This window comes from Nocardia sp. bgisy118, assembly GCF_057708605.1.
The window spans coordinates 114495-170677 of sequence record NZ_JBYISM010000012.1; the positions used below are offsets into that span (position 1 = coordinate 114495).

Below are 56183 nucleotides of genomic sequence, written 5' to 3' on the forward strand. Positions count from 1 at the left end.
TGGAGTAGAAGGTGGCCACCGCGGTCACCTCCGCGCCGGTGAGACCGAGCTGGTCGGCGCAGAAATCGATGCCGGTGCCCGAGACGTGGCCCTCCTCGGACTGCACCAGATGCAGCAGCGGCAGCAGCGCCGAGCGCGGGTGCGGGTAGCGGGCGATGATCGCCGCCGCGTCGGTCTCCAGTCGCTCGCGCACGTAGGGCGGGAAGGGCTCGGGCCGGGTGGAGAGCTTCAACAGGATTTCGGTCATCGGTCGACACCACCCATCACCGGGTCGATGCTGGCGACGGAGGCGATGACGTCGGCGACCATGCCGCCCTCGCACATCGCAGCCACCGCTTGCAGATTCGTGAACGAGGGATCGCGATAGTGCACGCGGTAGGGCCGGGTGCCACCGTCGCTGACCATGTGCACGCCCAGCTCACCGCGCGGCGATTCGACCGCGATGTACACCTGGCCCGCAGGCACGCGAATGCCTTCGGTGACGAGCTTGAAGTGATGGATGAGGCCCTCCATCGACGTGCCCATGATGCGGCCGATGTGCTTGGGGGAGTTGCCGAGTCCGTCGGGCCCGAGCTGCAGATCGGCGGGCCAGGCCAGCTTCTTGTCCTCGATCATCACCGGTCCCGGCCGCAGCCTGTCCAGGCACTGTTCGGCGATTTTGAGCGATTCCTTCATCTCCTCCACCCGGATCAGGTAGCGGCCGTAGGCGTCGCAGCCGGTGGTGGTGGGGACGTCGAATTCGTAGTTCTCGTAACCGCAGTAGGGCTGTGCCTTGCGCAGATCCAGCGGCAGGCCGGTGGCGCGCAGCACCGGGCCGGTGATGCCGAGGGCCATGCATCCGGTCAGATCGAGGTAGCCGATGTCCTGGGTGCGGGCCTTCCAGATGGGGTTCTGGGTGAGCAGATGTTCCATGTCGCGCAGCCGTTTCGGCAGCAGGGCCAGCAGCTCGCGGACCTTGGTGACGCCGTCCTCGGGTAGGTCCTGGACCAGTCCGCCGGGGCGGATGTAGGCGTGGTTCATCCGCAGACCGGTGATGGTCTCGAAGACGTCGAGGATGAGTTCGCGCTCTCGGAACCCGAACAGCATCGGGGTGAGCGCGCCCAGTTCCATGCCGCCGGTGGCCAGCGCGACGAGGTGCGAGGAGATCCGGTTGAGCTCCATCAGCAGCACCCGGATGACGGTGGCGCGCTCGGGAATCTGCTCGGTGACGTCGAGCAGCTTCTCCACTCCGAGGCAGTACGCCGTCTCGTTGAAGAACGGGGACAGGTAGTCCATCCGGGTCACGAAGGTGACGCCCTGCATCCAGTTGCGGAACTCGAGATTCTTCTCGATGCCGGTGTGCAGATAGCCGATGCCGCAGCGGGCCTCGGTGACGGTCTCGCCCTCGATCTCCAGGATGAGGCGCAGTACGCCGTGCGTGGACGGATGCTGCGGACCCATGTTGACGACGATGCGTTCTTCGCCTGCGCCGTCGAGGGTTTCGGTGACGGTGTCCCAGTCCTGACCGGCGACGGTGACGACGGTCGGCTCCGAAGGGTTCACGGCGTGCTCCCGCTGTCGGTCCGCAGCGGGTTCGCGCCCGGAGTCCGTGGTGTCGACGCCGGGCTGAGTATCGATGTCGTTCACTAGCTGTACGCCCTCCGCTCATCGGGCGGCGGGATGCGCGCGCCCTTGTATTCGACCGGGATCCCGCCGAGCGGGTAGTCCTTGCGCTGGGGGTGGCCACGCCAGTCGTCGGGCATGGCGATGCGGGTCAACGACGGATGACCGTCGAAGAGGATGCCGAAGAAGTCGTAGGTCTCCCGCTCGTGCCAGTCGGTGGTGGGGTACACCGAGTACAGCGAGGGGATGTGCGGATCGGCGTCGGGCGCCGAGGCCTCGACGCGCAGCCTGCGGCTGTGGGTGACCGACATCAGGTGATAGACCGCGTGCAGTTCGCGGCCGGTGTCGTGCGGGTAGTGCACACCGTTGACGCCGAGGCACAGCTCGAAACGCAATGCGGCGTCGTCGCGCAACGCCTGCGCGACGCGCGGCAGGTGCTCCCTGCGCACGTGCAGGGTGAGCTCGCCGCGGAAGACGACGATCTTCTCGATCGCGCTCTCGAAGGGCGTTCCGGTGGCCGCCATCGCGGTCCGCAGCGCGTCGACGACCTCGTCGAAGTAGCCGCCGTAGGGCGCGGGTGTGCTGCCGGGGAGGGTGACCGGACGGACCAGGCGACCGTAACCGGAGGTGTCGCCGGTGCCGGAGATGCCGAACATGCCGCGGCGCACGCCGATGACCTCCTCGCCCGTCGGCTCGGGTTCGGTCGACGGTGGCAGCGTGCCCTCGGGTCCCGCGGTCGCCGCCGCGTCGATTTCCGACTGGGGCGTGCTGGTGTCGGTGTTCTCGGGGGAGTCGAAGGTCATCGCAGCAGACCCTCCATCCGGATGGTCGGGGTCGACGCGAGCGCCGCCTGCTCGGCGGCGCGGATCGCCTCTTCGCGGTTGACGCCGAGCGGCATCTCCTGAATCTTGGCGTGCAGTGTCAGAATCGCGTTCAGCAGCATCTCCGGGCGCGGCGGGCAGCCGGGCAGATAGATGTCGACCGGCACCACGTGGTCGACGCCCTGCACGATGGCGTAGTTGTTGAACATGCCGCCGGAGGAGGCGCAGACCCCCATGGCGAGCACCCATTTCGGCTCGGTCATCTGGTCGTAGACCTGCCGCAGCACCGGCGCCATCTTCTGGCTGACCCGGCCCGCGACGATCATCAGGTCGGCCTGTCTCGGCGAGGCGCGGAAGGCCTCCATACCGAAGCGGGCGATGTCGAATCGTCCTGCGCCGGTGGCCATCATCTCGATGGCGCAGCAGGCGAGACCGAAGGTGGCAGGCCACAGCGAGCCCTTGCGCAGATATCCGGCGAAATCCTCCACCGTGCTCAGCAGAAAGCCGCTGGGCAGTTTTTCCTCGAGACCCATTTCCGACTAACTCTCACTTCCACTGTGCGGGTGAAACCTTGTGGCGATCAGTCCCAACTGAGTCCGCCCCGGCGCCACTCGTAGGCGTAGGCAACCGAGACGTTGAAGATGAACAGCGCCATCGCGGCGAGACCGAAGAGACCGAGCGCATCGAAGTGGACAGCCCACGGGTAGAGGAACACGATCTCGATGTCGAAGATGATGAACAGCATGGCGGTCAGGTAGTACTTCACCGGAAAACGCTGTCCGGTAATGCTTCCCGGCCCGCCCGCGACGGCGTGCGGAGTGGGCTCGATGCCGCACTCGTAGGCCTCCAGCTTGGCCCGGTTGTAGCGCTTCGGCCCGATGAGGGCCGCCAAGATGATGGAAAAGACCGCGAATGCCGCGGCGACCGCGCCGAGCACCAGGGTCGGCAACTCCATGTTCACGACTGCACTTCCCCTCCTGCGAGCCCGGGGCTCCCTCGACGGCGGCTGGTGGCAGCTTCCGAGGCGGGCTGACGTCGTTGTCCGCCTCGGCCAGACTCGCCCCATGGCCTCGCTCGGCGGGGCGTGCGTCAGGGAGATCGGACACAGCCGGTCTCATACCTGCGCTCTCGCCCATGTGAGCTACGGCACAGCCTACAACTGATACGAGTGGCCGCGACGCCTTTGACCCCGGATCTTTGATCGAATTCGGAACTACGATTTATGACTGATGTGGGGTAATCGGTCGGCGTCGTCACGTGACGAACCGGGACGTCGTCCCAGCTGCGGGACCACGCCAAAGCTACCGACGAGTATCGCCAGTGCCGATGAGTTGCTCGCGCTGGTGACGGCGCCACACGCGACGATCCCGCACCCGCGGTGATTGCCGGACGCTATTGGTGACGATTGCTAATCGGTCGCCGGGAAGGACGGCCTCGCGGTCCGGCTACCCGATGATGACATTCGCCTCTGAATCACGCGGCGGTGCGGTTGCGCAGCAGAGTGACGACGGCCTCGGTGAGCCGGATCGGATCGATCGGATGCGCGACCGCCGCCTCGGCCCGCGACCAGGTCGCCAGCCAGGCGTCGTCCGGACGGCCGGTCAATACGAGCACCGGAGGGCACTGCTCGATCTCGTCCTTGAGCTGCTTGGCGATGCCGAGCCCGCCCGCCGGCGTCGATTCGCCGTCGAGGATGGCGAGGTCGATGCCGCCCTCGTCCATCCGCTCGATGACCACCGGCGCGGTGGCCACCTCGAGGTAGTCCAGCTCGGGTAGTTCGGGGTGCGGGTTCCTGCCCAGCGCCAGCATCACCTGGCGCCGGGTATCGGCGTCGTTGCTGTACACCAGCACCCGCAGCGGGGTGGAACGAGTCGAGTCGGCCACGCAGGGATGGTACGTCCGCCGCGGTCCGCCCCGTGGCAGGTTGGCGCAGATCGATGCGCGCGTCGCCGCGAACGAGGTATGCGAGGACAAGGTGATCGCAAGCGCCCCATAGGAATATTGGCGGTACCATCCGGCGAATGCGGGGAGATCTCACCCCGGTCCTCGTCGACACCGACATCTGGACCGACGACATGCTCAACCAGGCCGGGATACCGGTCATCGACGTACCGTTCGTGACGATCGGCAGTGGAATCGGGTCGTTCGTCGCCTTCGACACTCTCCGGATCTACGGCGTGCCCGCGCGGTCGATCGCGGTGCTCGGTCCGCAGGACGTGCCGTGGTCCGGCTACGAATACCTGACCAGGGTGTCGCAGATTCCGCGCGGCGAGCGATTGCGCAGCGATTCCGGCAGCACCCCCGAGAACATCTGGGGCTTCCCGTCGTACGCGGTGCGCGAGGCGATTGCCGACAAGTCGCTGGCTCCGCTGTGGAACGTGCTCACCGAGCCGATCCTCACCAACTACTACACACCGCGCGCCGGGCAGGTGTTCGCCGCGATGGAGCGCGAGTACCACCGCGTCGACTACGCGCGCTCGCTCTACAAGGGGCAGGTCCGGATGGTGCGCAAGCGCCACGGCGGCGGCTATTACACGATCCTGACGCCGCCCGACGGCACGACACCGACCAAGCGGGTGGCCTTCCGCAGCACGTATGTGCATGTGGCCGTGGGCTATCCGGGTCTGCGGTTGCTGCCCGACCTGCAGGCCTATCGCGAGCGCTTCCGCGATCCCACCCGGGTGGTGAACGCGTACGAACCGCATGAGCACGTGTATCAGGCGTTGCAGCGAAGACCGGGGACGGTCATGATCCGCGGCGCCGGGATCGTGGCCAGCCGCGTGTTGCAGCGTTTGATCGACGATCGCGACAGCCACCGGCTCAACACCCAGATCCTGCATCTGTTCCGCAGTTACGTCGCCAGTCCGCACGGGCCGAGCGTGTTCATGCGCCGCAAAGGCTCCGACGGATGGGCCTATCAGGGATTCAACTGGCCGAAGGGCGCCTGGGGCGGGCAGCTGAAAGCGAAGCTGCGCGGACTGGAGGGGGAGGAGCGCGCCGCGCTGTACAAGATGCTCGGCGGCACCAACACTCCGGTGCGCAAGAGCTGGCAGGAGCAACTGAAGCGTGGCCGCGCCCAGGGCTGGTACCAGGTGATGGCGGGCAGCGCTCGCGACCTGCGCCCCGCCGAGGGCAGGCCGGGCGTGGTGACCACCATCGAGCCGGACGCGCAGGCGCCGTTGCCTTTTCGGCCGCCGACACAACCGTTCGACACCCACGCCGACTACATCATCGACTGCACCGGCCTGGAGGCCGACATCCGCGAACACCGGCTGCTCGCCGACCTGCTCGACCACGCGGGAGCCGGGCGCAACCCGGTCGGCAGGCTCGACGTGGACCGCACGTTCGAGCTGGTCGGCACCCGCAGCGGCGCGGGGCGCGTGTACGCCGCGGGCAGCGCGACGCTCGGCGGCTACTACGCGGGCGTCGACTCGTTCCTCGGCCTGCAGTACGCCGCACTGGAAATGGCGGACGACCTCGCCGCGCTCGGTTTCTGCCCGCGCCTCGGCCCGCTGCGCTCGGCGCGGCAGTGGTGGCTGTGGGTCAACGACAAGAAGATCTGACCGATGACTCCCACACTGAACGGGCGAGTCCAGACCCGTGTGTTCGTGCTCGGCGCGATCGGGCTGCTAGTGGCGCTGTTCGTCACGCCGCTGCTGCCGACCGGATCGCTCTCCCTCGGCCAGTCCTATCGGGTGACCCTGTCGGTGCTGCTCGCGGTGATCCTGGTCGGCGTGCTCTGGGAGCTGCTGTACCACTTCCTGCAGCAATTCCGATGGGAGAAGGACTGGCCGACGTTGTTCGGGCTGCTGACGATCGTGAACGAGGGGCTGCTGATCTGGCTGCTGCTGCGCACCACGACGATCGTGCTGCCCGAGCACCTGCGGCCTTCGGCGGCGGCGTTCCTGATCCACTTCGTGGTCACCTGGATCGTGTTCTGGCTCTTCGTGAATGGGCCGATCCGGTTGTTCTTCCACCGCTGGCGGTACAACGGAGGCAGGTTCCTGTGAGCGGGGCGGCGCACCGGCCCGACCGGGACGGGCGCCGCGAAGGAGGGTGGCGGTGACGGATCCGCAGGTCGAGGTGCTGCCCGGCACGCATCTCGTGGCGTGCTGCGACGGGGTGGTCGTGGTGGTGGCCCATCGGCACGATGTGACACCGACCGAGGACACGGCGGCGGGCGCGGCGTTGACCGCGCTGTGCGGTCTGGTCGACGAGGCGGCCGCCAAGGAGAGCACGCGCACCGGGCGCATGTTCGCACGCCTTGCCACCACCTGGCTGATGGGTCTCGACGACGAGGACGCCGTCGAGTTCGGCGTGCTCACCCCCTGCGTGACCGGGCTCGCGGTGTTCCTGCACGGCGGGGTCAGCGCGGTGCTGACGGTCGGGGACCGTTCGGAGGTGCTGTGCGGCAGCGACGCCGGTTTCACTGTCGACCGGGTGGTGATTCCCGCGCCCGCGATCGGGGCCGGATTGTTCGTCGACGAGGTGGATTCGGCGATCGAACTGCCGGGGATCCGCGGACTGTGCACGTTGGCATCGGGTGTCGTTCCCGGCGCGGGGGCGGTGCTCTGGTACGGGCAGCCGGTGCGGAAAGTGCCCGTGGTGAAACGAGATCGGGCCTCGGTGTATCCCGGGACCGACCGTGCGCGGTCGGAGCCGCCGCGTTCCGTGCCGCCGAATCGTGCGGCGCCACCGACCACGGACATCGATCTCGAGGAGACGATGGCGCCGAGTGCACCGGTCGAGGACGAGACCGCCGTGCCGCGAGCGTCCACCGCGGCGTCCGGCCGCCGCGGTTCCGGACCGATCGACGGCTCACGCAGGCGGGCGGTCACGGAACCGCGCCGCGAAACCGTACCGCCATCGGGTCGAGGGTCGGCGCACTCGCCCGGGCAGGCGATCGTCAAGGGCTACAAGTGCGCTCGCCAGCACCACAACGATCCCCGGGTCTCGTTCTGCGCGGTCTGCGGTATCCGGATGGATCAGCTCACCTGCGTCCTCACCGACGGCGTGCGCCCGCCGCTCGGCCTGCTGCTGCTCGACGACGGCACCTCCTATATCCTCGACTCCGACTGCGTACTGGGTCGCGAACCCGACCACTCCGAGGCGGTCCGCCGCGGCGCCCGCCCCATCCGCGTGGACGACGCCTCCGGCGGCATGTCCCGCACCCACGCCGAGATCCGTTTGAAGGACTGGGATGTCACCGTGGTGGACAGCGGCTCTGCCAACGGCACCCACATCCGTCAACCGGGCCAGGACTGGACCCGCGCCCTCCCCGGACACCCGGTGATCCTCCACCCCGGCGCGCAAATCCTCCTCGGCGGCCGCACCGCCACCTTCGACTCCCAGCACGGGCAGGTGTGAGTCGGCGGGCGATTCCGCGCGTCCTTCGGCGGCCGGGCCGTCGGGCGCGACAGCCACGGTGACGCCCTGTGGTCAGCCGGGGTGGAAGGCGTCTTCGCCGACCTCGGCGCGGTCCATGATGTGTGCGAGGAACAGGCGCGTGGTGGGGGTGGGGGTTCGGGTGGTGATGGCGTGCCAGGGGCGGTCGAGGGGGGTGCCGTCCACCGGTAGCACGCGCAGTGCGCCGGATTCGACGTGGTGCTCGACGGCGTCGTTGTGGATCAGGGTGACGCCGAGGCCTTCTCGGGCCGCGGCGAGGACCGCGCCGTGCGAGCCGAGGGTGAGGGTGGGCGGGGTGATCTGGAGTTGGTCGAGCAGGGCGAGCGTGGCGTCGCGGGTGCCCGAGCCGCGTCCGCGCAGCAGCCAGGTGGAGCGCAGCGGGTCGCGGCAGCGGTCGGGCGCGCCGACGACGACGAGCTGGCTGGCGCGGCGGGCGCGGGTGACCAGCCCCGCCTCCCTCGGCGGGCGGCCCGCGATGACGAGATCCGTTTCGTGGTGCTGCAATTCGACGAACAGGACGTCGCGCGGATGGATGCTCAGGCTCAGCTCGATGTCGGGATAGCGATTGCGGAACTTGGCCAGCGGCCGCAGCAGCACCGATTCGCCCGCGGTGGCCACCACGCCGATGCGCAGGCGTCCGATCTCGGCCTGCCGCACGGCGGCGTGGGCCTCTTTCATGAGTCCGAGGATGCTGCGGCAGTATTCGGCGTAGACGCGGCCCGCCTCGGTGAGCGCGATGCCCCGGCCCGCCTTCCTGACCAGCTTGGCGCCGAGCTGTTTCTCGATGTGGGCGACCGCCGCCGACACCGCCGCCTCGGTGACGTGCAGCTGGGTCGCCGCGCGCCGGATGCTGCTCTGGCGGGCGACGACCAGGAATGTTTCCATCCGCGCCGCGCTCACCATACCCATCTACCGACGGTAGCAAACTCAATGAAAACGTTGAGGATTACCAGAAACATTCAAATTGTTTGTGGTCGGTCGCCCGGTCATCCTGGAATTCGCAAGGCGCACAACGCTCCAGGAGGAACGATGGCCGAAGAGATCGAACGGGATCGGTGGGATCCGGGCGTCCAGTCGTACGCGTCGATGGGATATTACGCACCGGACTACCAGCCGTCGGACACCGATGTGCTCGCCGTGTTCCGGGTGACGCCGCAGCGCGGCGTGGATCCGATCGAGGCCTCGGCCGCGGTGGCGGGCGAATCGTCAACGGCCACTTGGACGGTGGTGTGGACCGACCGGCTCACGGCACACTCGAAATATCAGGCCAAATGCTACCGGATCGACGAGGTGCCGGGCAGGCCGGGGGAGTACTTCGCCTACATCGCCTACGACATCGATTTGTTCGAGGAGGGCTCGATCACGAATCTGACGTCCTCGGTCATCGGCAATGTCTTCGGCTTCAAACCGCTGCTCGCATTGCGCTTGGAGGACATGCGCATTCCGGTGGCGTATGTCAAGACCTTCCAGGGCCCGCCGCACGGCACGGTGATGGAGCGCGAATATCTCAACAAATACGGCAGGCCGCTGCTCGGCGCCACGGTGAAGCCGAAATTGGGACTCTCCGCACGCAATTACGGCCGGGTGGTCTACGAGGCGTGCAAGGGCGGACTCGATTTCACCAAGGACGACGAGAACATCAACTCGCAGCCGTTCATGCGGTGGCGCGACCGGTACCTGTTCGCCATGGAGGGCGTGAACCGCGCCATGTGCGAGACCGGCGAGATCAAGGGCCACTACCTCAACGTCACCGCGGCCACCATGGAGCAGATGTACGAGCGCGCGGAGTTCGCCAAGGAACTCGGCAGCGTGGTCATCATGATGGACCTGACGGTCGGCTACACCGCAATGCAGTCCATGTCGCATTGGGCGCGACGCAATGGCGTGCTGCTGCACCTGCACCGCGCGGGCCACGCCACCTTCACGCGCCAGAAGACGCACGGCGTGAGCTTCCGCGTTCTAGCCAAGTGGTGCAGGCTGATCGGCGTCGATCACCTGCACGCGGGCACCGTGGTCGGGAAGCTGGAGGGCGATCCTGCGACCACCAAGGGGTTCTACGACACGTTGCGGGAGAACCACATTCGCACCGAACCGCGCAACGGCATCTTCTTCGACCAGGAGTGGGCGAGCCTGCCCGGGGTGATGCCGGTGGCCTCCGGCGGCATTCACGCGGGTCAGATGCACCAGCTGCTCGACCTGTTCGGCAACGACGTGATCTTGCAGTTCGGCGGCGGCACCATCGGCCATCCGCTGGGCATCGCGGCGGGCGCCGAGGCCAACCGGGTGGCGCTGGAAGCGGTGGTCAAGGCGCGCAACGAGGGCCGCGACCTGCTCAAGGAAGGTCCGGACGTGCTGCGCAAGGCGGCCGAGATCTGCCGTCCGCTCGACGTCGCGCTGGCGACGTGGGGCGACGTCACCTTCGACTACACCTCCACCGACGCACCCGACGCGGTGCCGACGTCCAGCCGCTGAAAGGCGTTCGCATGTATCTGCGTCACGGAACCTTCTCGTATCTGCCGGATCTCACCGACGCCGAGATCGCCGCGCAAGTGCGCTACGCGCTGCTCAACGGGTGGCCGGTGTCGATCGAGTACACCGACGACCCGCACCCGCGCAACGCGTACTGGGAGATGTGGGGTCTGCCGCTGTTCGATCTGGACGAGCCCGACGGCGTGCTCGCCGAGATCGATGCGTGCCGGGCGACCTTCCCGCGGCACTACATTCGAGTGCTGGCCTACGACGCGAGCTACACCAGGCAGACCACGGCGCTGAGCTTTCTGGTGCAGCGTCCGCCGGACGAGCCGGGCTTCACCCTGACCCGCACCGAGGGCCCGGACCGCGTGCAGACCTACGGCCTGCATGCCTACGCCACCGATCACCGCCAGGGACAGCGGTATGGCGGCTGATCGGAACGGCTCCGGTTTCCGCCTGCACCGGCCGGGTGTCGACGACTCCCGGCCGGTGCGCGTCGCGTCCGAGGCCGAAGCCGAGGCGCCCGTCCTCGGCCCGGACGCGACGCTCGATCTGTCGACCGATATCGCGGGCAACGATGTCGAGGAGACGCTGGGCCGGCTGGACGCGGAGCTGGTCGGCCTGGCCAATGTGAAGCTGCGGGTGCGCGAGATCGCCGCGCTGCTCTTGATCGACCGGGCCAGGCAGCGGTTCGGGCTCGACGCCTCGCGGCCCACCATGCACATGAGCTTCACGGGCGGTCCCGGGACCGGGAAGACGACGGTGGCGCTGCGCATGGCCGAGATGCTGCACGCGCTGGGCTATATCCGAAAGCCCAAGGTGCACACCGTGACCCGCGACGATCTGGTGGGTCAGTTCATCGGGCACACCGCGCCGAAGACCAAGGAGGCGCTGGCCAAGGCCGCGGGCGGGGTGCTGTTCATCGACGAGGCCTACTACCTGTTCCGGCCGGAGAACGAGCGGGATTACGGGCAGGAGGTCATCGAGATCCTGCTGCAGGAGATGGAGAGCGAACGCGGCAGCCTGGTGGTGATCTTCGCGGGCTATCCGGATCGGATGGAGCGGTTCTTCTCGGCCAATCCCGGCTTGTCGTCCCGGGTGGCGCATCACCTCGAGTTCGTCGACTACACCCATGCCGAGCTCATGGCCATCGCGGAGCTGATGGTCGCGCGGGAGAACTTCCGTTTCGATCCGGCCGCGGCCGCGGCGTTCTCGGAGTATCTGGAGCTGCGGATGACCCGCCCGCGCTTCTCGAATGCTCGCAGCGTCCGCAACGCGCTCGACCGGTGCAGGTTGCGCCAGGCCAAACGCCTGGTGGAGCTGCGGCGACCGCTGACGAGGACCGATCTGATCACGCTGACCGACCGGGACGTCTACGGCAGCAGCGTGTTCACCGACAGCGGTGCGCGCGACGGTGCAGCGGAGCACCGCGCGTCGAACACCACCGAGCAGCCGGACGGGCCGACCGCGAGGGCCCCCGCATGACCGAATGAGCCGCCATGCCAGAAGGACTGAAGACCCTCACCCGCTACACGATCGAGGAGGAGCACCGGCATCCCGGTTCGTCCGGTGAGTTCTCCGCCCTGGTGAACGTCGTCGCGACGGCGACGAAGATCATCGCCAATCAGGTCACCCGCGGCGCGATCGTCGGGTCGCTCGGCGCCTCCGAGCCGGACAACCTCCCGCCCACGGTGCATCGCAAGCTCGACGCCATCACCAACGACATCATGGTGGCGGAAACCCAATGGACGGGCCATCTCTCGGCGCTGCTCTCCGAGCAGATGTCCGCGATCCATCCCGTGCCCGACACGCACCGGCGCGGGAAGTATCTGTTGGCGTTCGACCCGCTGGACGGTTCGAGCAATATCGACGTGAACCTGCCCGTCGGCACGATCTTCAGCGTGCTGCGGGCGCCGGAGCGGGTGTGGGGGCGACCCGGCCGCGAACCCACGGCGGCGGACTTCCTCCAGGCGGGCGCCGAGCAGGTGTGCGCTGGCTTCACGCTCTACGGTCCGGCCACCATGCTGGTGCTGACCACCGGCCGCGGCGTGGACGGGTTCACGCTGGACCGCGAGATCGGCGCGTTCGTGCTGACCCACCCGCGCATGCGAATCCCCGAGGACACCTCGGGTTTCGCCATCAACGCCGCCAACGAGCGGTTCTGGGAACGCCCGGTGCGGCGCTACGTGCACGAATGCCTGGACGGCGTCGACGGGCCGCGCGGCCGGGATTTCAACATGCGCTGGGTGGCGTCGCTGGTGGCCGACACGTTCCACATCCTCACCCGCGGCGGGGTGTACCTCTACCCGCACGACACCCGTCCGCCCGCGCGGCCGGGGCGGGTGGCGCTGCTGTACGGAGCCAGTCCGATCGCGTTCATCGTCGAGCAGGCGGGTGGAGCGGCGACGACGGGTAACGAGCGGGTGCTCCAGGTGACGCCCGACGCGGTCCATCAGCGGGTGCCGTTGATCTTCGGCTCCCGCAACGAGGTCGAGCGCATCGAGCGCTACCACCAGGAGCCCGACGAAGGCCCCAGTTTCGACAGTTCCCTGTTCGGCAACCGGTCGCTGTTCCGGCCGGCCGGTCGCTGATCGGCGCATCGACATCGTTGTCCGGCAATTCAGGAGGTGCCATGTCGGTCAAACATCCCGTGGTCGCGATCACCGGTTCGTCCGGTGCGGGGACGACCAGCGTCACTCGGACCTTTCAGGAGATCTTCCGTCGCGAGGGGATCAACGCGGCGATCGTGGAGGGCGATTCCTTCCACCGCTTCGACCGCAACGAGATGAAGCTCGCCATGGCCGAGGCCGAACAGAACCGCAACGTGCGGTTCTCGCATTTCGGCGAGGAAGCGAATCTGCTGAAGGAGCTCGAGACGCTGTTCCGCGATTACGGCGAGACCGGCGTCGGCACGGTGCGCCGATACCTGCACGACGAGGCCGAGGCCAAGCCGTACGGGCAGCCGCCGGGCACGTTCACTCCGTGGGAGGAGCTCACGCCCGGCAGCGATCTGCTGTTCTACGAGGGTCTGCACGGTGCGGCCGTCACCTCGACGGTGGATGTCGCGCAGTACACCGATCTGCTGGTCGGAGTGGTGCCGATCATCAATCTCGAATGGATTCAGAAGGTCTACCGCGACAAGAACCAGCGCGGCTACTCCAGCGAGGCCGTGATCGACACCATCCTGCGTCGTATGCCGGACTACGTCACCTACATCTGCCCGCAGTTCTCCCGCACCTACGTCAACTTCCAGCGGGTGCCCACCGTGGACACCTCGAATCCGTTCACCGCCCGCACCATTCCGACCGCCGACGAGAGCTTCGTGGTGATCCGTTTCGCCGATCCGAAGGTCATCGACTTTCCCTACCTGCTGTCGATGCTGCACGACTCGTTCATGTCGCGGCCGAACTGCATCGTGGTGCCGGGCGGGAAGATGGAACTGGCGATGCAGCTGATCTTCACGCCGCTGATCCTGCGGCTGATGGACAAGCGGCCCAAGCGAAGCCGGTGAATCAGTCGGGCAGCAGCGGAACCGACAGGCCCTCGCCGCGGTTGATCAGCGCCGCGCGGGTGACGGCCGCCGAGCCGAAGCGGCGGCGCAGGTCGTCGAGGGTGGCGTCGAGCGTGTTGTCGGCGCGCGGTTCCAGCGGGAGGGTGAGCTGGACCGCGTCCGCGTCGTCGAGGTTGGTGAGGGCGAGGCCGATGAGGGTGAGGCCGCGCTCCTGAATCATCGGCATGGCGTCGGCGAGCAGCAGGCGCGCGGCGCGCAGCAGGGTGTCGGTGTGGTCGGTGGCCTCGGCCAGCGTGCGGGATCGGGTGGCGCGGCTGAAGTCGTCGAAACGCATGCGCAGCACGACCGTTCGGCACACCCGGTCGGCGGTGCGCAGCCTGCGGCCGAGGCGGTCGATGAGCCCGTGCAGGTAGGCCTCGATCTCGTCGGCGGGGCGGGCACGGCGGCCGAGGGCGCGTTGCGCGCCGATGGAGCGGCGGCGGCGCCCGGTCTCGACGCGGCGCGGGTCTCTGGCCATCGAGAGCGCGAACAGGTGCCTGGCGGCGGCCGGGCCGAGGAATCCGCGCAGTGCGCCCTCGCCGAGATCGGCCAGCTGCCCGATCCGGGTGACGCCGTGCTCGTGCAGCGTGCGTGCGGTGACATCGCCTACGCCCCAGAGTCTTTCGACCGGGAGTGGATGCAGGAAGTCCAGTTCGGCCGACGGCGGCACCAGGCGCAGACCGTCGGGTTTGGCGACCGCGCTGGCGACCTTGGCGAGGAACTTGGTTCGCGCGATGCCGACCGAAATGGGCAGACCCACTTCGTCGCGCACCCGCGCCCGCAGCCGCTGGGCGATGTCCAGTGGCGGGCCCGCGATGCGGCGCAAACCGCCGACATCGAGGAACGCCTCGTCGATCGAGATGCCCTCGACCACGGGCGTGGTGTCACGGAAAACCTCGAACACCGCCTTGCTCGCCTCGGAGTAGGCGCTCATGCGCGGCGGCACCACGATCGCCTGCGGGCACAGCCGCCGCGCCTGCGCGCCGTTCATCGGCGTGCGCACCCCGAACGCCTTGGCCTCGTAGGACGCCGCGAGGACGACCCCGCCGCCCACGATCACCGGCTTGCCGCGCAGCCGTGGCTCGTCGCGCTGTTCGACGGAGGCGTAGAAGGAGTCCAGGTCCGCGTGCAGGATCGACGCCTCGGCCCGCGCCTCGATCCGCGGCCTTCCGCGGCCGCGCGACGGCGCGGCGGCGGGGGAGGCGCGGAGATCGGACACGAACATATGTTCGCATACATGCCGGTCCGGCGCGTCGGACCTACTGACATCAGACCTATTGACAGGGCCGCTCGGTCCGCAGCTGACCAAGCTTGTGCATGTGCCGGCCACCGCTCATCGAGGAGGGCCGGGACCTGTCCTCGATGAGCGGCATCCTGGCCGACAGCTCCTATCGTGTGCTGCCGGCCTGACGGCCCGGCCTCACTTCAGGTGCCGGGCGAAGAACCGGTTCGCCTCCTCACCCGCGTGCTGCGGGACGCCGGTGTGCCCGCCCATATTGGCGTTCAGCGTCTTCTCCTTGGAGCCGAAGGCGTCGAACAGGTCCAGCGCCATTTGCCGGTCGTTTCCTTCGTCGTCCCACTGCAGCAGGACATGCAGCGGAATGGTGACCTGCCGGGCCTCGGCGATGATGGTGCGCGGCACGTAACTTCCCGCGAACAGGACGGCGGCCGTGATGCGCGGTTCGACCACCGCCAGCCGTGTGCCGATGGAGATCACCCCTCCCGAATACCCGACCGGGCCGCCGATCTCGGGCAGCGCGAGCAGGGCGTCCAGAGCGGTCTGCCATTCCGAGACCGCCGGGTCGAGCAAAGGGAGGATGAGCCGGTCGACGATGTCGTCGGTGACCGGCTCGCCAGCGGCAAGCGCCCGGTGCAGGTCGGCGCGGGCTTGATCGACGGCAGCGGAACGGGGCCGCTCACCGCTGCCGGGGAGTTCGATGGAGGCTGCGGCGTAACCTTCCGCCACGGCGTACCGGGCCCTGTCCAGCAATCGCGGGTACATCTTCTGCAGTCCGATGGGGGAGTGGCCGAGCAGGATCAGCGGCACCGGTGTGGATGCGGATGCGGGTGTCCACAGGATGCCGGGGATCTCGCCGAGGGTGAATCTGCGCTCGAGGACGCTCTCGTCGTCGAGGCGCTGTTCGGAAATGAATTGCACAGTCGTGCCTTTCGGGAGTGCTTGCGAACGGCGCTCCCGGACGACCTACCGCCCGGCCGTGACCCCAGAGAGGAGCACCCATGTCGATACTGCGTTCACGGGTACCACCTCCTCGGTCTCTCGCACGGCCTCCAGAAAAGTAGCAGTGGCCGCCGTGGTCCGCCAACGGGTTTTTCGCAGAGGCTCCGTGGCCGGATGGCGGCCGCAGCACCCCGCCTCGTCCTTGTCCGATGAGTTCTCCGGGTCCGGGAGGTCTATCAGTCATGAGGAAACTGATCTATTCGTTCGGCGTGTCCGTGGACGGCTACGTCAACGACCGCGACGGCAGCATCGACTGGACGAATCCGGACGAGGAACTGCACCAGTTCCACAACGACAGGTACCGCGAGATCGAACTCTCGCTGCACGGTCGTCGCCTGTACGAGCTGATGGCCGAGTACTGGCCACACGTGCCCGAGGACGCGCCGCGCATCGAGCGCGAGTTCGGCAGGCTCTGGACGGAGAAGCCCAAGGTGGTCTTCTCCAGGACGCTCACCGAGGTCCACTGGAACAGCACCCTGATCAGCGAGAACGCGGTCGAGGAGGTCCGCAGGCTGAAGGCCGGGGGTGATGGCGTGATGGAGGTCGGCGGCGCGGAAATCGCGGCCTCGCTGATGCCGCACGGGCTCATCGACGAGTACTGGCTGTTCCTCTATCCGGTGGTCGTCGGCGGCGGCACGCCGCTCTTCCCGTTGCTGGACAAGCGAATCCAGCTCCGGCTGGCCGAGACGAAGCACTTCGACAAGGTGGTGATGCTGCGCTACGTCGCCGACTGACAGACCTGACGACCTATGGTCAGGCGGCCCTCCGGCGGACGGTGCGCTCGAGGATCCCGAGTGTGGCCTTGAGGGCAGACTCGGGAACCACAGGAAAGGCGAAGCGCCTCTTCGACTCCTCATCGACCTCCGACCAGTCGTAGTACGACGTGACGAGGGTGCCGCCCTCGGTCGGCTCCAGCCGGTAGCCGTAGATATGGCGGACATGAGGCCGGATCCGCGCTTCGACGGTCCAGGCGATCTCCGCGTCCGGGGCGAGCTTGGTGATGACGACCTCGACGTCGTACTTGCCGAGCGGGACGTCCCCGAGGGCTTCCCTGTCCATGTGAACCAGGAACCGGTCGCCGGGCTGTGTGACCGGTTCCCCTTCGGCGTCGAGGAGCATTCCCGACGCGTCGATGTCCACGTGGCCCTTCGGGTCGGTCAGGACCGCGAAGATGGCGTCGGCGGAGGCGGGGACGAGTCGGGAAACCTCGATCCTTTCGGCGTTTTCGCGCACGGGCGGAGTTTCCGCCGTAGCGGTCAGGACCGCGCGACCGAGGGTGTGCGAAGCCATGGTGAAGCCGAGAACGGCCGGGGTGGCGTCGGCCGGGACGCCGATGGACTCGACGTCGAGGGCGTGCACCACGACGAAGTAGCGGTGCGGGCCGTGCCCGGCCGGCGGGGCTGCGCCGACGAACCGGGCTGCGCGGACGTCGTTGGGCAACTGGAAGGCGCCCTCGGGCAGACCCGAGCCGGTGTCGTCCCCTGCGCCCTCGGGCAATTCGGTGACGGTGGCGGGGATGTCGGCGACCGCCCAGTGCCAGAACCCGGATCCGGTGGGGGCATCGGGGTCGTAGACGGTGACGGCGTAGCTCTTGGTGGCTTCCGGGGCCCCGCTCCAGGACAGCTGCGGGGAAACGTCCTTCCCGCCGGGGATTTCGGAGGAGAACTGTTCGGGCGACCAGGCTGCGCCGTCGATGACGGTGGCGCTGGTGACGGTGAAGGAGGCCGCCTCGGGGAGGCGAGCGAAGGGGTTGTTGGCGCTCATAGCGTCGTTCCTTTCGGGCCGTGCTGTGCGGGCGGTGATGCGGCCGACGGGGGCCGCGGCATCCCGTGAGGACGAGCGTCACCGCAAGATCGACGGTAGCAAAGATAATCGATTATCTGTCGAATCGTCTATGCTGGCAGCATGACCCGGACGGCCCAGACCTCGACCGCGGGGAAGCAGATGCTCACCGAGCAGATCTACGCACACCTGCGGAACGCGATCATGCGCGGGGACTACGCCCCCGGTGACGCACTCAAACCGCAGGATCTCGCCAAGGAGCAGTGTGTGAGTCTGGCCGTCGTGCGCGAAGCTCTCGTGCGGGTGGTCGGCGAGGGCCTCGCCGATCGGCTGCCCAATCGCGGTTTCGCCGTCCCGGAATTCTCCGACCGCCGCTGGCAAGAGGTCGCGGAGGCCCGCCGGACCATCGAACCGGTCATGCTTCGCATGTCGATCGAGCGCGGCGACGTCGAATGGGAGGCGCAGGTCCGAGCCGCCCACCACCGGCTGGCGCGCACCCCGGCGTTCGTGCCGGAGGAGGGCGAGTATTACAGCGAGGCATGGTCCGAAGCCCATCGGGTCTTCCACCGCACCCTGCTGGAGGGCTGCGGCAATCCCGTCCTGCTGGAGACCTTCGACCGGATGTGGACCGCGAGCGAGCTGGCTCGCCGGTGGTCGACATACCGCAACCCCGACCGAGACGGTGTCGAGGAACACCGCAGGCTGGAGGAAGCGGCGCTGGCCCGCGACGCCGACGCCGCGGCCGAGGCGCTGACGCGGCACCTCACTCTGACCGCGGCCGCACTGACCGGCGATACCCGCCGCGAGCCCGCGAAGGAAGCTTGATCCTCGCCCGACCTGGCAGGACAGCGGGATTCGGGATCCCTTCCGCACGGATCTACGATTCGCCTACGTAGACAGGGTCGATGCTCGGTACTCTGTGGCGACAGTAGATCGGACGACGATGAGGGAGTCGGTACGGTGCGCGGATTCGGAGACCTGGAGGCGGTGATCATGGACCGCATCTGGGACAGAGACGCGGAATCCACGACGGTGAGAGAGATTTTCGAGGAACTCTCCGCCGAGCGTGGTATCGCGTACACCACGGTGATGTCCACTATGGACAACCTGCACCGCAAGGGGTGGCTGGCGCGGGAGCGCGCGGGCAAGGCCTACCGGTACTGGCCGACGCTCACCCGCGAGGAACACAGCGCCCGGCTGATGCTGGAGGCGCTCGGCTCCGGCGGGCGCTCGGACCTGGTGCTCAGCCACTTCGTGGACCGGATCAGCGCCGAGGAGTCGGCGGGGCTGCGCGCGGCGCTGCGCAGGCTGACCGCGCGACGGACGCCCGAGGCCCCGTGAACGTCGCACTGTGCCTGATGGCCTACGGCAGCACCGTCGCGGTCTTCGGATCGCCGGTGCTGCACCGGCTCACCCGCCGCGGCGTCGCGCCGCGGCTGGGGGTGCTGGCCTGGCTGGTCGCGATCGCCGGGGCGCTCGGCGCCTGGGTGCTCGCAGCAGGCCTGTTGGCCGTCGAGTTCGCCACCTATTGGCGGCATCCGAGCGAGGCGCTGCGCGCGTGCTACTCGGTGTTGTCGTTTCCGGTGGACATGCACGGGGGCTGGGCGACTCAGTTCGCCTCCTATTCGCTGGCGGCGCTTCTCGCCTCCGGCGTCGCGGCGATGTCGCTGCAGGCCGCGCGGGTGGCGCTGCGGCTGCGCAGGCGCACCATGGCGCACGGGCGCGCCGTACGAATGGTCGGTCGAGAGATGCTCGGCGCCGGCGCGGTCGTGCTGGATTCGCCGGAGCCGCAAGCCTATTGCGTCGCGGGCCGCCCCGACACGATCGTCGTCACCAGTGCCGCGCTCGACGCACTGACCGGGGAACAGCTGGCCGCCGTCCTCGCTCACGAACACGCACACCTGCGCGGCAGGCACGCCACGCTCACCGCCGCGCTGCGCGCGATGGCGACCACCCTGCCCGGTCTGCGGCTGCTCTCCGTGGGCAACGTGGAGATCGGCAGGCTGCTGGAGATGTGTGCCGACGATCGCGCGGCCCGCGTCCACGGCCGCGAACCACTGCTCGGCGGGCTGATCGCCCTGGCAGGTGCGGGAGCTCCGGTGCCGGCCGGCGTTCTCGGCGCGGCAGGCACCGCGGTGCTCGCGCGCGCCGAACGGCTGGTCGACCCGGTGACCGGCGTGCACCGCGCCACCAACCGCACCGCCTTGCTCGGCGTGATCGCGGCTACCGTGATCGGCCTGTTCGAGATCGCCGTCGGCATTCTGTTCTGCAGCACCATGATCAACTGACCTGCCGCTGTTGTCGGACCGGCGGTGTAGCGTGCCGGAGCGAACGTCTGCTGACACAGGAGGATTGGGTGCGCGTCACCTGGGATCAGGTCTTCGGCTGGCGGCTCGCCCGCCACTACGTCGCACAGCCCGCCGCGTCGAGCGTGCCGGAGCTCGTCGGTCGTCTGTGCGGTGTGCAAGCGCAGGTCACCTCCGCGGCCGAAACGGCGGTCGCGCTGCGCAGCGCCGCACCCGAAGACGGGGCGGTGGTGCGCGCACTGTCGAACGGCACGCTGATCAAGACCTGGGCCATGCGCGGCACCCTGCACGCCATGACGCCCGCGGGCGCCGCCGCCGTCCTCCCGCTCATCGCGTCCGCCCGTACCTGGGAAAAGCCTTCCTGGCAGCGCACTTTCGGCGCCACGCCCACGGAAGTGGCCGCACTGACCGAAGCGGTGGGCGGGATACTCGCCGACGCCGAACTCACCCGCGACGAATTGGTGGAAGCGCTGCTCGCCGACAAGGCGTTCCACAAACTGGGCGAGGAGCTGCGCTCGGGCTGGGGCGCGCTGCTCAAGCCGCTCGCCTGGCAGGGCGCGATCTGCCACGGACCGGCACGCGGCAACAAGGTGACCTTCACCAGCCCGGCCCGACTCGTCCCGGACTGGCAGGAATTGGCCGAACCCGCCGCCGCGCCCGCCGCCATCACCGCCTACCTCGGCGCGTACGGTCCCGCGACACCGGAGATCTTCGACGCCTGGCTCAGCCGCAACAGCCTGCGCAAGACCACCGTGCGCGGCTGGTTCGCGGAGTTCGGCGACGCGCTCACGCCGGTGGAGGTGGAGGGCCGCACCGGTTACGTGCTCACCGAACACGCCGACGAACTCGCCGCCACCGAACCGACACCCTCGGTGCACCTGCTCGGCCCCTTCGACCAGTACGTGCTCGGACCGGGCACCGGCGACACCGAGCTGCTGCCCAAGGCGCACCGCGCGCTGGTCAGCAAGACCGCGGGCTGGATCGCCCCGATCGTCGTGGTGGACGGACGGATCACGGGCACTTGGGAACTCGAGGGTGACGAGGTGGTCGTCAGCATGTTCGACGGTGCGTCGCTGCCGAAGAACATCGACACCGCCGCGACCCGCGTGGCCCGCGCGGCCGGGCTGGATTCGGTGAGCGTGCGGGTGGCCTAGGGACCGACCCTCCCACACCACAGCGCTTCGTGGGTGTGTCGCGCGACCTGGCGCGGCGAATCCTCCACGGCCGCAAGGGCGAACTGGTCCGCGCCTACCACGACGGCATGGAAGACCAGCTCAACGCGCTGGGCCTGGTCCTGAACTGCGTCGTGCTGTGGAACTCCCGCTACATGGATCGCGCCCTGGACGTGCTGCGCGCTCAGGACTGCCCGGTGCGCGACGAGGATGCCGCCCGCTTGTCGTCGTCCGTGCGCGAGCACATCGGCCTGGACGGGCACTACAGCTTTCACCTTCCCGATCTCGGCAGCGGTCACCGGCCGCTACGTGATCCGAACACCCCGAACGAGGATTGAAACCATGGTGAGGTAGCGGCATACTCGATAGCCGGGTCGAAGGCGAACGCACAATCGGCATATGTCTGATGAGCTGAGCGAACGCGAGCAGGTCCTGCGCCAGTTGCCGCTGCCATACTCGCTGGCGTTGCGACTGCGCGACGGAGGAGTCGACCCCGCACTGATCTGTGAGTATGTCGGAGTCGAGCCCGAATCACTGGAGGGCGTTTATCGTATCGCCGAGGCGAAACTCGCCGCCCTGCACGATGCGCGGACCGACGCAACCGGTGGAGAGCCGGGTGCAGACGCAGGCTAGCGTGCCGAGCACGGTGTCATGAAACTGCTGTGACGGGTACCGCGACGATCTCGTTCGCCGACACCTCGGACGTCGTGTGCCCGCATCCATGAGTTGAACGGACTGCTCGAGCTCGCAGCCCGTTACTCGGACACAACCAGCGCCGGGTTTGTAGCATCGGTGATTGTGATGCAGGAGTGGCCGCTGATCGGTCGCTCTGAGGAGCTGGCGTTCATCGACTCGGTGGTGCGACGGCACGACAGAGCCGGCGGAGTGGTGCTGGCCGGTGGCGCGGGGGTTGGCAAGACTCGCCTCGCTCGCGAAGCCGTCGGATTGGACCGGCGGCGAGGTGCGCTTGTGTGGTGGGTGACCGGGACCGAGTGCGCGCGAGGGGTGCCGCTGGGCGCGTTCGCGGAACTGCTACCCGAACCGGGTGATCCGCACACGTTGGTGCACCGAGTGGTCGACCGGATCGCAGGCGGGCGGGAACCGGTCGTGGTCGCGGTCGACGACGCACACTTGCTCGACGATGTGTCGGCGCTTGTGGTGAATCAGCTCGTGCTGCAACGACAGGCGACGGTAGTAGCGACAGTGCGCACCGGTGAACGAGCACCGGACGCGATAGCGGCGCTGTGGAAAGAAGAACATCTCGAACGGCTGGAGATCCAGCCGTTGTCCGAACCGGAAACCGAGGCACTGGTGGCGGCCGCGCTCGGTGGGCACGTCGAGGGCGCAACGGTGCGGCGACTGTGGCGACTCAGCAAAGGCAATGTGCTGTTTCTGCGGCAGCTCGTCGTCCCCGGCGCGTTCCGCAACGACGGAGGCGTGTGGCGGTCAGCGGGTGAGCTCGAGATGCCACCGATGCTGACGGACATGGTGAATGCCCGGATCCTGACGCTCTCGGACGATGTTCGCGCGGTGGTCGATCTGCTGGCGTTGAGCGAGCCGCTACCGGTCGACCTGCTCGACGCGGCGGTCGAGCGCGGTGCTGTGGAGCGGGCCGAGGACGCCGGGGTGGTGTCGGTCGAGTCGGGCGAAGACCGGTGGGACGCGCGATTGGCGCACCCGCTCTTCGGGGAGGTGCGCCGCGCCGGTATGGGTCGCTTGCGCGCACGACGCTTGCGCGGCGAGATCGCGGTGGCGTTGGCGGACAAGGACTTTCGGCATTCCGGTGGCCAAGTGCGCCGCGCGGTGCTGCTGCTCGAGTCAGACCTTGCGGCCGATGTGGCATTGTTCGTTCAGGTCGGCGAGCATGCGCTCGGATTGTCGGACTTCCGGCTCGCCGAGCGCCTCGGGCGCGCGGCCGTCGCCGCCGGCGGCGGATTCGGTGCGCAAGCGATCGTGGCATTTGCGGCCATGTGGTCGGGCCAGCCCGAGGTCGCCGACGACGAACTCGCGGCACTGACCAGCCTGGCCGAGAACGACGGCCAACTCGTGCGGGTAACGGTGACGCGCGCGACGAATCTGGCGTACATGATCGGACGCCTCGACCAGGCCCGCTCGATTCTCGACGACGGCGTCCACCGGGTCGCTGACCCGCTGCTGCGGGATACGATGCGCGCACTGCGCGCGATGATCGACTCGTCGACCGGGCGTCTCGACGCGGCGAGGACGGTCGCGACCCAGGTCGTCGCGACCAACGGCGCAGCGGATGCGACGGTGTTGATCGGCTCGTGTGCCCTGGTCGTATGGGCGGCTACCACCGGTCGGGGCGATCTGGCCACGTACGCGGCGCAGGGAACGGCCGCATGCGAGCGGGTTGCCGAGTTCGCCAATTTCCGCTCTCCATTGATCACGCAGTACGTCAGCGGACTGATCTGGGCGGGCCATCTCGACCTCGCGGATGCCGAGGCCGCACGGTACCGGCGCGCGGTCGAAGGTTCCCCGTTGGCCGGGGCCGGATATCTCACGGGTCTCGTGCTGCTCGCCCGAGGTCGACTCGATGCCGCCCGACTCGAATTGCGTGAGGTGTGCGCGGAATTGGCGCCGCTGGGAAGTTCCGGTGGCGGATTCTATTACGCCGCACTGACCGCCTGGACACAGTGCTTGGCCCTGCGCGGTGACCTCGGAGACGCGCGTAGGACACAGGTGGAGATGCGACGGCGACGGCCTCCTATTGCCCTGTTCCACGAGCCGTTCGAACACCTCGCCGACGCCTGGGTCGCCGCGGCCGAGGGCAATGTCAGTGCGGCAATCGCCCTCGCGCACGACGCCGCCGCGATAGCGCGGCGACTGGGTCAGCACATGCACACGGTGATCGCACTGCACACCGCTACACGATTCGGGGACCGGAACGTCGCGCCCGAGCTCGCCGAGCTGGCAACGCAGGTGGAGGGGCCGAGAGCGGCTGCCGCGGCCGCACATGCCGCGGCGCTGGCCGCGGACGACGCCGCCGCTCTGACCGCCGCGGCGGCGGCGTTCGAACGCATGGGAGACCGACTTTGCGCCGCGGACGTCGCCGCACAGGCCGCCGACTCGTTCTCTCGCCATGGCCGCAACGGTTCTGCGAACATCGCGGCGGCGCGTGCGCTGCGTCTCGCAGCCGAATGCGGCGGCGCGCAGAGCCCGGCGCTGTCGCTGGTGGCCAATCCACTCCCGCTGTCGGACCGAGAACGCGAGATCATCACCTTGGCGGCCCAGGGCTTGACCAACCGGGAAATCGCCGAACGGCTGACCGTCTCCAGACGCACCGTCGAAGGACACCTCTACCGCGCGAGCAGGAAACTCGGTGTCGCCAGCCGTCACGAGTTCGCAGCGATCCTCGGACGCGACGCCAAGTAGCGACTGACCTGCCCGTTCTCGTCCGAGCGGACAACGGTTCGTTCGCACGCGTCGAGTAGGTGTTCGAGCGGAACGGCGAGGATTTCGAGTATGCGCATACTCGCGCCGCCCACGTCTGCCGGACAGATGCTGTCCATGACGCCGAAACCGGCAACGGACCTCCCGAATAGCCCCTGTCGCCGGATCCGAACGCAGCCCTTCGCTCACGACGATCAGATCTATATGAATTACTTCACGACCAATGCTCTCCCGCGCCCGTTGCGACAAAGTGTCTCCGCGATCCTGGACGCAAAACCCAGCCAACACGAACCATCGATTCGAGAGGAATAACGATCATGGGCGACAATTTCTGGCACCACAATGTGCCGAGTAGCAGCGACAACCCGGTCGCCAAAGGATCCAGTCCGACGAGCTGGTTCACTCCGAAGGACGTCGTGCAGCATGTCGCTTATGTGGGCACGGACCAGCAGGTGCACGAGGCGTTCTTCCGGTTCGGTGGCGACAATTTCTGGCATCACAACGTGCCCAGTGCCGGCGATATCCAGGTAGCTCCCGGAACAAGCCCGACCAGCTGGTACACCCCCAATGACAACGTGCAGCATCTGGCTTATGTCGGCACGGACCAGCGCGTGCACGAAGCTTTTCATCGGTTGTCCGATGGCGACAATCAGTGGCACCACAACGTGCCCAGTGCCGGCGATATCCAGGTAGCTCCCGGAACAAGCCCGACCAGCTGGTACACCCCGAAAGACGATGTGCAGCATATTGCTTACATCGGCACCGACCTGCACGTGCACGAGGCGTTCTACCACCTGTCGGGCGGCGATGGGCAATGGCATCACAATATCCCCAGCGCCGGGGGTATCACGATCGCGCCCGGAACCTTCCCGACCAGCTGGTACACCCCTAACGACAACGTCCAACATCTGGCCTATGTCGGGACCGACCAGCACGTGCACGAAGCCTTCTTCCGGCTGCCCGACACCTCATTAGAGCGAGCGAGGCGAGCAATTGAGGCCCGCTGGATCGAAGCAGGCGGACCGATGTCCAGGGTAGGCCTGCCGGTAGGACCGACAATCAGCCCACACGCCATCGACGGTGGGTTCCAGGCGGATTTTCGATCCGGAGCCATCAGAATCCTGGGCAACCTCCCACCGGAAATCCCTCCGGGAGGTGATTGGGTGCGTGTCTGGTGGGTCGGCCTGGAATGCGTCATCCGCCAGGAATCCGAGGATGAAATCTTTGGCACGGTCTTCTGTCATGCGCCAGGTCGAACAGCGAAAGCGAATGTCGTCATATTCCCCGGCGGAAACGAGACCCTGAAAATGGGGAAGTCGGGCGCGCGCGTCCTCAAAACAAACGAACTCCTTTACGAGGGCCGCTCGTGAACGTCACGCTGGGTGCGACGCTTATCGAAAACGACTCGGGAGATGTCGAGGAAATATCCAAAGAAGTCGCCAATAGAATAACCGAAGCCAGCGCCGCTCTTCTCACCGGCCTGACCGGGCTCCCTGCCGAAGCGGTAAACAATCAAACCTGGTACAAAGACGGCATTGGATCGATCGTCGGCCTGGTACTGGACGACGTATTCGGAATAGGCGACGACGCATATCTTCCCGTATCGAAACTTGTCACGTGGCAGACACTCAACAAATTCGCAGAACCTGGCAGCTATCAGCGCCCGGGTGAACCGCAAATAATCGAGGCGTTCAGCGACTTCCTCGACGCTTCCGGCGTCGATGATGCCGGCGATCGAGGACAGTACCGGTTCTACTTCCTTTTCGAGCACGCAAACCCTCCTGGCTGAGTTACCGGCACTGGACGGGCAGATGTATGTGCAGTGTCGTGACTGCGGAAAGCAGGCGCGCAGTTGCATCCGCAACGGCGCCTCGTCGGGGATCCGTCCACCGCGCGATAGCTCAACGGCGGCGCCGGGCGGCGGGATCGGTCTGCGCCTGCCACCGGATCAACGACTCGACCGAGGGACGGGCGTACTTCGCCAGCGAGCGCACCGAGGTGTGCCCGAACAGGCGCATCAGCATCGGCGTGGACGCCCCGTCCTCGGCAGCGTGGGTCAGCTTCGAATGCCGCAGCTGATGCAACGTGAACGGTCCGCCTGGAAAGTCTTCGGTGTGGACTTCGAAGATCTCCGCCGCCCGCCGGTATGACAGCCGCGCCCGCCCGCTGCCGGGGTCGATATCGGCTTTGGCCACGCCGGATTTCGTGCGAATGTGCAAAGCGACGCCAATTCGCCAGATCGCCGCCACTGAGTCGTTCCCCCGACGGGCCGGCGGTGAGATCCTGATCTTGGAGGGGGCGAGTAGTCGAAGGAAGTAGCGCGATGTCGAAGTCCGGCGGCAAAGGCGGTGGCCATGCCAGCGGCGGCAAGATGACCGTCAGCAGGGCCTCCGCGATCCAGAGTGCCGGCGCCCGTAACCCGGGCAGCCGCACGGACGCAACAGGGTTCGCTGGCCGAGCCCAGTCCGCGGGCGCGACCAACGCCAACAGGAGCGGCGGAACCGGCAAGAAATAGCCACAGCCACAACCGATTTCGTGATGCCCTGGGAACTCGCCCGGGGCGTCACGGCATTAGCGCCGGATTCCGGCCGGTTGCGCCACTACCCCCGGACCCCAGCGGTGAAAGCAGACGATCTTGCCGGGGAACCTCGCGGCGATGCGGTTGGCCAGCTCACGCCGACGGGTCCATCGCTATTGATTTCCGTGTTCGCCATCGGTGCCTGGTTCTGATCGCGTTCGGGCGATGCGGTCAGTCTCCGGTCCGCTTCCCGACGAATACCTCGAGTCCGTCGAGGATGCGTTGCAGACCGAAGTCGAAGTGGTCGAAGGACATGTCGAACGCCGCCTCCGAGAGTGCGGCGACCACGGGGTAGCGGCCGGTGGCGAGGGCCTTCTCGAGCGCCGGTTCCTGCGCCTTCCAGAACTCGGCGTCGGTCATGCCCGTCGTGCGCTCGGCTTCCTGCGCGAACACCCGGGTGCGGGCGACGCCCGCGACGTAGCCGGAGATCATCACGAGCACCGCGATCATCTCGGGATCCGCGAGCCCCATCGGTCCGATCCGCGTGAGCAGCTGTTCCATGCCGGCCAGCGCGCCAGGCCCGAGGACGGGGCGGGTCTGGTTGACCTCGAGCAGCCAGGGATGGTGGCGATACATTTCGAGCGATTCGTACGCGTACGCGCGTAGCGTTTCGCGCCAGCCCTCGGATGGAATCTCCCCTTCGGGGGGTTGCTGCACTCGATCGAGCATGAGATCGAGCAGTTCGGCCTTGCCGGGCAGATACCGGTAGAGCGACATCGTTCCGGTGCCCAATTCGGTGGCGACGCGCCGCATGGTGACCGCTGCCAAGCCCTCGGCGTCGGCCACCCGCACCGCGGCTTCGACGATCCGGTCGAGTGTGAGCGTGGGTTTGGGCCCGCGGCTCGGTCGATGACCGGTGTCCCAGAGCAGATCGAGTGTGCGCGCGATGTCGCCGCTGCCGCTGGTCTCCGTGGTCGTCATGCCTTCAGATTAAACGCTTGGCGTAAAACTGGGTACGTTGTACTCTAAATCGGGTACAACGTACCCAGTTTGGGTTCGACAGGGAGGATTCGGTGAACGACTACGCGGTGCGGGCCGAGGGCTTGCGCAAGAGATACGGGGACAAGAACGCGCTCGACGGCTTCGATCTCACCGTGCGACGCGGCACGGTGCACGGTCTGCTCGGGCCCAACGGCGCGGGGAAGACGACGGCGGTGCGCATCCTGTCCACCCTCATCCGCCTCGACAGCGGGCACGCGACGGTGGCCGGGCTCGATGTGGTGCGGCAAGCCAGGGAGGTGCGGGCGCGCATCGGGCTGACTGGCCAGTACGCGGCGGTCGACGAGGTGCTCACCGGGCGGCAGAACCTCGAGATGTTCGGCAGGCTGTTCCACCTGGGCGGGCGCCGCGCCGAACAGCGGGCGAACGAACTGCTGGAACGCTTCGACCTGGTCGACGCCGCCGACCGCGGCGTCGGCAAGTACAGCGGCGGCATGCGGCGGCGACTCGATCTGGCGGCCTCGATGATCCTCGCCCCGGACGTGCTCTTCCTGGACGAGCCGACCACGGGACTGGATCCGCGCAGCCGCGGCGAGGTGTGGGAATCGGTGCGCGCGTTGGTCGCCGACGGAACGACCGTGCTGCTCACCACGCAGTACCTCGAGGAGGCGGACCGGCTCGCCTCCCGGATCACCGTCATCGACCAGGGGCGCGCGATCGCCGACGACACCCCGGACGGCCTGAAGAACACGGTGGGCGGCGACCTGATCGAGGTGGTCGCCGCCGACGCGGCCGATCTGCCGCTGGTGGCCAAGGTGGTCGCCAGGGTCTGCACGGGTGAGCCGGACACCGACGACGCCGAGCGCCGGGTGTACGCACCGGTGACCGACCGCGTCGCCGCACTCACCGAGGTGGCCCGCACCCTCCAGGACGAGGACATCGCGGTCGAGGACATCGGGTTGCGCCGTCCGAGCCTCGACGACGTGTTCCTGCAACTGACCGGGCACCGGACGATCGCCGAGGAGGCCGCCTGATGAGCACCATCGATCTCGTGCAGACCCGTTCCCGGGCGTACTGGGCGCTGGCCGACTGCTGGAATGTGGTGCGGCGCGGGCTGACCCACTACCAGCGCCAGCCGGTGAACATCGCCTGGCAGCTCGGCTTCCCGATCCTGTCGGTGCTGCTCTACGGCTACGTGTTCGGCAGCGCCATGACGGTGCCGGGCGGCGGCGACTACCGGGACTTCCTGATGCCGGGCATGTTCGCGATGACGATGGCGTTCGGCTTCATCAACACCGCGACGCTCGTCGTCCACGACGCCACCAAGGGCGTCATCGACCGATTCCGCTCCATGCCGATGGCGCCTTCGGCGGTGGTGTCCGGGCGCGGCGTGACCGATCTGATCGTCGCGTGCGCCGAGCTGACCGTCCTGATGATCACCGCGTACGCGATCGGCTGGCGGCCGGACGGCGGCATCCTGGGTGCGGTGGCGTCCTTCGCGCTGCTGCTGTGGCTTCGGTTCGCGCTGATCTGGATCGGCGTCTGGCTCGGGCTGCTGGTGCCGAACCCGGAAGCGGCGGGCGGGCTGTTCGCCGTCGCGTTCCCGTTGACGATGATCTCCAGCATCTTCGTCGCGCCGCAGCTCATGCCGAGCTGGCTGGGGCACATCGCGGCGTGGAACCCCATCTCCTCGACGGTGGCCGCCACCCGCGAACTGTTCGGAACGCCGGTGGGCAGTGGTGATTCGTGGATCGAGCAGCACGCGGTGTTGATGGCGGTGGTGTGGCCGCTGGTGCTGACAGCGATCTTCCTGCCTCTCGCGGTGCACCGCTTCCAGCGGTTGAGTCGCTGAAAACCGTTGCTGCCCGGCATTGTTCAGCGATGCCGGGCAGCAACCGCCCTATGTCCGCGCCGGTGCCGACGTTTCCGGCGCGGTGTGCACGGCGGGACGCGGCATCCGCGCCCCGAGCCCGACGACACCGGACGCGAGCGCGACGGCGGCCACGACGTACCATCCGCGGCGGAACGCATCCAAGGTGGCGAGCGGATCGGCGGGGGAGCCGAGAACCGCGACCAGCACTGCGACGCCGACAGCCAAACCGATCTGCCGTGCCATGCTCAGCACTGCCGACCCCGTGGCGAACCCTTGCGGCGGTAGACCGCTGGTGCCCGCGGCGAACGCGGTCGGCAGTGTCAGGCCGACGCCGAGACCGCTGAGGACCATGCCGGGCAGCAGACCGGCGGGGTAGTCCGGCGCGAGCTCGATCGCGCGGGCCCACCACACCATGCCCGCCGCGAACGCGACACCGCCCGCGGCGATCACCGGTCCCGCGCCGACGCGCCCGATCAACCGCCCCGCCAGGACAGCCACGACCGGCACCACCAGCGGCCCGGGCGCGATGGCGAGCCCGGTGCGTAGCGCCGACCACCCCCAGACGGTCTGCGCCCACAACACCACCGACAGCAGCATGCCCGCGAACGCCACTTGGAACAGCAGCGAATTCGCCGCCATCGACGTGAAATTCGGGGCGCGCAGCAAGCCTGGGTCGACGACCGGACTGTGGTGGCGCGTCGAGGAGATCGCGAACGCGACACCGAACACCACCGCCGCCGCGAAGGCGCCCAGCGTCTGCGGCGACGCCCAACCCCAGTCCTCGCCCTTCACCAGGCCGAGCACGAGCGAGGCGATCGCCCCGACCAGTGCGGCCGCGCCGAACAGATCCGGCAGCGCCCCGCCGTCGCCGCGTGGGTCGGGCAGCCTGCGCAGGCCGACGACGAGCGCCCCAAGACCGATCGGCACGTTCACCAGAAACACCCAGCGCCAGTCGATTTCGACGAGCAGGCCGCCGATGACCGGTCCGAGCGCCGCGCCGAGACCGCCGAAGGCCACCCACAGCCGCACCGCCGTGGCACGCCGCTCGGGCGGCGTCGCAGCCAGCACCAGGCCGAGCGACGACGGCGTCAGCATGGCGCCACCGACCGCCTGGAGCACTCGGAACACCACCAGCGCGGCCACATTCCACGCGGCCGCGCACAGCGCGGAGCCGAGCACGAACACCGCCAGTCCCAGCAGGAAGGTGGTGCGGTTGCTGCCGCGGTCGCCGAGGCGACCCGCGGGCACCAGGAGCGCCGCGAACACGATGGCGTAGGCGTTCAGTACCCAGGAAAGGCCGGCGAGCTCGGTGTTGCCGAAATCGCGCGCCATGTCCGGCAGCGCCACGTTGACGATGAACAGGTCGAGGCTCGACAGCAGGATGCCGACCGACACGATCGCGAGCACGAGCCGCGAATCCGTCGTGGTCCGATCGGACTCGGGGGCAACAGTATTCACCAGCATCTCTCGTTTCAGCCGAGAACTCGGCGGTTCTGACGGGCCGAGACGAGCAGCCGCCCCGACTCGTCCCAGATATCGACGTCGTCCACCGACCAGCCGCCACCGGTGCCGGTGTTGGCGGCGCGCACGAGCACCCGCTGCGAGGCGGGCTCGGTGAAGTCGGTGTGCACGTACATCGAGAACCCGACCGTCGGGACGGCGACCGGAGCCGAGAGCGTGGGAAAGATGCCCGGCGGTAGCGCGTCGGCCAGGATCGCGAGCGTGGCCGCGTCCGTGGCCATCGGCGGATCGAGGGCGAGCCACGCGCACATCCAGGCCTGCGCGGACGCGGTCAACGGCAACGGGCCCGCGGCAGGGCGAATGTCGAAATGGGCTGCGGCGGGGACGATCTCGGGTGGCAGCCGGAATGCCGCGCAAGCATCGGCCGTGGTCACCTCGGGGGCGGGCCGTTCGGCACGGTCCGGCACCGAGCTCGGTGCGGTCCGGCCGAGCATGATCGACGCGGCCGCGACGGGTCCCGATTCCTGGCGCGCGACCACATCGACGATCGCGGTGCTGCGCCCGACCGGCTGCGGGGTGGCCGAGAAGGTGAACGCGCCGTCGACGGGCCGGCCGAGGAAGCGGAGGTCCACGGCGCGGACCGGCAGGTCGTCGCCCGCCGCGCGCCGGGCCACCTCGACCAGCAGCGCGGCGAGCACACCGCCGTGCGGACCGGTCCAGCCGCGCCACGTTCGATCCACCTCTGCTTGCCAGGTCCCAGGGCTGGTCGCGCCGAGCGCGAACACGTCGCCCAGCGACCGCTGAGTGAGTTGCTTCATAAAACGCACCATAGGCTAGTGAGTTCTTTCAAGCAACCGACTAGGCTGACGGGCATGCGCAGGACGAGCTTCGAAGAGATGAACTGCTCGCTGGCCCAGTGCCTGGAGGTGGTCGGGGAGTGGTGGACGCTGCTGATCGTGCGCGACGCACTGTTCGGCGTGACCCGCTTCGACGACTTTCGCGCCCGGCTCGGCATCGCCCGCAATGTGCTGACCCAGCGCCTGGAAAACCTGGTAGCCAACGGCATCCTGGAAAAGGTTCCGTACCAAGAGAATCCGCCACGACACGACTACCGGCTCACGCCGAAGGGGCGTTCGCTGTGGCTGGTCGTCACCGCGATGCGTCAGTGGGGCGACGAGTGGGCCGCGCCGGACGGTCCGCCGCTCGAGTTGGTGCACACCACCTGCGGCCACCGGACGACGATCGAACCCGTGTGCTCGGAGTGTGGTGAGCATGTTCAGGGCTGTGAACTGCGACCGGTGTACGGCCCCGGCGCGAGCGACAAGACGCTCATCCCGGCCGCGCTTGCGGCGGACGCGGCTCGCATCGTGCCGCCGCGATAGGCTGCCCGCGTGACGGACGCGCGAGTGGAAACGGTCATCGACACGGTCGCGTGGGTGCGCATCGAGGACGGTCGCATCCTGTGCGCGCGCCCCCGCGGCAAGGACATCTTCTACATTCCCGGCGGCAAGCGGGAAGGCACGGAGACGGATCTGGAAACGCTGCTGCGCGAGATCGAGGAAGAGCTAACCGTCGCATTGATTCCCGAGACCGCCCGGCACGTGGGTACGTACGAGGCGGCGGTGCACGGACCGGACGACGGCGTCACCGTGCGCATGAGCTGCTACACCGCCGACTATCGTGGCACGCTCACCGCGAGCAACGAGATCGACGAAACGGCCTGGTTCGGCTACGCCGACCGGCCGCTCGTGCCGCCGGTCGACCAGTTGCTCTTCGACGACCTCGCCGCGGCGGGCATGCTGCACTGATGCTTGCCCGCGGGCGGCTCGCCCCGGCTCGGACTTCCCTCACCAGATCGACGAAGCGCTCCGCACCATCGCCGACCTGTGCGACGCGCACGAAGCCGTGCGAGCGAGATCGCGCCGACGATGGGCCGTGCCATGAACGACTTGCGGGCGCAACTGCGCGGTGCGGCGCACCCCGCGATACGGTCCCAGGATGAAGTCGGTTCGCTCGCTCGCCCGCTGGGTCGGGTACGCGCTGGCCGCGCTGCCGCTCGCCGCCGCGCGGGTCGCGGCCCGGATGCGCGTGCCGCGCAGGTGGCTGCGTGAACCGATCCGGCGGCGCGGCATCACACCGATGCGGATCGTCGCGCATTCGATCCTGAGCGCGGGCGTCGGGCTACTGACGTGGTTCCTCGCCTTCCTGGCGGGTATCGCTTTCGTCCGCGGGGTCGCGTATCCGCTGGTCGGCGCGAATGACTACGAGAATTCGTGGGGCGGGCCAACATTGGCCGGGGCGTGGGCCGTGCACGCGGCGCTCGGCGTCGGGCTGCTTCCGGTATGGCTGGCGGCGCTCGCCGGGCTCGGCGCCCTGCAATTGCGGCTCATACGCAGGCTCTTCGAACGCACCGGGCCGGCGTGGCCGATTCCGGTGGCGATCGTCCTCACCATCGGCGGCGTTTTCCTCTTCCTGGCGTGGCTCGCCCAGGTGTGAGCGAGCCACGCCGCGCCCTGCTGGTCGGGGGCGTCGCCGAGGCCGGTCTGCGCGCCGTCCAGTTTCAGGACCTGTTGAGGTCGATGTTCCGCATCGTTACCAGCGCGGTGGCGCACAGCGCCTCCGTGTCGCCGGTGACCGCGTAGACGTCGGCCGCCGCGACGGTGACGGTCGTGCTCGACTTCACCACTCGACCGCGGGCGATCACCTTGTCGCCCTTGGCCGGAGCCACGATCTTCACCGTGTAGTCGATGGTCATGTTGACCCATCCGGGCGGCAGCATGGTGCCCGCGGCCGAGCCGCCTGCGAAGTCGGCGAGCATGCCGAGCACGCCGCCCTGGAAGTAGCCATTGTGCTCGGTGAGCTCCGCACGGTAGGGCTGGACCAGCTCCGCTTCGCCCGGGGCGATAGCGCCGAATTCGAAGCCGAGGTGCTTGGCCGCGGGCATGCTCAACACCGCACCCTTGACCAGTGCCGCGAAGTCGGGGTTCGGTGCCGTCAGTGTCGTCGTGGTCATCGTTGTGCCTCCCTGTTGGTGGTGCCGGAGCCGGGCCGGCCTTCCGGCTTCCGTTCGAGCCATTGGCTGGTGATCCTTTTCGCGACCTGCAACACCGGCCCTGGATCACGTTGCGCCCGAGCCAGGATCAGCGCGCCTTCGAGCGCGGAGAGAACGAGCATCGCCTCCGTTGCCGGGTCGTCGACCACCCCGTCGGCGGCGATGCGAGCGGCGAGCAGTTCCCGCCAGCGGTCGTAGCCGGTGCGCACCGCGTCTCGTACCGTCGTGGCATCGGGGCCCGCGTCGAGCACCGCCGTGGCGAGCGCGCAACCACGCTGGAACTCCGAGTCCTCGAGTCGTGTCGCGAGCGCGACGGCGAACGCGCAGACGGCGGTCGCGGCATCGGGCGCCGAGGAAGTCAGGTGCTCGATCAGCCTGCCGATCTCGTTGCCGCGCAGGCGCAACGCCTCGGCCGCGAGTTCCTCCTTGCCGCCGGGGAAGTGGAAATACAGCGACCCTTTGGTGACGCCACTGAGCCCGAGAATCTCCGCGATCCCGGTGCCCGCGTAACCCTGCACTTGCAGCAGATCGGCCGCCGCTACCACCAGCCGCTCGCGGGTCGGCAACTCGGCAAGTCTAGACCGATCGGTACTCGCATCGACCGATGGTCTCGTATCACCGCTCATGAACATGGATATTACCTCTGTACCACTCGGTCTACAAGCAGTAGGCTGGCCGCGAAATCGGAAGGGAGTCCTGATGCACTACGAACCCCGTGGAGAAGTCGGCACGCACGACACCGTGCAGACATGGCGCGACACCGGTCGATTCTTCGAGTTCCGCGGCCGCCGCATCTTCTATCGACGCCAGGGCGATGGCCCGACGGTCTTGCTCGTCCACGGCTATCCGTTCGGATCATTCGAGTGGCACCGCATTTGGAGCAAGCTGACGGCGAACCTCGATGTCATCGCACCGGACATGCTCGGTATGGGGTTCTCCGACAAGCCGATCCGGGCCGGCTACAGCCTGATGATGCACGCGGACATGCACGAGGCGCTGTTACGAGATCTCGGCGTCGACCATTTCGCCGTCGTCGGTCACGACTTGGGTGTTTCGGTCGTCCAGGAAATGCTGGCCCGGCGAGCCGACGACCCGACACTGCCTTCGATCCGCGCCACGGTCTTCCTCAATGGCGGACTCTTCGCTGAGACCTACCGCGCGCGATCGATTCAGAAGATCCTGTCCAGTCCGGTGGGGCACGTGATAGGTCCGCTGCTGCCGCGGTCGGCGATCCGGAACGCGGTCACGGGGTTGTTCGGACCGGATACCAAACCTGCGAACGGCGAGCTGGAACCACTCCTGGACATGTTGCGACACAACGGTGGTCGCTACGTGTCGCACATGGTGGGCAGATTCGTCCAGGAGCGGCGAGCGTTGCGTGACCGACTCGTTCGGCCGCTCATCGACGCGGCGGTACCGATGGTCTTCGTCAACGGGACCGCCGACCCGAATTCCGGCGCCCACATGGTCGCGCGATATCGCGAGCTGGTGCCGGACCCGCAGGTCATCGAGCTACCCGGTATCGGGCACTGGCCTCAGCTCGAAGCGCCCGACGCCACCGTCGAATCGATTCTCGACTTCTTGGGTCGAGTCGAGCGCAGCGCATCCTGAGCGGCTCCCCGCAGAGCAACCTTCGATAGGACAGCCGAACCGGCCTGGTCGCGGGCGCACTCGTTCCAGGGTGGCCGCGACCTCGTCTCCGGTGAATAACGTTGTGCGTGGGCAGTGCTCGACGCGGGCGGCGGATCGTACCGTGAACGGTAGGGGATCGCCAGGCCACGAGGGGGTGAACTGTGCGACTCGCAAAACGAACGTCCATTCCTTGACAGGCGCGGGACTCCGGGGAAACACTGGACTCCACCTAAGTGGAGACACCATCTCCTCTTAGGTGCAGACCGGTGGGCCCCGGAAACAGCGTTGTTTTTCCGTCGAAGGCGGTTCGATGACCATCACGACAACCACCACGAACCAGCCAGGCGTCGTCGCCCTGCGCGATCCGCGAGCGCGCGATGCCGAGCTGACCGGCGCCAAAGCGGCGGCCCTCGCCAGGGCCGCCGCCCACGGCCTGCCCGTGCTGGAGGGATTCGTTCTCACCACCGCGTGGTCGCACCACGGCGACCCGCCCGAAGCCGAATGGCGCGTACTGTCCGGTGCGGGCGCGAAAGCTCTTGTGGTGCGATCCTCCTCGGTTGCCGAGGACGGTGCGCAGCAGTCCATGGCGGGCCTGTTCACCTCGGTGCTCGACGTCCGCGATTGGCAGGGCTTCCGCGACGCCGTGGACGTGGTGCTCGCCTCGGGTCCGCCCGCCGAACTCGGCGCGGGCGAGGCCGCGATGGCGGTGCTGGTCCAGCCGTTCCTGGCGGCGGGCTGGGGTGGTGTCGTCTTCACCGCCGACCCGGTCACCGGGCGGACCGACCGGATGATGATCACGGCGTCCCGCGGCGGACCCAGCGCGGTCGTCGGCGGGGCCGAGGCCGGGTGGACCGCGACTTTGACCAGGCGGGGACGGGTCGCCTCGGTCGCGACGCCCGACGCCGATCCGCTGCCGAGCGGTCTGCGGCGCAAGGTCGTTCGCCTGGCACTGCGCGCGGAGCGGGTGTTCGGCGGCGCGCTGGACATCGAGTGGGCCATCGACACCCGGGGCCGCGTGATTCTGTTACAGGCCCGCCCGGTCACGGCGCTGCACGGACCGGTGCGGGGACCGATCCTCGGGCCGGGCCCGCTGGCCGAGACCTTCCCTGATCCGCTAAGTCCGCTCGAACAGGATCTGTGGTTGTCGCCCTTGGCCGATGGACTCCGGGTCGCGATCGACCTGACCAGCGCGGCGCCCCCGCGCGCGCTGCACGAGTCCCCGGTCGCCACCGCCGTGCGCGGGATCGCGGTGGCGGATCTCGAACTGCTCGGCGTGGTGCGGCCGCGGCGCACCCTCACGCGGATCCTCGACCCGCGTCCCGGAGCGCGGCGGCTCGGCGCGGCCATGCGGGTGGGCAGGCTCGCCGCGGCGCTACCGGATCTGGCACAGCAGACATGCGAACGGGTCGATACGGATCTCGCGGAGATTCCGCCGCTGGCCGAGCTGACCGATCTCGCCCTGCTCACCGTGCTCGACAACGCCCGCACCGCGCTCACCGCTGTTCACGGCTACGAGGCCTTGGCCGGAATGCTCGGCGGGAAGGGTGAATCCGCGCCCACCGCGGCCGCGATGGCGCTGTCGGCCCTCGCCACCGCGCGCGCCACCGGTCTGCCCGACGATCGGGTGATCGAGGAATTGCCCGTGGTGCTGGCGCTGATTCCGCCTCGGGTCGGTCCGCCGCCACAGGCGCCAAAGGTCGAGGGCGCTCCGATGCCGATCGGCGACGCCGCGGGCGAGCTGGCGCTGGCGAGGGAAGCCCTGCGGCTGCGCGCCCGCTGGGTGCAGGAGCTCGGCGCCAGGGCGGCATGGGAACTCGGCGGACGCCTCACGGCAGCCCGGCTGGTGCACGATCCCGAAACTCTGACGCTGCTCACGCTGGACGAACTGCGAAGCGCCGTGCGACACCGGCGGTTGCCGGACGACTTGCCCGACCGCACCCCACCGGACCAGACGCCGCTGCCCACCGAATTCCGGCTGGCCACCGACGGTTTCCCGATCGCGGTGTCGCGCAGGCGGGGCCGCGGTGACCGCGGCGTCGGCGCGGGCGGGGGCGTCGGCCGCGGCATGGTGCACATCGGCGACCACCCGCCCGCGGGGTCGGTGCTGGTCGTGCGGCATCTCGACCCTCGGCTGGCCGTCGTGGTGCCGAGGCTGTCCGGCCTGATCGCCGAAACCGGCAGCCCACTCAGTCATCTGGCGATCCTGGCCCGCGAGCACGGCGTCCCGGTGGTGGTCGGCTATCCCGACGCGACCCGGCGGCTGCCGGACGGCGCGATCGTCCAGGTCGACGGGCGCAGCGGCGAAGTGCGGCAGACGACCGAAACGGAGGACCACCGATGACCCAGGATCGCGGTGTGCGGGGGCTCGGCGTGCTGCTTGCCGTCGGCACTCTGATCGCCACGGGCGCTTATGTCTTCGTCTACCTGTACCGGTGGGAGTGGAACCGGGCCATTCTCACCGCGGCGCTGTTCATCGCGGCCGAGATCGCGCTGGTCGCCATGCTGCTGACCAGGCGCCTGCGGGATGTACAGCGCGAACTCGGCGCCGCGGGGGAGCGGGCGCGCACGGCGCGGATCGTGCACGCGGCCACGCCCGCGCCGCGGGTCACCTTCGCCTGGCTCAGCAGACCCGACCGGCTCGGCGTGTTCGTTCCGGTACTGCTGGCGGGCGGGGTGCTGCTCACCGGGGTGGCCTGGCTGGTGGAGCGGCTGGCCAAGCTCACCGCAGGCCCGGCCACCGAACACCGCATCGTGGACCGGCTGGACCGGCTCGCTCTGCCGCCCAACGGTTTCCTCACCCCGAGCGCGGACCGCCTGCACCTGCTGCACGGTCCACTCGTCCGGCCGCGGCGGTGACCCGATGCGCCGAATCCTGCTGCTCGGCACGGGCGCGGTGCTCATCGTGACGGTGGTGCTCGCCATGGCCGACCGCATGAAGTTCGAAACCGACCGGGGCACGGCGGCGAGCACCCAGGTGGTGCGCTTCGACGCACGGGCCAAGGACGCCGGAGTGTCGTCCGAGCCCGCGCTGCGGTTGTGGGACAAGTGCGCGAGCCACGTCAACCACGTGCGCATCGTCGCGGGGCCGGTGCCCGACGGCGACGCGTGGGCGGTGACGCTCGCACCGGCGCTCGGCGAACACACCGAGCGCCGCCTGGTCGGCTGCCTCGAGGACCTGACCGTCGACGGCGTGCTCGGCCGCTATCTCGGCTCACCGTCCGGCTAGCCGGCTCAGGTCGTGACGGGCTCGCGTCCGGCCAGCTCGATGAGATGCTGAACCAGGGTCAGCAGCACGTTCTTCGCCGATTCGCGGTCGCGGGCGTCGCACAGCATGACCGGGGTGTGCTGGTCCAGATCCAGCGCGTCGCGCACCTCGTCCTGGGTGTAGCGCGGCGCTCCGTCGAAGCAGTTCACCCCGACCATGAACGGCAGTCCGCGGCGCTCGAAGAAGTCCACGGCGGCAAAGGAATTGCCGAGACGCCGGGTGTCGGCCAGCACCACCGCGCCGAGCGCGCCGCGGGACAGCTCGTCCCACAGGAACCAGAATCGGTCCTGGCCGGGCGTGCCGAACAGGTACAGCACCAGATCGCGGTCGATGGTGATGCGCCCGAAGTCCAGCGCCACCGTGGTGGTCGATTTGGACTCCACGCCGGACAGATCGTCGACGCCGGTGCTGACTTCGGTGATGAGTTCCTCGGTGCGCAACGGCGCTATCTCGCTGATCGACGAGACCATGGTGGTCTTGCCGACGCCGAAGCCGCCCGCGATGAGGATCTTGACCGACGCGGCCAAGTGTTGCGGCCCGTCGGGATCGAGCCGGGCGGGGTCAAAGTTTTCTGATGCCATCCAGTACCGCTCGCAATATGTTGAGATCGCCGGGGCCAGCCTCCGGTTGTACCGGAGCCCGGAAGATCAAATGTCCCTCGCCGATCAGGTCGCCGACGAGAATCTTGGTCACCGCAAGGGGAAGTTTCAAGTTCGCCGCCACTTCGGCCACCGACTGCGGATCACGGCACAGGCGTACGATTTCCGCGTATTCGGGCTCCGGCCTGCGCAAAGTGGGTGCGGGCGATGCGGTGACCACCACCGTGACGATGTCCAAATCGTGACCTGCGCCCATGGTGCGCCCACGGGTCAGCGCGTACGGCCGGATCAACGGTCCGGCCGCGTCGTCGAACCACGGCTCACTCCGGCGCGTCATGGCAATCGGGCGGGGGTGGAGAGATAGGAGCCGACGCGCTGGACCGTGACGTTCATTTCGTAGGCCACCATACCGAGATTCGCGCTCTCGGAGGCCTGAAGGGCAAGGCAGGCATTGTCACCCGCCGAGGTCACGAACAGCACGGCGCGATCGAGTTCGATGACCGCCTGGCGCACGCCGCCGCCGTCGAATCGGCTGCCCGCGCTGCGCGCGAGCCCGTACAGGGTCGAGGACATGGCGGCGAAGTGTTCGGCGTCGTCGCGGCTCATCGCGGTGGAGCGGCCGAGCAGCAGTCCGTCGGTGGACAGCACCACCGCGTGCCGCACACCGGCCAGCCGATCCACCAGATCATCGAGCAGCCAGTTGAGATCACCGGGTTTGGGAGCGGTCACTGCACGCCTTCCTCTTCGTCGGCGGGCTGCGCACGGCGACCCTGCCGGGTTCCATTCTCGATGGCGGACATCAGATCCCGGGCCTGTTCGGCGGAACGCTCGCGTTCGACGACGGGCTCGGTGGACGATGGCTTCGCCAGCTCGGGTGCGAGATTGGCCTGTCGGTTGCGTTTGGGCAGCACGGGCCTGCCGTCGGCGGTGATCGCGGGCGCGTCGGCCGAGCTCGGCGGCGCCTGTTCGGGTTCCGGCGCAGGTGGGTCCATGGTGAGCACCGCGGCCGAAGACTCCGCCGTGCCAGCGGGCGTTTCGGTTCCTGGCGCCTCGATGAACGGCACCGGATGCCGCGGGCGTCGCGCCTGCTCGGGTGCCGGGGTTTCCGGCGCGGCCGGCGCGCTGTCGGTGACGAGCAGCGAGGTCGGGATGAGCACGATGGCGCGAATGCCGCCGTAGTCGGATTCCGCGAGCCGCACCGCGACGCCGTGCCGGACACCGAGCTGCGCCACCACGAACAGCCCGAGACGGGAATCCGCCGAGAGCGTGGCGACGCCGAAGTCCGGTGGATTGCGCAGCATCTCGTTCACCCGGAGCAGCTCCGCCTCCGGCATGCCCATGCCCTGGTCGCTGACCTCGACGACCACGCCGCGGCCGACGATGTTGCCCGAGATCTCCACCCGGGACTGCGGCGGGGAGAACGCGGTCGCGTTGTCCACCAGCTCCGCCACCAGGTGCACGAGGTCGGCGACCACGGTACCGAGCACACGCGCGTCGGGCAGCTTCGACACCCGCACGCGCGAGTAGTCGAGCGTCTCGCCGACCGCCGAGCGCACCAGATCCATCACCGGAATCGGATAGCGCCACTGCCTGCCCGGCTGACCGCCGCCGAGAATGATCAGGTTCTCCGCGTTGCGGCGTTCGCGAGTCGCCAGGTGATCGAGCCGGAACAGCGTCTCCAGCAGCGCCGGATCCTCCTGGCGCGCCTCGGCCTCGTCCAGGATCTCCAACTGCCGGTGCACCACGATCTGGCTGCGGTGCGCGATATTGAGGAAGACCGCCTTCACGCCCTCCCGGGTGCGGGCCTCGTCCACGGCGGCGGTCACCGCGGCCGCGTGCGCGTGTTCGAATGCCTGAGCCACTTCGCCGATCTCGTCGCGGCCGTAGTCGAGGCGTGGCGTCTCCGCGGCAGCATCGATGTCCTCGCCCGCGCGCAACCTGCGCATCATGTCGGGCAGCCGGTCGTCGGCCAGCGCGAGCGTCTCACCGCGCAACCGCTCGAGCCGCCGAATGATCCGGTTGGCCATCAGCACCGCGACCACAATGGCCGCGCCACTCAGCAGCAGCACACCGCCGCCGCCGAAGAGCGAGGTGAGCGCGGAGTCGGCCGACTTCTCCTCGGCGAGGCGCTGGGTGCGCTTGTTCTGGGCGATCCACAGATCGAGCAGGCCGCGGTTCACCTCGGCGGCCGCCTTCTGCCAGTCCTGCGGCGAAAGCGGCAGCGGCGCAGGCTCGGAAACGGTGCTGCTGCCGGTGCTACCGCCAGTAGTTCCGGTCGAGGAGTTCTCGTGCTCGGCGGGCGCGACGTAACGCCGCGCGACCGCGTTCTCCATCGCGGTCAGCTGCTGCCAGGCCGCGGAGTCGACGAGCGCGGCGCCCGACGCACGCTGATCGGTGTCGATTTCGGTGGCGAGCAGGGCGATCTCGGTGTGATAGAAGCCGATCTGGCGCAGGAACTCCTCCACCGGCACCGACACGTTTCCGTCGGCGGTCACGATGGCGACGGCAACCGCGTGACTGCGCGACATGGCCTCCGCGGCATGCAGCAATCGCATGCCCTCGGTGATCTCTACACCGATCTCGGCGTCCGGCGCGGACTGCTGGGCCACCTGCGAGCCGACCGAGACCACGTCGAGCAGCCGGCTGTAGAAGGCGTACGCCTCGGCGGCGGGCAGCTGGCGCGAATCCGTCTGGGCGCGAACGCCGGCCAGGTGCTGGCCGAGGGTGTTGAAACCGGCCAGGTCGTCGCCGATCTTGGAGTCGTCGACCGCGCGGATTCCCTCGCCGGCCTCCAGCAACTTGCGCAGCGCGCCGTCCAGCCGCACCCGCGCCGCGGTGAGCGCGGGACCGATCGAGTCGTCGCCCGCCAGGTGCGCCAGGGTGAGGTGGCGTTCTTGCTGCGTCGCCTCCATCAATTCCCTGGTCGACGGGATCGCGGCCTGCATCTGCGCCGCCCAGTCTTTCGCGGTGTTGCCCTGGTCGACCAGGTATCCCGCCGCACCCACGCCGATCACGAGCAGAGTCAGGCTCGGCAGGAGCGCGATCGCCAGTATCCGGGTCCGGACACCGAGCCTCGCTCTGAACATCGGCACAACGTAATTCAGCGAACTACACGGCTGGCATTCCGGTCCCGCTCAGCGGGACTGGATTTGACAAAGTCGCATGGAGGTGATCCATGCACGATGAGACACGCCTGTATTCGAGGCGAATCATTCGGAGTGGCAAGCGATTCGGTCGGTGCAGCGAGCTCGCCGCCGACAGGATTCGCGTCGCGGTGACGCGTCGGTTATCGCTTGCGGATCCACAACCACGAGGCGGCGACGGCGAGGACTACCGAGGGTTTGCCGACCAGCGTGGTCGCGACCGCCAGGGCCGTGATCTGATCGGCGGCATACAGCGGCAGGAGCACCAGCACGTGGAGCGCCCACATCACGGCCCAGGCCGCGGTCAGGCGCCTGTGCTTCCGGATCCGGGGCTGGTCGACATCGGAGGGTTCGATCCGGAGGCGTTGGCACACGAGCAGGCTCAACGGTCGGCCCCGGATCAGGGTGGCGCCGAAGGCGACAGTCAGGACCGCGCAACCGACGATCTCGGGGAGAAAGAAGGCACGGCCCTCGCCGGTGAACAGCACCAGCGCCGAATAGGCGGTGACAGCCACCAGGGCGGCCGTGACGACCTTCGGTGAATCACCGCGTCGCAGCCGCCATCCGGCGAGCAGCGCCGCCGCGGTCAACGTGGCCGCGACCGCCGGACCGGTTCCGAACAGTTGATATCCGACCAGGAATACCGCGACCGGCGTGGCGGCGTCGACGAAGTGCCGAACGCCGCCACGCGCGAGGACGGCCTGCCCGAGCACCCTGGCGGCCGAGCGTACTGGCGCGGAGTCGTGCGGGGTCTCGGACCGGATGTCGTCGAATGTCATTTCGGTCAACGGGCGGGGCGGGGGCCGACGATGGAGGCGCGTTCCATGATGCGCACGTGGGGCCAGTAGTCGCTGGCGGCGTAGTGCTGGACGGCGCGGTTGTCCCAGAACGCGACGGTGTCGAGCTCCCACCGCAGGCGAACCTGATGTTCGGGGGCGTCGGCCGTCCGGCACAACCGGTCGATCAGATCGCGGCCCTCCTCGAGGTCCCAGCCGTGGATGCGGTCGGCGAAGACCCGGTTGACGTAGAGGTGCTTGCGGCCGGTGACGGCGTGCGTGCACACCAGCGGGTGGGCGACCGCCGGATGCTCGGCGCGCATCTTCTCCCGCTGCTCGTCGTTGAGCATGTGCCCGAACGCGCGAGTGAAATCATGGACGGCGTCGACGTTTTCGATTCGCGCCCGGGTGTCCTCGTCGAGGACGTCGTAGGCGGCGTACATGTCGGCGAACAGCGTGTCCCCGCCGATCGGGGGCACCGAGATCGCATGCAGGACCGCGCCCATCGACGGCTGCTCGCGCCAGGTGACGTCGTGATGCCAGGCGTTCTCGAAACCGCCGACCTGGGCACTCTTTTCGAATCGCACGAGTTCTGGCTGGTCGGTGTTGGAGGGAATGAACGGGTGGACCTCGAGCATGCCGAACCGTCGCGCGAAGGCCACATGTCGTCCCGGGGTGAGCGGCTGGTCGCGGAAGAACAGCACCTTGTACTCGTGCAGCGCCTGCCGCAGTTCGACGATCACCGCGTTCGGCAACTCGGTGGTCAGGTCCACCCCGGAGATCTCCGCGCCGAGGGTCGCGCCGACCTGGCGGGCGTCGAAATGCTGCCAGCTCAGCTGGGCGAGCCGGTCACGCTCGGTGGCGATATGCGTGAAAGGGCCGGACCGGACCGGGTATCCGGGGAGCTGAACGGTGCGGGGCGTGAAGCCGGCGGCCGGGTCCTTGTCGGCGATCACGGACATGGCGACCTTCTTTCTGGGAGGGAGCGAGGCTGTAGTCAATCGACTACAGCTGATGTGAGCTACTGTAGTCACATGACTACAGAGGGTGCAAGGACGTCTCCCGACGACAGCAACCCGCTCGGTCGCGACGCCGTCGTGTCCGCGGTGCTCACCCACGCCGCGGATCTGTTCGCCGAACGCGGCCCCGCTGCGACGTCGATCCGAGACATCGCCGAGCGGGCGGGAGTGAATCACGGACTGGTATTCCGGCACCTCGGCGCCAAGGACAAGCTCGTAACAGCCGTCCTCGATCACCTCTCCGCCGAGACCGCCGAGCTCGCCGATGCGGGCGTGTTGTTGCCGGACGATCCCCGGCTGCGCAGGCACTGGGTCGTGCTGGCGCGCTGCATTCTCGACGGCTACCCGGTCGGACAGATGCAGAGCCGGTTTCCTGTCATCGCGGCTCTGATCGACTATGCACGCTCACATCGAGCCGACGACCGCGACGCCGCCCTCTCCGTCGCACACGCCGCGGCGTTCGTACTCGGCTGGCAATTGTTCGAGCCCTTCCTGCGCAACGCCGCCGGGCTCGACGACATCTCGAATGCTCAACTGCAGCAGGCCATCAACGCCGAAGCCGTCCGGATCCTGTGCGGCAGCCCGCAACCATCCCCCGCCGATCGGGACCGGTAGCCGGATCGCGCGCGTCACCGCTTCCCTGTCCGAAGACGTTGACCGCGAATCGCAGTCATCGGCTCGCGCGAAATGGTTCGACGATTCCGCGCGGGCGCCGATATCGTCACGGCGGTGCATCCTGTCTCGGCCCCTCCTTTGTGGCAACAGATCGTGTTGAAACCACCGCCCTGGCCGCCGCTGCTCATCGCGGCCCGCTGGTGGGTTCGATACGGGCCTGGAATCGCCGTCGAACGGAGGCTGCTGCGGGAATGGCTCGACGTCGGTCTCCAGCAGCGACCACGGCCACCCAGAACCGTGCGCACCCGCTACGGGCAGCGGTTCCTCGTCCCGACGACCAGCGACTTCATTGCCCGTGCGATCTACACCCACGGCTGCTGGGAGGCTGGTATCTCCAGGCTCGTCGCCGCGCGTCTGCGGCGAGGCGACGGATTCATCGACATCGGATCCGCAGGCGGGTGGTATGCCGTGCTCGCGGCACGACTCGTCGGCCCCACCGGATATGTCGTCGCGATCGAACCGGCGTCACACGAACAGCTGCGGGCGAACCTGGCGCTCAACAGCATCGGCAACGTGCGCGTCGTCCAGGCGGCCGTCACCACCGAACCGGGGGCGGTGACCCTCTACACCCCGCACGCGAACACCGGCGCCACCACAACGATCCGCCCCGACACCTACCAGTCCACGATCACCGTTTCCGGCCTGCCACTGGCCCAGATGCTGGACCCAGGCGACTTGGAGAACGCCCGAATCATCAAGGTGGATGTCGAAGGCGCCGAAGGCGCAGTCCTCACCCAGCTCGCCGCCTCGATCCCTCGGCTGCGCAAGGACTGCGAGATCATCGTCGAAGTCACTCCCCACTGGCTGACCATCGCCGGTCACGACGCGAGTACGATTCTGAAACCATTCACGGACAACGGTTTTCGCCCCTACAAGATCCAGAACCCCTACGCACCAGAGGATATTCTGGACATGCTGCGACACCCACTTCCGCCAACCCCGGCCACCGGACCCTTTCCCCGGCAGATCGATCTGCTCCTCACTCGCGCCACCGAAAGCTGAGACGACCCCGAATTCCTGAGGCTGTCAGGAAGTGCCAACGCAAGAATCGGACCGGATGGGCAGCGCACTCACCGCCGTCACCTCAGCAGCCGCCGCTGTCGTTGACCGGTCCGGTTCTGATCCTGCCGGTGATCACATAGATGTGGTGCAGGGTGCCGGGAGAATGCGGTTCGACGCGCCGGACAAGTCGGGGTCCCGGTAGTAACCGGACGAAAAACAACGACAATGGCTTGACCAGCGGTGATGCCTCTAGTCGCGAGCGGTCATTGCGTTCAGGCGGGTTCGAGGTGGCGGTAGATGGTTTTGCGGGAGACGCCGAAGGTTTCGGCGATCTGGGCAACTGTGTATTTGCGTTTGCCGTGCCGGTCGCGTTCGTCATACATCTCGCGGGCCTTGAGCGCTTGCAACTGGGTGAGCGCGGGTGGTCGGCCGCCGACTCGTCCTCGGGCGCGGGCGGATTCGAGTCCTTCGAGGGTGCCTTCGCTGATGAGGTCGGCGAGCATCTCGTCCATCGCGGCGATGACGTGGAACAGGAACCGTCCCGCGGGGGTGGTGGTGTCGATGCCTTGTTTGAGCACGACCAGCTCGATGCCGCGTTCGTCGAGTTGGGCGGCGAGTTCGGTCATATGCCGCACAGAGCGGAACGGGCGCGAGAGCCGGGTGATCACCAGTTCGTCACCGCGACGCAGGTGTTCGAAGCATTTGTCCCACTCCGGGCGCCGCGCCAGCTTCCCGGATGCCTTGTCCACCCAGATCCGTTCGCACCCGGCCGCATTGAGTGCGTCGATCTGGGAATCGTCTTTCTGCCCGCGAGTCGACACCCGCGCGTACCCGAACTGAGCCATGCCCGGAACTGTCCCATAAAGGGCTGACACCTGCGGTTTCGTCCCGTAGATACCGCACACGAGTTCTGGCCCGAATCGGGTCGGCGTCGAGCTGGGCGGATGCGCGTTTCTCGCCGGGATGCCGTTGTGGGACAGAAACGAACGTTTTCGACTCGAGTGATCACCCACCTGTGTCGCAGCATGTGAGGCGGCCTGGCCGCCTCACATGCATTCCGATGGTCAGTCCCTATCGGCCGTTCGATCCTCCTCACAGGCTTTCGGTTGCTCAGTCGCGGAATCAGTGCCGGGCTTACCGAACCAGCGGGTGAGGTGGCCGTCTAGGTCCTGCTGATCGTCGCCGAACCAGGCGACGTGGCCGTCGGGGCGCAGCAGGACGCACGGAATATCTAGTGCCGCAGAGGAATCCGCGAGGTAGTCGACCCGGTCTGACCAACCGCCGACTGTCAGGCGTTCGGTGCGGTCCAGCAGCAGGCCTCGGCCGCGATTCAGCAGACCGTAAAGGCGGCCCTGTTTCAGATCTATGTCGGGCAGGCGGCGGCCGAGCAGGTCGGGGCCCTCGCCGAAGTCGTAACGGATGTCGACGGCGGTGATCTTCTCGATCAGATAGCGGTTCACCTCGTCGAAGTCCATCAGTTCGGTGAGCAGCCTGCGCACCGCCTGAGGGCCTGGTTCGGTGGAGTGCAGTTCCGTTTGGGCGCGGGTGTTGTCGAGTACGTCCGCGGCGACCGGATGACGTTCGGTCTGGTAGGTGTCCAGCAGTGTTTCCGGCGCCCAGCCGCGGATCTGTGCGGCCAGTTTCCAGCCGAGGTTGACTGCGTCCTGAACGCCCAGGTTCAGGCCTTGTCCGCCGGTGGGCGGGTGGATGTGCGCCGCATCGCCGGCCAGCAGCACACGCCCGACCCGATAACGCTCGGCCAGCCGAGTGGCATCGCCGAAGCGGGACAACCAGCGCGGGGAGTGCACGCCGAAATCGGTTCCGGCGATGGCGCGCAACTGTTGTTTGAAATCGTCGAGGGTGGGCGGCTCCGCACGATCGCTGACTCCGGCGGCGGGGACCACGACGCCGTAGGCACCTTCGCCGAAGGGCTGGAGCCTGAAACGCTTATTGGTCGCGTAGATTTCGCCCGCCTTGGCAGCGACCTCTTCCTGCGGCACACCCACTTCCATCTCACCCATGAGAGTGTCATTCCGTGAGGGCTCGCCGGGGAAGCCGACGCCGAGCAGTTTGCGCACCGTACTGCGCGCGCCGTCACAGCCGATGAGGTAACGCGCACGCAGCTTCTCCCCGTCGGCCAGCTCGACGGTCACGCCCTCGTTGTTCTGCTCGAAACCGGCCACCGCGCAACCGCGTTGGACTTGCGCGCCCAGCGCGATCGCATGTTCTTCGAGCAGGTGAACGATGACCGCCTGCGGAATGCCCAGCAGATAGGCGTGCGCCGAATCCAGGCCCTCGGGCGCGGGTTTGGGGATGGCGGCGAAGATACCGCCAACCGGTCGCCGTCTTCCACGTTCGAGCATGCGATCCAGCAGTCCACGCATCGCCATCAGCTCGAGACTGCGCATATGCAGACTGACTATGCGCACGAACGACACGGGCTCAGGTTCTTTCTCCAGAACGAGTACTCGCACATCGTGCAGCCGCAGTTCGGCGGCCAGCATCAAACCGGTCGGGCCGCACCCGGCAATGATCACATCGAATGTCAGTGGCGCGCATTCGCTGCCGGAGGCCCGCGACCGGAGGCCGGGGACGTCACCGGAGGTGACATCCCGCTCGACCGTTGCGTTCGACGATGGGGTGGACTGAGGAGAGTTCACAGGTGTTGCCTTTCGGGAGTGCTGGTGAACGGCGCTCCCGGACGACGACCTATCGCCCGACCATGACCCACGAGGGGAGCACCCATGTCGATACTGCGTTCACGGATACCACCTCCTCGGTCTCTTGCACGGCCTCCGGCAAAGTAACAGTGGTCGCCGTGGTTCGCCAACAGGTTTTTACGGAGAATGAAATCGCCCCGAACGCGCACTGCTCGGCTAATCACAGGCCGTTGATGACAGACGGCGTGAGCACCGGGTCGAGGTCAGAAGAGGGTGTCGCGCACACGAAGCGGGCGGTAACCGGTCGGCCCGAGCTGGGCGAGTTCGGCATCGATATCGACCTCGATCGCGCCGAAGAAGTTGATGTTCTCCGAGTGCGCGGGCGAGATATGGGCCAGCACATCAGCGTCTATGCGGCGACCCTGCCGACGCATCTGGTCCACCGCGAGCCCGTAATACTCTGTGGTCCAGGCGATTACCGCGTTCGCGGCCAGGGTCAGGCACCAGGCCTGCTCGGTCTGGGCTTCCAGGTGCCGGGCGCGGAAGGCGCCTTCGTGGGCGTAGATGAGGTCGCGTTTGAGGGCATGGATGGATTCGCCCTTGTTGAGCTGGCGCGAGATCTTGCGCCGGTAGTCGGGATCGGTCAGGTACCGGCAGGCGTAGATGGTGCGGCGCATCGCGCCGTACTCCTTGAGCGCCGCCGCCAGGGCGTTCTGCCGACCCGAGGCCGACAGTTTGCCGACCAGCAGGGACGCGGTGGCGTGCCCGAATTTCAGTGACCCGGCCAACCTGAGCAGGTCGTCGTAATGCTCGGCGATCAGGTCCAGATTCAACTTGCGGGTCAGCAGCGGTCCTGTGTGAGGGAACCGCGCTTCGGCGTCGGCGCGCGGCACCGGCCGGTACAGGGTGATCTTGCCCAGATCCCGGATACGCGGGGACAACTGCATCCCGAGCAAGTCGAACAGTGCAAAGTTGACCAAGGTGACCCCGTGGGTATCTGTCGCATGCTCGGTGATCGGCAGATCGGTTGCGTTGCCCAGGATTTCATCGAGTACGTAGTGGGCTTCGCGGCGGGTGGTGACGATGATCTTGGTGCCGTAGGTGGTGTGCTGATCGGTGACGTGGGTGTAGGTCGATAAGCCCTGGTCAGCGAAAAATTGCGGCACGGTGCGAGCAGTGGTCGACTTGCCGCGCGTCGGGAACCGCTGACCGTCGCTGGAGGACAGGGTTCCGGTTCCGAAAGCCGCTGTCAGAGGCAGTCTTTGGTGGTAGCCGATGAGCGCGAGATTCGCCGCGCGCAGCGTTTCCTCGCGCACATACCACTCCGCGGTCCAAGCCAGGATGTCGTAGGAGATGCCGCTGGCTTCGGCCATCCGGGTGAGCCCCAGATTCGTGGAATAGGCCAGCAGCACCGCGATCAGATTGCGTTTTAGCTCTGGGCTGCGGGCCTGTTTGCCACCCGCGTGGGTGAAGCAGTCCAGGTAGCCAGTGCGTTTGTCCAGCTCGATCAGCAACGACACGATCGGCGCGAACGGCAGCATCTCGGTCAACTCGGCCTTCAACGCGATCGCCTCGGTCGGAATATCCTCGGCGGTCAACGGTGAGATCACCAGGTCACCGGCGTCATCCAGGCGCACCGGCCCGTCACCGGCGTTGAGCATCTGCTCCAGTTCACTGACTGCCTCACCCCACTCATCCGACAGCGCGGCCAATGCACGAGCCGGATCAGCCGGTTTGCCGACCAGGCGGCAGAACTCGCCGCGTTGGAGCTCCCACTGCTCGGGCGTGAGCAGATAGGCGGCAGGATCGGCGTAGCGGCGCGACCCCGGCACGAACACATCCCCACTACGCAGCCCGTCCCGCAGACCGAGCAGCACACACAACTCCCAAAAATGCCGGTAGGCAACGGCATTGCCGGTCTTTCGTGCTTCGTCGAGATAGCCCCGCCACTTGGTCGGCACGAATCCCGTGGGCGCGTCGTCGAACACCTTCCGGCGACCGGTCGCGTTGAGCTCGCGCAACATGTTCACCGCGATGAGTAGCTCCGTCGCCGACGTACCGCCGGCGAAGCGCACCGCCGACAACACCGCCGGAGTGAACTTCCGCAGATACGAATACGACCCATCCAGGGCGGCCAGGTGCCCGTGATCGCGCGGCAGCCGCGGCCGGGCCTGGGCGATCGCGGCCCGCAACCGCTCCCACCCGATGCCCTCACCCCGGATCAACGTACCCACGTCCTCGTCGGGAATCTGCGGGTCGGTGATGATCGCCAAAGCTCGTCCAGCAGCGCCTGCCGGTCTTCTCCGTTTTTCCGCGTTCGGCCAGTTCCTCGCGCATCCGGTTCTCGGCGGCACTGAACTTCGCCGACACTGCCTGGTCGAACAGCGCCACCACCTCATCGAGTACCTCGGCGGCCGACTGCGCCAGCACCGTCAACAAGATCGGATACCGGCGCTCGGGATCACGGCGCTCCAGCGCCTGACCGGTCAAACGGCGGCCCAGCGTGGCCAGGAACCGGCGACGCTCGGCCGGAAGCACCGACAAATCCAGGGTGTCGGCCCCCAGGCTACGAACGAACCCCAGCTTCTCGACCTCGTTCTTTACCGCGGCCGCCGACGCCTCCACCGGCCCGGTGGACAACCACCGCAGCCGCGACATCCGAATCGAGGCATCGGTGACCAGCAACCGATCCAGCTCCGTGCATCGTTGCGGAGTCAGCTCGTGCGCGAGTCGATCGTAGGTCTCCCGTTGGGCCTGCTCCCGCGCATGCACGACGCGGCGAACGACGGTGTCGGGGCTGGGACGGATCACCCGCGCCGAGAGCAGATACTCACACCCCAACCGGAACAGCAGTGTCGGCGAATCATGTTCCATCGCCCGCGCCAGCAAGAACTCGTCCAACTCCTTCAACTCCATCGTGCTCGCCGACCGCCACCCCAGATACTGCGCCACCAACCGGAGATGCTCGGTGCGCGTCTGTGCACGCTTCCCGTACGAATCGATCAGCGACACATCAACATCCAGTTGCTGCGCCAACCGCGCCACCGCCACCGCAGGTGCGGAAGCCACTTTGTCCGGCACGAACCCCAGCCACGGCAGCGCACACAATGCCACCGACAAACCCAGCCGCTCCGCCGGGCCGCGCCCGCGACCAGGTGTCAGAAAGGCGATGTCAGCCGGAGTAAGCGTGAAGTGCCGGAACAACTCCTCGCGGCTGATATCCGGGAACTCGCGCAGCCGCGCCAACTCCTCGGCCGCGAACACCTGCATCGCCACGAAACCCAACCTCCAGCACGCCGACCAACCTCATCGGCAGCCAAGCCAAGCACCAATCACGATGCCCCGCAGGACAAACGAGGAGTGTGCTATCTCAGCTGGTCGAGCCATTGTCGTTGTTTTTCGTCCGGTTGCTACCGGGACCCCTCGACGCGCTGGACAAGTCGGAGGTCCGGTCAGCCGGTGACGGGGCGATTCGAGATCAGATCCAGGGCGATGTCGACGATCATGTCCTCCTGACCGCCGACCAGTCCGCGGCGGCCGACTTCGAGTAGCAGCGCGCGAGCATCGATGCCGTAGCGTGTCGCCGCGTTCTCCGCGTGCCGGAGGAACGAGGAATACACGCCGGCGTATCCAAGGGTCAGGGTCTCGCGGTCGACCTGCACCGGCCGGTCCCGGAGTGGGCGTACCAGATCGTCGGCGGCGTCCTGGAGCGCGAATAGGTCGCAATCGTGTTGCCAGCCTTGCAGTTCGGCGACCGCGACGAATGGCTCGATCGGGCAGTTGCCCGCCCCCGCGCCTTGACCGGCCAGCGAGGCGTCGACGCGGGTCGCGCCCTCCTCGACAGCGACGACGCTGTTGGCCACCGCCAGCGATAGATTCTCGTGAGCGTGGATGCCGATCTGGGTGTCGGGCGCGAGCACGTCGCGATAGGCGCGGAGCCGCTCGCGCACACCGTCCATGGTCAGCCGCCCGCCCGAGTCGGTGACGTAAACGCACTGTGCGCCATAGGATTCCATCAGCGCCGCCTGTGCGGCCAGCTGCGCGGGCGCGGCCATGTGGCTCATCATGAGGAACCCGGAAACATCCATGCCCAGTTCGCGGGCGGTGGCGATGTGCTGTGCGGCGATATCGGCCTCGGTGCAGTGGGTGGCGATCCGAACCGACCGCACGCCGAGCTCGTAGGCGCGCCGCAAATCGGCGATGGTGCCGATACCCGGCAACAGCAGCGTGGTCAGCACGGACTTCCGCACGGCCGCGGCGGCGGCCTCGAGCCACTGCCAGTCGGTGTGACTGCCAGGCCCGTAGTTGACCGAACCGCCCGCCAACCCGTCACCGTGCGCGACCTCGATCGCGTCGACCCCCGCCGCGTCCAGCGCCGACACGATCGCGCCGACATCACCGGGCGAAATGCGGTGGCGGATGGCGTGCATCCCGTCGCGCAGGGTCACATCCTGGATGTAGAGCCGCCGGGTCATCGGTCCACCTCGATTCCAGCCCGCGCCGGGCCGATCGCCGCGACCGCGTCGCGACCTGCGATGCGTTCGGCCACGCGCAGCGCCGCCGAGGTCATGATGTCGAGATTGCCCGCGTACGCGGGCAGATAGTGGGCCGCGCCCTCCACCTCGAGGAACACCGACACCTGGGTGAGCGGGCCGAGGCCCGGCGGGACCAGGGTGTGCACGTCCTCGGCGACCGAGGCGAATTGCACCTGCTGCTTGAGCCGGTATCCGGGCACGTACTGCGCGACCCTGTCGGCCATCTCGGCGACCGAGGCCGCGATCGCCTCACGGTCGGCGTCGCCGATGAGACAGAACACGGTGTCGCGCATGATCAGGGGCGGTTCGGCCGGATTGAGGACGATGATCGCCTTGCCGCGCGCCGCACCGCCGACCGATTCGATGGCGCGCGACGTGGTTTCGGTGAACTCGTCGATATTGGCGCGCGTGCCGGGTCCCGCGGACTTCGAGGCGATCGAGGCCACGATCTCGGCGTAGTGCACCGGGGTCACGGCCGCGACGGCGGCCACGATCGGAATGGTGGCTTGACCGCCGCAGGTGACCATGTTGACGTTGTCGCTGCCGTCGTCGAGCAGCCGGTCGAGATTGACCGGCGGGACCACGAACGGGCCGATCGCGGCGGGGGTGAGGTCGATGAGCTTCTTGCCGAAGGAACGGAGCTTCTCGGCGTTCGCGACATGGGCTTTGGCCGAGGTGGCGTCGAAGACGATGTCGATCTCGTCGAAGTTCGGCAGTGCGATCAGGCCGTCGACACCATCGGCCGTCGTCGGAATGCCGAGGCGGCGGGCCCGGGCGAGCCCGTCGGAACCGGGGTCGATGCCGACCATCGCGCCCACGCGCAGGGTGTCGGACAGCCGCAGCACCTTGAGCATCAGATCGGTGCCGATGTTTCCGGAACCGATGATTGCCACCGAGGTCGTGGTGGATTCGGACACGTTCATGAGAACTCTTTCGGGGAGAAGACGGCATCGACGGATCCGAGCGGCTCGATCTCGGCGCGGACGCGCGCACCCGGCGGCGCGGGCGCCATCGGACCCAGTGCGCCCGACAGCACGACCTGCCCGGCGCGCAGCGGATCCCCGTACGCGCGAGCGGCATCGGCGAGCCAGGCCAGCGCCAGCAGCGGATCGCCGAGGCACGCCGCGCCCGCGCCCTCCGAGACGAGCACGTCGTCGGCGAACATGCGCATGGTCACCGCCCTGGGCTGGAACTCCGCCAGGGTCAGGCGATCTCGGCCGAGCACGTACAGACCACTCGAGGCGTTGTCGGCGATGGTGTCGGTGATGGTGATGTCCCAGTCGGCGATGCGGCTGTCGACGATCTCGATCGCGGCGACGGCGTAGTCGACCGCCGCGCGAACCCGCTCGAGGCTCAGCTCGCCGTCGGCGAGATCGGCGCCGAGCACGAACGCGACTTCGGCTTCGGCCTTGGGTTGCAGCAGACGATCGGAGGGCACCGCGGGCAGCGAGCTGACATCCATGTCGTCGAACAGGACGCCGAAATCGGGTTGATCGACCCCGAGCTGGCGCTGGACGGCCGGTGCGGTCAGCCCGATCTTGCGCCCGACGATCCGCGCGCCGGACGCGAGGCGGCGGCGCGTGCCTTCGGCCTGCACGGCATAGGCACCCGGCACATCCCCGGCGGGGATCAGATCGCGGATCGACGCTGTGGGACAACCGGATTCGCTTGCCTGCGCCAAGAGCTCGGCCGCCTGCCGGATGCCGGGGGTCGCGACTCGACTGGTGTTCATGAAGCCTCCTGTCGGCGGCCGGTCGCGGTGGTGACGGCGAATCCGGCGATCCACTCGGGAATGGCCTCGTAGAAGCGGTAACCGAGTTCGTAGTCGCCGGACGCGGCGAGCGCGGCGTAGGCCGCGATCCAGGTCCGCACCTCGTGCGCGGATCCACCGCCCTCGCGTCCCATCCATTCGACGGTCCAGTCGTCGAAGGCCGCGAGATCGTTGTGCTGCAACAGATCCAGCAGCTGGTTGTCCCACTCGGGATTGATGGGGATCATGCCGGTCGATCCGGCCGCGTAGGCGCGGCCTGCCTCGACCACGCGGCCCTCGCCCTTGGCGCGCTGTTCCGGTGTCGGTGGATGTCCCTCGATCAGCGCGTCGGCCACCCGCGGCGGAGCGCCGGCGAGCACCGGCACCGGCGGGTCGTGGGAGAGCCCGCCCGACCCGAGGAACAGCACGCGACGATCGAGTTCCGCGGCGGCTTGGCCGATCG

56 protein-coding genes and 2 pseudogenes (2 of these 58 cut by a window edge) are annotated in these 56183 nt (G+C 68.0%); 29 read left to right on the forward strand and 29 right to left on the reverse strand.

The window, feature by feature from the left end; all coding sequences use genetic code 11:
* The 6 genes from nuoE to AC3EO7_RS17150 form a co-directional block, all read right to left on the reverse strand.
* Positions 1–247, reverse strand: the 5' end (the start) of a protein-coding gene (nuoE, locus tag AC3EO7_RS17125) for an NADH-quinone oxidoreductase subunit NuoE (RefSeq protein ID WP_431970122.1). 464 nt of this gene lie to the left of the window's left edge; 247 of the gene's 711 nt are visible here — the first part of the coding sequence; its start codon is at positions 245–247; its stop codon lies off the left edge, out of view.
* Positions 244–1542 (reverse strand): NADH-quinone oxidoreductase subunit D, encoded by a 1299-nt coding sequence (locus tag AC3EO7_RS17130; protein ID WP_431970224.1) that lies wholly within the window; start codon positions 1540–1542, stop codon positions 244–246. Before AC3EO7_RS17130 ends, nuoE begins: the two co-directional genes overlap by 4 nt.
* Positions 1543–1625: 83 nt before the next feature.
* Positions 1626–2405: an NADH-quinone oxidoreductase subunit C gene (locus tag AC3EO7_RS17135; protein ID WP_431970121.1), complete on the reverse strand. Its 780-nt coding sequence runs from the start codon at positions 2403–2405 to the stop codon at positions 1626–1628.
* Positions 2402–2956: a NuoB/complex I 20 kDa subunit family protein gene (locus AC3EO7_RS17140; protein WP_431970120.1), complete on the reverse strand. Its 555-nt coding sequence runs from the start codon at positions 2954–2956 to the stop codon at positions 2402–2404. Before AC3EO7_RS17140 ends, AC3EO7_RS17135 begins: the two co-directional genes overlap by 4 nt.
* A gap of 47 nt (positions 2957–3003) precedes the next feature.
* Positions 3004–3378 carry an NADH-quinone oxidoreductase subunit A gene (locus AC3EO7_RS17145; RefSeq protein ID WP_431970119.1) on the reverse strand — a complete coding sequence of 125 codons (375 nt, stop codon included), beginning with the start codon at positions 3376–3378 and terminating at the stop codon, positions 3004–3006.
* 518 nt (positions 3379–3896) lie between these two features.
* Complete coding sequence (locus AC3EO7_RS17150; RefSeq protein WP_431970223.1) at positions 3897–4232, reverse strand: hypothetical protein; 336 nt, start codon at positions 4230–4232, stop codon at positions 3897–3899.
* 212 nt (positions 4233–4444) lie between these two features.
* Here AC3EO7_RS17150 and AC3EO7_RS17155 point away from each other — a divergent pair, with 212 nt between their 5' ends.
* From AC3EO7_RS17155 to AC3EO7_RS17165, 3 genes are read left to right on the forward strand one after another with little or no spacing between them, the layout of a single operon-like run.
* Complete coding sequence (locus AC3EO7_RS17155) at positions 4445–5986, forward strand: hypothetical protein (protein ID WP_435591727.1); 1542 nt, start codon at positions 4445–4447, stop codon at positions 5984–5986.
* Positions 5987–5989: 3 nt separating this feature from the next.
* Entirely contained in the window at positions 5990–6433 is a 444-nt protein-coding gene (locus tag AC3EO7_RS17160) for a hypothetical protein (RefSeq protein WP_435591728.1), read from the forward strand.
* A 52-nt stretch (positions 6434–6485) separates the two neighbouring features.
* Positions 6486–7790, forward strand: coding sequence for an FHA domain-containing protein (locus AC3EO7_RS17165; protein ID WP_435591729.1), 1305 nt, complete (start codon positions 6486–6488; stop codon positions 7788–7790).
* A gap of 72 nt (positions 7791–7862) precedes the next feature.
* On the opposite strand, the gene AC3EO7_RS17170 is transcribed toward AC3EO7_RS17165, so the two are convergent.
* A complete protein-coding gene (locus AC3EO7_RS17170; protein WP_431970115.1) occupies positions 7863–8738 on the reverse strand; it encodes a LysR family transcriptional regulator in 876 nt (291 codons plus the stop codon).
* A gap of 120 nt (positions 8739–8858) precedes the next feature.
* Here AC3EO7_RS17170 and AC3EO7_RS17175 point away from each other — a divergent pair, with 120 nt between their 5' ends.
* Genes AC3EO7_RS17175 through AC3EO7_RS17195 form a run of 5 tightly spaced genes read left to right on the forward strand, consistent with a single transcriptional unit; the run spans position 8859 to position 13812 of the window.
* Positions 8859–10301 carry a form I ribulose bisphosphate carboxylase large subunit gene (locus AC3EO7_RS17175; RefSeq protein WP_431970114.1) on the forward strand — a complete coding sequence of 481 codons (1443 nt, stop codon included), beginning with the start codon at positions 8859–8861 and terminating at the stop codon, positions 10299–10301.
* An 11-nt stretch (positions 10302–10312) separates the two neighbouring features.
* Entirely contained in the window at positions 10313–10735 is a 423-nt protein-coding gene (locus AC3EO7_RS17180) for a ribulose bisphosphate carboxylase small subunit (RefSeq protein ID WP_435591730.1), read from the forward strand.
* Entirely contained in the window at positions 10725–11786 is a 1062-nt protein-coding gene (locus AC3EO7_RS17185; protein WP_435591731.1) for an AAA family ATPase, read from the forward strand. The genes AC3EO7_RS17180 and AC3EO7_RS17185 overlap by 11 nt, the downstream gene beginning before the upstream one ends.
* 14 nt (positions 11787–11800) lie before the next feature.
* Positions 11801–12892: a class 1 fructose-bisphosphatase gene (locus AC3EO7_RS17190; protein ID WP_431970111.1), complete on the forward strand. Its 1092-nt coding sequence runs from the start codon at positions 11801–11803 to the stop codon at positions 12890–12892.
* A gap of 41 nt (positions 12893–12933) precedes the next feature.
* Positions 12934–13812 (forward strand): phosphoribulokinase, encoded by an 879-nt coding sequence (locus tag AC3EO7_RS17195; protein WP_431970110.1) that lies wholly within the window; start codon positions 12934–12936, stop codon positions 13810–13812.
* Between the two features lies 1 nt (position 13813).
* Here AC3EO7_RS17195 and dinB read toward each other — a convergent pair whose 3' ends face one another.
* Positions 13814–15076, reverse strand: coding sequence for a DNA polymerase IV (dinB, locus tag AC3EO7_RS17200; RefSeq protein WP_435591732.1), 1263 nt, complete (start codon positions 15074–15076; stop codon positions 13814–13816).
* A 195-nt stretch (positions 15077–15271) separates the two neighbouring features.
* Entirely contained in the window at positions 15272–16009 is a 738-nt protein-coding gene (locus AC3EO7_RS17205) for a dienelactone hydrolase family protein (RefSeq protein WP_431970108.1), read from the reverse strand.
* Between the two features lie 263 nt (positions 16010–16272).
* On the opposite strand from AC3EO7_RS17205, the gene AC3EO7_RS17210 reads away from it, so the two are divergent.
* Complete coding sequence (locus AC3EO7_RS17210) at positions 16273–16824, forward strand: dihydrofolate reductase family protein (RefSeq protein ID WP_431970107.1); 552 nt, start codon at positions 16273–16275, stop codon at positions 16822–16824.
* Positions 16825–17326: 502 nt separating this feature from the next.
* Here the strand turns inward: AC3EO7_RS17210 and AC3EO7_RS17215 are convergent.
* A pseudogene (locus AC3EO7_RS17215) lies at positions 17327–17854 on the reverse strand (YbhB/YbcL family Raf kinase inhibitor-like protein); the annotation flags it as partial.
* A gap of 141 nt (positions 17855–17995) precedes the next feature.
* Here AC3EO7_RS17215 and AC3EO7_RS17220 point away from each other — a divergent pair.
* The 9 genes from AC3EO7_RS17220 (at position 17996) to AC3EO7_RS17260 (ending at position 26550) form a co-directional block, all read left to right on the forward strand.
* Positions 17996–18697, forward strand: coding sequence for a GntR family transcriptional regulator (locus AC3EO7_RS17220; protein ID WP_435591733.1), 702 nt, complete (start codon positions 17996–17998; stop codon positions 18695–18697).
* A 135-nt stretch (positions 18698–18832) separates the two neighbouring features.
* Entirely contained in the window at positions 18833–19213 is a 381-nt protein-coding gene (locus AC3EO7_RS17225) for a BlaI/MecI/CopY family transcriptional regulator (protein ID WP_281292405.1), read from the forward strand.
* Positions 19210–20160: a M56 family metallopeptidase gene (locus AC3EO7_RS17230; protein ID WP_435591734.1), complete on the forward strand. Its 951-nt coding sequence runs from the start codon at positions 19210–19212 to the stop codon at positions 20158–20160. Before AC3EO7_RS17225 ends, AC3EO7_RS17230 begins: the two co-directional genes overlap by 4 nt.
* Before the next feature lie 68 nt (positions 20161–20228).
* Positions 20229–21332, forward strand: coding sequence for a winged helix DNA-binding domain-containing protein (locus AC3EO7_RS17235; protein WP_435591735.1), 1104 nt, complete (start codon positions 20229–20231; stop codon positions 21330–21332).
* 29 nt (positions 21333–21361) lie between these two features.
* Complete coding sequence (locus AC3EO7_RS17240; RefSeq protein ID WP_435591736.1) at positions 21362–21688, forward strand: Tn3 family transposase; 327 nt, start codon at positions 21362–21364, stop codon at positions 21686–21688.
* 61 nt (positions 21689–21749) lie between these two features.
* The gene (locus AC3EO7_RS17245) at positions 21750–21983 is read left to right on the forward strand and encodes a hypothetical protein (RefSeq protein WP_435591737.1); all 234 of its coding nucleotides are present in this window, start codon (positions 21750–21752) and stop codon (positions 21981–21983) included.
* Between the two features lie 168 nt (positions 21984–22151).
* Entirely contained in the window at positions 22152–24743 is a 2592-nt protein-coding gene (locus AC3EO7_RS17250) for a helix-turn-helix transcriptional regulator (RefSeq protein WP_435591776.1), read from the forward strand.
* A gap of 335 nt (positions 24744–25078) precedes the next feature.
* A complete protein-coding gene (locus AC3EO7_RS17255; protein ID WP_435591738.1) occupies positions 25079–26131 on the forward strand; it encodes a hypothetical protein in 1053 nt (350 codons plus the stop codon).
* Complete coding sequence (locus AC3EO7_RS17260; protein ID WP_435591739.1) at positions 26128–26550, forward strand: hypothetical protein; 423 nt, start codon at positions 26128–26130, stop codon at positions 26548–26550. Before AC3EO7_RS17255 ends, AC3EO7_RS17260 begins: the two co-directional genes overlap by 4 nt.
* 112 nt (positions 26551–26662) lie before the next feature.
* Here the strand turns inward: AC3EO7_RS17260 and AC3EO7_RS17265 are convergent, their stop codons facing one another.
* Positions 26663–26956: a tyrosine-type recombinase/integrase gene (locus AC3EO7_RS17265; RefSeq protein WP_435591740.1), complete on the reverse strand. Its 294-nt coding sequence runs from the start codon at positions 26954–26956 to the stop codon at positions 26663–26665.
* A gap of 554 nt (positions 26957–27510) precedes the next feature.
* Positions 27511–28260 carry a TetR/AcrR family transcriptional regulator gene (locus tag AC3EO7_RS17270; protein WP_435591741.1) on the reverse strand — a complete coding sequence of 250 codons (750 nt, stop codon included), beginning with the start codon at positions 28258–28260 and terminating at the stop codon, positions 27511–27513.
* Positions 28261–28352: 92 nt separating this feature from the next.
* Between AC3EO7_RS17270 and AC3EO7_RS17275 the strand changes: the two genes are divergently transcribed.
* Both AC3EO7_RS17275 and AC3EO7_RS17280 read left to right on the forward strand, forming a co-directional pair.
* Positions 28353–29312: an ATP-binding cassette domain-containing protein gene (locus AC3EO7_RS17275; protein ID WP_435591742.1), complete on the forward strand. Its 960-nt coding sequence runs from the start codon at positions 28353–28355 to the stop codon at positions 29310–29312.
* Positions 29312–30130 (forward strand): ABC transporter permease, encoded by an 819-nt coding sequence (locus AC3EO7_RS17280; protein ID WP_435591743.1) that lies wholly within the window; start codon positions 29312–29314, stop codon positions 30128–30130. The genes AC3EO7_RS17275 and AC3EO7_RS17280 overlap by 1 nt, the downstream gene beginning before the upstream one ends.
* A 48-nt stretch (positions 30131–30178) precedes the next feature.
* On the opposite strand, the gene AC3EO7_RS17285 is transcribed toward AC3EO7_RS17280, so the two are convergent.
* Both AC3EO7_RS17285 and AC3EO7_RS17290 read right to left on the reverse strand, forming a co-directional pair.
* Complete coding sequence (locus AC3EO7_RS17285) at positions 30179–31609, reverse strand: MFS transporter (protein ID WP_435591744.1); 1431 nt, start codon at positions 31607–31609, stop codon at positions 30179–30181.
* Between the two features lie 14 nt (positions 31610–31623).
* Positions 31624–32430 (reverse strand): acyl-CoA thioesterase, encoded by an 807-nt coding sequence (locus AC3EO7_RS17290; RefSeq protein ID WP_431970097.1) that lies wholly within the window; start codon positions 32428–32430, stop codon positions 31624–31626.
* A 54-nt stretch (positions 32431–32484) separates the two neighbouring features.
* Between AC3EO7_RS17290 and AC3EO7_RS17295 the strand changes: the two genes are divergently transcribed.
* The 3 genes from AC3EO7_RS17295 to AC3EO7_RS17305 all read left to right on the forward strand — a co-directional run bounded on the left by AC3EO7_RS17295 (position 32485) and on the right by AC3EO7_RS17305 (position 34108).
* The gene (locus AC3EO7_RS17295; protein ID WP_431970096.1) at positions 32485–32994 is read left to right on the forward strand and encodes a winged helix-turn-helix transcriptional regulator; all 510 of its coding nucleotides are present in this window, start codon (positions 32485–32487) and stop codon (positions 32992–32994) included.
* Positions 32995–33003: 9 nt separating this feature from the next.
* Positions 33004–33420 (forward strand): NUDIX hydrolase, encoded by a 417-nt coding sequence (locus tag AC3EO7_RS17300; RefSeq protein ID WP_435591745.1) that lies wholly within the window; start codon positions 33004–33006, stop codon positions 33418–33420.
* A 190-nt stretch (positions 33421–33610) separates the two neighbouring features.
* Complete coding sequence (locus AC3EO7_RS17305; protein ID WP_435591746.1) at positions 33611–34108, forward strand: hypothetical protein; 498 nt, start codon at positions 33611–33613, stop codon at positions 34106–34108.
* A 64-nt stretch (positions 34109–34172) separates the two neighbouring features.
* Here the strand turns inward: AC3EO7_RS17305 and AC3EO7_RS17310 are convergent, their stop codons facing one another.
* Both AC3EO7_RS17310 and AC3EO7_RS17315 read right to left on the reverse strand, forming a co-directional pair.
* A complete protein-coding gene (locus tag AC3EO7_RS17310; protein ID WP_431970093.1) occupies positions 34173–34625 on the reverse strand; it encodes a PaaI family thioesterase in 453 nt (150 codons plus the stop codon).
* Positions 34622–35296, reverse strand: coding sequence for a TetR/AcrR family transcriptional regulator (locus AC3EO7_RS17315; protein ID WP_488186274.1), 675 nt, complete (start codon positions 35294–35296; stop codon positions 34622–34624). Before AC3EO7_RS17315 ends, AC3EO7_RS17310 begins: the two co-directional genes overlap by 4 nt.
* Positions 35297–35363: 67 nt before the next feature.
* Here AC3EO7_RS17315 and AC3EO7_RS17320 point away from each other — a divergent pair, with 67 nt between their 5' ends.
* The 4 genes from AC3EO7_RS17320 (at position 35364) to AC3EO7_RS17335 (ending at position 39522) form a co-directional block, all read left to right on the forward strand.
* The gene (locus AC3EO7_RS17320; protein ID WP_431970091.1) at positions 35364–36275 is read left to right on the forward strand and encodes an alpha/beta fold hydrolase; all 912 of its coding nucleotides are present in this window, start codon (positions 35364–35366) and stop codon (positions 36273–36275) included.
* 331 nt (positions 36276–36606) lie between these two features.
* Positions 36607–38637, forward strand: coding sequence for a PEP/pyruvate-binding domain-containing protein (locus AC3EO7_RS17325; RefSeq protein WP_431970090.1), 2031 nt, complete (start codon positions 36607–36609; stop codon positions 38635–38637).
* Entirely contained in the window at positions 38634–39152 is a 519-nt protein-coding gene (locus AC3EO7_RS17330) for a hypothetical protein (protein ID WP_431970089.1), read from the forward strand. Before AC3EO7_RS17325 ends, AC3EO7_RS17330 begins: the two co-directional genes overlap by 4 nt.
* Before the next feature lie 4 nt (positions 39153–39156).
* On the forward strand, positions 39157–39522 hold the full coding sequence (locus AC3EO7_RS17335) for a hypothetical protein (protein ID WP_431970088.1): 366 nt from the start codon (positions 39157–39159) through the stop codon (positions 39520–39522).
* A 5-nt stretch (positions 39523–39527) separates the two neighbouring features.
* On the opposite strand, the gene AC3EO7_RS17340 is transcribed toward AC3EO7_RS17335, so the two are convergent.
* The 6 genes from AC3EO7_RS17340 to AC3EO7_RS17365 all read right to left on the reverse strand — a co-directional run bounded on the left by AC3EO7_RS17340 (position 39528) and on the right by AC3EO7_RS17365 (position 45041).
* Positions 39528–40142: a GTP-binding protein gene (locus tag AC3EO7_RS17340; RefSeq protein ID WP_431970087.1), complete on the reverse strand. Its 615-nt coding sequence runs from the start codon at positions 40140–40142 to the stop codon at positions 39528–39530.
* A complete protein-coding gene (locus AC3EO7_RS17345) occupies positions 40123–40497 on the reverse strand; it encodes a DUF742 domain-containing protein (protein WP_431970086.1) in 375 nt (124 codons plus the stop codon). The genes AC3EO7_RS17340 and AC3EO7_RS17345 overlap by 20 nt, the downstream gene beginning before the upstream one ends.
* Positions 40494–40889 (reverse strand): roadblock/LC7 domain-containing protein, encoded by a 396-nt coding sequence (locus tag AC3EO7_RS17350; protein ID WP_357456658.1) that lies wholly within the window; start codon positions 40887–40889, stop codon positions 40494–40496. Before AC3EO7_RS17350 ends, AC3EO7_RS17345 begins: the two co-directional genes overlap by 4 nt.
* Positions 40886–43246, reverse strand: a complete 2361-nt coding sequence (locus tag AC3EO7_RS17355) for a sensor histidine kinase (protein WP_435591748.1) — start codon at positions 43244–43246, stop codon at positions 40886–40888. Before AC3EO7_RS17355 ends, AC3EO7_RS17350 begins: the two co-directional genes overlap by 4 nt.
* A 200-nt stretch (positions 43247–43446) precedes the next feature.
* The gene (locus tag AC3EO7_RS17360; protein WP_435591749.1) at positions 43447–44082 is read right to left on the reverse strand and encodes a DUF3159 domain-containing protein; all 636 of its coding nucleotides are present in this window, start codon (positions 44080–44082) and stop codon (positions 43447–43449) included.
* Positions 44083–44087: 5 nt separating this feature from the next.
* Positions 44088–45041: a TauD/TfdA dioxygenase family protein gene (locus AC3EO7_RS17365; RefSeq protein ID WP_435591750.1), complete on the reverse strand. Its 954-nt coding sequence runs from the start codon at positions 45039–45041 to the stop codon at positions 44088–44090.
* Positions 45042–45113: 72 nt separating this feature from the next.
* Here AC3EO7_RS17365 and AC3EO7_RS17370 point away from each other — a divergent pair, with 72 nt between their 5' ends.
* Positions 45114–45713, forward strand: a complete 600-nt coding sequence (locus tag AC3EO7_RS17370; protein WP_431970082.1) for a TetR/AcrR family transcriptional regulator — start codon at positions 45114–45116, stop codon at positions 45711–45713.
* A gap of 153 nt (positions 45714–45866) precedes the next feature.
* Positions 45867–46775 carry an FkbM family methyltransferase gene (locus AC3EO7_RS17375; RefSeq protein ID WP_435591751.1) on the forward strand — a complete coding sequence of 303 codons (909 nt, stop codon included), beginning with the start codon at positions 45867–45869 and terminating at the stop codon, positions 46773–46775.
* A gap of 272 nt (positions 46776–47047) precedes the next feature.
* Here the strand turns inward: AC3EO7_RS17375 and AC3EO7_RS17380 are convergent, their stop codons facing one another.
* The 7 genes and pseudogenes from AC3EO7_RS17380 to AC3EO7_RS17410 form a co-directional block, all read right to left on the reverse strand.
* Positions 47048–47620 (reverse strand): recombinase family protein, encoded by a 573-nt coding sequence (locus tag AC3EO7_RS17380; protein ID WP_435591752.1) that lies wholly within the window; start codon positions 47618–47620, stop codon positions 47048–47050.
* Between the two features lie 219 nt (positions 47621–47839).
* Positions 47840–49324 (reverse strand): rifampin monooxygenase, encoded by a 1485-nt coding sequence (rox, locus tag AC3EO7_RS17385; protein ID WP_435591777.1) that lies wholly within the window; start codon positions 49322–49324, stop codon positions 47840–47842.
* A gap of 374 nt (positions 49325–49698) precedes the next feature.
* Positions 49699–52711: pseudogene (locus tag AC3EO7_RS17390) on the reverse strand (Tn3 family transposase).
* A gap of 176 nt (positions 52712–52887) precedes the next feature.
* Positions 52888–53910, reverse strand: coding sequence for a 4-hydroxy-2-oxovalerate aldolase (gene dmpG, locus AC3EO7_RS17395; protein WP_435591753.1), 1023 nt, complete (start codon positions 53908–53910; stop codon positions 52888–52890).
* Positions 53907–54893, reverse strand: a complete 987-nt coding sequence (locus AC3EO7_RS17400; protein WP_435591754.1) for an acetaldehyde dehydrogenase (acetylating) — start codon at positions 54891–54893, stop codon at positions 53907–53909. The genes dmpG and AC3EO7_RS17400 overlap by 4 nt, the downstream gene beginning before the upstream one ends.
* A complete protein-coding gene (locus AC3EO7_RS17405; RefSeq protein WP_435591755.1) occupies positions 54890–55702 on the reverse strand; it encodes a 2-keto-4-pentenoate hydratase in 813 nt (270 codons plus the stop codon). The genes AC3EO7_RS17400 and AC3EO7_RS17405 overlap by 4 nt, the downstream gene beginning before the upstream one ends.
* Positions 55699–56183, reverse strand: partial view of a 3-carboxyethylcatechol 2,3-dioxygenase gene (locus AC3EO7_RS17410; RefSeq protein WP_435591756.1) — the 3' portion only. It continues 469 nt past the right edge of the window; 485 of the gene's 954 nt are visible here — the last part of the coding sequence; its start codon lies off the right edge, out of view — the gene reads right to left on this strand; it ends in the stop codon at positions 55699–55701. The genes AC3EO7_RS17405 and AC3EO7_RS17410 overlap by 4 nt, the downstream gene beginning before the upstream one ends.

Coding starts and splice junctions, on each gene's coding strand:
- AC3EO7_RS17135 (WP_431970121.1), bottom strand. CDS start 2,405: ATGACCTTCGACTCCCCCGAGAACACCGACACCAGCACGCCCCAGTCG.
- AC3EO7_RS17140 (WP_431970120.1), bottom strand. CDS start 2,956: ATGGGTCTCGAGGAAAAACTGCCCAGCGGCTTTCTGCTGAGCACGGTG.
- AC3EO7_RS17145 (WP_431970119.1), bottom strand. CDS start 3,378: ATGGAGTTGCCGACCCTGGTGCTCGGCGCGGTCGCCGCGGCATTCGCG.
- AC3EO7_RS17150 (WP_431970223.1), bottom strand. CDS start 4,232: ATGCTGGCGCTGGGCAGGAACCCGCACCCCGAACTACCCGAGCTGGAC.
- AC3EO7_RS17155 (WP_435591727.1), top strand. CDS start 4,445: ATGCGGGGAGATCTCACCCCGGTCCTCGTCGACACCGACATCTGGACC.
- AC3EO7_RS17160 (WP_435591728.1), top strand. CDS start 5,990: ATGACTCCCACACTGAACGGGCGAGTCCAGACCCGTGTGTTCGTGCTC.
- AC3EO7_RS17170 (WP_431970115.1), bottom strand. CDS start 8,738: ATGGGTATGGTGAGCGCGGCGCGGATGGAAACATTCCTGGTCGTCGCC.
- AC3EO7_RS17175 (WP_431970114.1), top strand. CDS start 8,859: ATGGCCGAAGAGATCGAACGGGATCGGTGGGATCCGGGCGTCCAGTCG.
- AC3EO7_RS17180 (WP_435591730.1), top strand. CDS start 10,313: ATGTATCTGCGTCACGGAACCTTCTCGTATCTGCCGGATCTCACCGAC.
- AC3EO7_RS17185 (WP_435591731.1), top strand. CDS start 10,725: ATGGCGGCTGATCGGAACGGCTCCGGTTTCCGCCTGCACCGGCCGGGT.
- AC3EO7_RS17190 (WP_431970111.1), top strand. CDS start 11,801: ATGCCAGAAGGACTGAAGACCCTCACCCGCTACACGATCGAGGAGGAG.
- AC3EO7_RS17195 (WP_431970110.1), top strand. CDS start 12,934: ATGTCGGTCAAACATCCCGTGGTCGCGATCACCGGTTCGTCCGGTGCG.
- dinB (WP_435591732.1), bottom strand. CDS start 15,076: ATGTTCGTGTCCGATCTCCGCGCCTCCCCCGCCGCCGCGCCGTCGCGC.
- AC3EO7_RS17210 (WP_431970107.1), top strand. CDS start 16,273: ATGAGGAAACTGATCTATTCGTTCGGCGTGTCCGTGGACGGCTACGTC.
- AC3EO7_RS17220 (WP_435591733.1), top strand. CDS start 17,996: ATGACCCGGACGGCCCAGACCTCGACCGCGGGGAAGCAGATGCTCACC.
- AC3EO7_RS17245 (WP_435591737.1), top strand. CDS start 21,750: ATGTCTGATGAGCTGAGCGAACGCGAGCAGGTCCTGCGCCAGTTGCCG.
- AC3EO7_RS17250 (WP_435591776.1), top strand. CDS start 22,152: ATGCAGGAGTGGCCGCTGATCGGTCGCTCTGAGGAGCTGGCGTTCATC.
- AC3EO7_RS17255 (WP_435591738.1), top strand. CDS start 25,079: ATGGGCGACAATTTCTGGCACCACAATGTGCCGAGTAGCAGCGACAAC.
- AC3EO7_RS17270 (WP_435591741.1), bottom strand. CDS start 28,260: ATGACGACCACGGAGACCAGCGGCAGCGGCGACATCGCGCGCACACTC.
- AC3EO7_RS17280 (WP_435591743.1), top strand. CDS start 29,312: ATGAGCACCATCGATCTCGTGCAGACCCGTTCCCGGGCGTACTGGGCG.
- AC3EO7_RS17290 (WP_431970097.1), bottom strand. CDS start 32,430: ATGAAGCAACTCACTCAGCGGTCGCTGGGCGACGTGTTCGCGCTCGGC.
- AC3EO7_RS17295 (WP_431970096.1), top strand. CDS start 32,485: ATGCGCAGGACGAGCTTCGAAGAGATGAACTGCTCGCTGGCCCAGTGC.
- AC3EO7_RS17305 (WP_435591746.1), top strand. CDS start 33,611: ATGAAGTCGGTTCGCTCGCTCGCCCGCTGGGTCGGGTACGCGCTGGCC.
- AC3EO7_RS17310 (WP_431970093.1), bottom strand. CDS start 34,625: ATGACCACGACGACACTGACGGCACCGAACCCCGACTTCGCGGCACTG.
- AC3EO7_RS17315 (WP_488186274.1), bottom strand. CDS start 35,296: ATGTTCATGAGCGGTGATACGAGACCATCGGTCGATGCGAGTACCGAT.
- AC3EO7_RS17320 (WP_431970091.1), top strand. CDS start 35,364: ATGCACTACGAACCCCGTGGAGAAGTCGGCACGCACGACACCGTGCAG.
- AC3EO7_RS17325 (WP_431970090.1), top strand. CDS start 36,607: ATGACCATCACGACAACCACCACGAACCAGCCAGGCGTCGTCGCCCTG.
- AC3EO7_RS17330 (WP_431970089.1), top strand. CDS start 38,634: ATGACCCAGGATCGCGGTGTGCGGGGGCTCGGCGTGCTGCTTGCCGTC.
- AC3EO7_RS17335 (WP_431970088.1), top strand. CDS start 39,157: ATGCGCCGAATCCTGCTGCTCGGCACGGGCGCGGTGCTCATCGTGACG.
- AC3EO7_RS17340 (WP_431970087.1), bottom strand. CDS start 40,142: ATGGCATCAGAAAACTTTGACCCCGCCCGGCTCGATCCCGACGGGCCG.
- AC3EO7_RS17345 (WP_431970086.1), bottom strand. CDS start 40,497: ATGACGCGCCGGAGTGAGCCGTGGTTCGACGACGCGGCCGGACCGTTG.
- AC3EO7_RS17355 (WP_435591748.1), bottom strand. CDS start 43,246: ATGTTCAGAGCGAGGCTCGGTGTCCGGACCCGGATACTGGCGATCGCG.
- AC3EO7_RS17360 (WP_435591749.1), bottom strand. CDS start 44,082: ATGACATTCGACGACATCCGGTCCGAGACCCCGCACGACTCCGCGCCA.
- AC3EO7_RS17365 (WP_435591750.1), bottom strand. CDS start 45,041: ATGTCCGTGATCGCCGACAAGGACCCGGCCGCCGGCTTCACGCCCCGC.
- AC3EO7_RS17370 (WP_431970082.1), top strand. CDS start 45,114: ATGACTACAGAGGGTGCAAGGACGTCTCCCGACGACAGCAACCCGCTC.
- AC3EO7_RS17380 (WP_435591752.1), bottom strand. CDS start 47,620: ATGGCTCAGTTCGGGTACGCGCGGGTGTCGACTCGCGGGCAGAAAGAC.
- dmpG (WP_435591753.1), bottom strand. CDS start 53,910: ATGACCCGGCGGCTCTACATCCAGGATGTGACCCTGCGCGACGGGATG.
- AC3EO7_RS17400 (WP_435591754.1), bottom strand. CDS start 54,893: ATGAACGTGTCCGAATCCACCACGACCTCGGTGGCAATCATCGGTTCC.
- AC3EO7_RS17405 (WP_435591755.1), bottom strand. CDS start 55,702: ATGAACACCAGTCGAGTCGCGACCCCCGGCATCCGGCAGGCGGCCGAG.